The organism is Pseudomonas sp. C2B4, assembly GCF_013359695.1.
Lineage (GTDB): Bacteria > Pseudomonadota > Gammaproteobacteria > Pseudomonadales > Pseudomonadaceae > Aquipseudomonas.
Genome location: NZ_JABFMU010000055.1, coordinates 1 through 40,954, shown reverse-complemented (window position 1 = coordinate 40,954; position 40,954 = coordinate 1). Strand labels below are relative to the sequence as shown.

General features: G+C 61.7%; 35 protein-coding genes and 3 pseudogenes. 21 read left to right on the top strand and 17 right to left on the bottom strand.

Annotation, left to right across the window (positions count from 1 at the left end):
- Nucleotides 1–397: 397 nt before the first annotated feature.
- The 6 genes from paaK to paaF form a co-directional block, all read right to left on the bottom strand.
- The gene (gene paaK, locus HNQ83_RS25415; protein WP_175391503.1) at nucleotides 398–1,723 is read right to left on the bottom strand and encodes a phenylacetate--CoA ligase PaaK; all 1,326 of its coding nucleotides are present in this window, start codon (nucleotides 1,721–1,723) and stop codon (nucleotides 398–400) included.
- A 99-nt stretch (nucleotides 1,724–1,822) separates the two neighbouring features.
- Entirely contained in the window at nucleotides 1,823–3,034 is a 1,212-nt protein-coding gene (pcaF, locus tag HNQ83_RS25410) for a 3-oxoadipyl-CoA thiolase (RefSeq protein WP_175391502.1), read from the bottom strand.
- Entirely contained in the window at nucleotides 3,027–3,476 is a 450-nt protein-coding gene (gene paaI, locus HNQ83_RS25405; protein WP_137808251.1) for a hydroxyphenylacetyl-CoA thioesterase PaaI, read from the bottom strand. Before paaI ends, pcaF begins: the two co-directional genes overlap by 8 nt.
- The gene (gene paaH, locus HNQ83_RS25400) at nucleotides 3,469–4,986 is read right to left on the bottom strand and encodes a 3-hydroxyacyl-CoA dehydrogenase PaaH (protein ID WP_175391501.1); all 1,518 of its coding nucleotides are present in this window, start codon (nucleotides 4,984–4,986) and stop codon (nucleotides 3,469–3,471) included. Before paaH ends, paaI begins: the two co-directional genes overlap by 8 nt.
- A gap of 3 nt (nucleotides 4,987–4,989) precedes the next feature.
- Nucleotides 4,990–5,781, bottom strand: a complete 792-nt coding sequence (gene paaG, locus HNQ83_RS25395; RefSeq protein ID WP_175391500.1) for a 2-(1,2-epoxy-1,2-dihydrophenyl)acetyl-CoA isomerase PaaG — start codon at nucleotides 5,779–5,781, stop codon at nucleotides 4,990–4,992.
- 53 nt (nucleotides 5,782–5,834) lie between these two features.
- Complete coding sequence (gene paaF / locus HNQ83_RS25390; RefSeq protein ID WP_175391499.1) at nucleotides 5,835–6,608, bottom strand: 2,3-dehydroadipyl-CoA hydratase PaaF; 774 nt, start codon at nucleotides 6,606–6,608, stop codon at nucleotides 5,835–5,837.
- A 350-nt stretch (nucleotides 6,609–6,958) separates the two neighbouring features.
- On the opposite strand from paaF, the gene paaY reads away from it, so the two are divergent.
- The 3 genes from paaY to feaR all read left to right on the top strand — a co-directional run bounded on the left by paaY (nucleotide 6,959) and on the right by feaR (nucleotide 9,649).
- Nucleotides 6,959–7,555: a phenylacetic acid degradation protein PaaY gene (gene paaY, locus HNQ83_RS25385; protein WP_175391498.1), complete on the top strand. Its 597-nt coding sequence runs from the start codon at nucleotides 6,959–6,961 to the stop codon at nucleotides 7,553–7,555.
- Nucleotides 7,556–7,724: 169 nt separating this feature from the next.
- A complete protein-coding gene (gene paaX, locus HNQ83_RS25380) occupies nucleotides 7,725–8,648 on the top strand; it encodes a phenylacetic acid degradation operon negative regulatory protein PaaX (protein ID WP_175391497.1) in 924 nt (307 codons plus the stop codon).
- Nucleotides 8,649–8,734: 86 nt separating this feature from the next.
- A complete protein-coding gene (feaR, locus tag HNQ83_RS25375) occupies nucleotides 8,735–9,649 on the top strand; it encodes a transcriptional regulator FeaR (RefSeq protein WP_175391496.1) in 915 nt (304 codons plus the stop codon).
- A 270-nt stretch (nucleotides 9,650–9,919) separates the two neighbouring features.
- Here the strand turns inward: feaR and tynA are convergent, their stop codons facing one another.
- Nucleotides 9,920–12,208, bottom strand: coding sequence for a primary-amine oxidase (gene tynA, locus HNQ83_RS25370; protein WP_175391495.1), 2,289 nt, complete (start codon nucleotides 12,206–12,208; stop codon nucleotides 9,920–9,922).
- A 247-nt stretch (nucleotides 12,209–12,455) separates the two neighbouring features.
- On the opposite strand from tynA, the gene HNQ83_RS25365 reads away from it, so the two are divergent.
- From HNQ83_RS25365 to HNQ83_RS25355, 3 genes are all read left to right on the top strand, one after another.
- Nucleotides 12,456–12,956, top strand: coding sequence for a sigma-70 family RNA polymerase sigma factor (locus HNQ83_RS25365; RefSeq protein WP_175391494.1), 501 nt, complete (start codon nucleotides 12,456–12,458; stop codon nucleotides 12,954–12,956).
- 40 nt (nucleotides 12,957–12,996) lie between these two features.
- Nucleotides 12,997–13,980: a FecR family protein gene (locus HNQ83_RS25360; RefSeq protein WP_175391493.1), complete on the top strand. Its 984-nt coding sequence runs from the start codon at nucleotides 12,997–12,999 to the stop codon at nucleotides 13,978–13,980.
- Between the two features lie 98 nt (nucleotides 13,981–14,078).
- Nucleotides 14,079–16,505, top strand: coding sequence for a TonB-dependent siderophore receptor (locus HNQ83_RS25355; protein WP_175391492.1), 2,427 nt, complete (start codon nucleotides 14,079–14,081; stop codon nucleotides 16,503–16,505).
- 115 nt (nucleotides 16,506–16,620) lie between these two features.
- Here HNQ83_RS25355 and HNQ83_RS25350 read toward each other — a convergent pair whose 3' ends face one another.
- The gene (locus HNQ83_RS25350; protein WP_175391491.1) at nucleotides 16,621–17,772 is read right to left on the bottom strand and encodes an MFS transporter; all 1,152 of its coding nucleotides are present in this window, start codon (nucleotides 17,770–17,772) and stop codon (nucleotides 16,621–16,623) included.
- A 169-nt stretch (nucleotides 17,773–17,941) separates the two neighbouring features.
- On the opposite strand from HNQ83_RS25350, the gene HNQ83_RS25345 reads away from it, so the two are divergent.
- Nucleotides 17,942–18,934: a diaminopimelate epimerase gene (locus HNQ83_RS25345; protein ID WP_175391490.1), complete on the top strand. Its 993-nt coding sequence runs from the start codon at nucleotides 17,942–17,944 to the stop codon at nucleotides 18,932–18,934.
- A gap of 113 nt (nucleotides 18,935–19,047) precedes the next feature.
- Here HNQ83_RS25345 and codA read toward each other — a convergent pair whose 3' ends face one another.
- The 4 genes from codA to HNQ83_RS25325 all read right to left on the bottom strand — a co-directional run bounded on the left by codA (nucleotide 19,048) and on the right by HNQ83_RS25325 (nucleotide 23,042).
- A complete protein-coding gene (codA, locus tag HNQ83_RS25340; protein ID WP_175391489.1) occupies nucleotides 19,048–20,292 on the bottom strand; it encodes a cytosine deaminase in 1,245 nt (414 codons plus the stop codon).
- A gap of 201 nt (nucleotides 20,293–20,493) precedes the next feature.
- Complete coding sequence (locus tag HNQ83_RS25335) at nucleotides 20,494–21,324, bottom strand: alpha/beta fold hydrolase (RefSeq protein ID WP_175391488.1); 831 nt, start codon at nucleotides 21,322–21,324, stop codon at nucleotides 20,494–20,496.
- A 207-nt stretch (nucleotides 21,325–21,531) separates the two neighbouring features.
- Complete coding sequence (gene queD / locus HNQ83_RS25330) at nucleotides 21,532–21,888, bottom strand: 6-carboxytetrahydropterin synthase QueD (protein WP_007991413.1); 357 nt, start codon at nucleotides 21,886–21,888, stop codon at nucleotides 21,532–21,534.
- Nucleotides 21,889–21,962: 74 nt separating this feature from the next.
- Nucleotides 21,963–23,042, bottom strand: coding sequence for a patatin-like phospholipase family protein (locus HNQ83_RS25325; protein WP_175391487.1), 1,080 nt, complete (start codon nucleotides 23,040–23,042; stop codon nucleotides 21,963–21,965).
- A gap of 220 nt (nucleotides 23,043–23,262) precedes the next feature.
- Between HNQ83_RS25325 and HNQ83_RS25320 the strand changes: the two genes are divergently transcribed.
- Genes HNQ83_RS25320 through HNQ83_RS25305 form a run of 4 tightly spaced genes read left to right on the top strand, consistent with a single transcriptional unit; the run spans nucleotide 23,263 to nucleotide 25,885 of the window.
- The gene (locus tag HNQ83_RS25320; RefSeq protein WP_175391486.1) at nucleotides 23,263–23,574 is read left to right on the top strand and encodes a PepSY domain-containing protein; all 312 of its coding nucleotides are present in this window, start codon (nucleotides 23,263–23,265) and stop codon (nucleotides 23,572–23,574) included.
- Nucleotides 23,574–23,900, top strand: a complete 327-nt coding sequence (locus HNQ83_RS25315; RefSeq protein WP_175391485.1) for a PepSY domain-containing protein — start codon at nucleotides 23,574–23,576, stop codon at nucleotides 23,898–23,900. The genes HNQ83_RS25320 and HNQ83_RS25315 overlap by 1 nt, the downstream gene beginning before the upstream one ends.
- Before the next feature lie 3 nt (nucleotides 23,901–23,903).
- Nucleotides 23,904–24,572: a response regulator transcription factor gene (locus HNQ83_RS25310; protein WP_175391484.1), complete on the top strand. Its 669-nt coding sequence runs from the start codon at nucleotides 23,904–23,906 to the stop codon at nucleotides 24,570–24,572.
- Nucleotides 24,569–25,885 carry an ATP-binding protein gene (locus HNQ83_RS25305; protein WP_175391483.1) on the top strand — a complete coding sequence of 439 codons (1,317 nt, stop codon included), beginning with the start codon at nucleotides 24,569–24,571 and terminating at the stop codon, nucleotides 25,883–25,885. The genes HNQ83_RS25310 and HNQ83_RS25305 overlap by 4 nt, the downstream gene beginning before the upstream one ends.
- Before the next feature lie 127 nt (nucleotides 25,886–26,012).
- Here HNQ83_RS25305 and HNQ83_RS25300 read toward each other — a convergent pair whose 3' ends face one another.
- The 3 genes and pseudogenes from HNQ83_RS25300 to HNQ83_RS31750 form a co-directional block, all read right to left on the bottom strand.
- Nucleotides 26,013–27,689 (bottom strand): MFS transporter, encoded by a 1,677-nt coding sequence (locus tag HNQ83_RS25300; protein WP_175391482.1) that lies wholly within the window; start codon nucleotides 27,687–27,689, stop codon nucleotides 26,013–26,015.
- 313 nt (nucleotides 27,690–28,002) lie between these two features.
- Nucleotides 28,003–28,596 (bottom strand): annotated as a pseudogene (locus HNQ83_RS31755) (methyl-accepting chemotaxis protein); the annotation flags it as partial.
- Nucleotides 28,597–28,860: 264 nt separating this feature from the next.
- Nucleotides 28,861–29,931: pseudogene (locus tag HNQ83_RS31750) on the bottom strand (HAMP domain-containing protein); the annotation flags it as partial.
- Between the two features lie 577 nt (nucleotides 29,932–30,508).
- Between HNQ83_RS31750 and HNQ83_RS25290 the strand changes: the two are divergent.
- The 4 genes and pseudogenes from HNQ83_RS25290 (at nucleotide 30,509) to HNQ83_RS25280 (ending at nucleotide 34,114) form a co-directional block, all read left to right on the top strand.
- Nucleotides 30,509–31,825 (top strand): Na+/H+ antiporter family protein, encoded by a 1,317-nt coding sequence (locus tag HNQ83_RS25290; RefSeq protein ID WP_175391480.1) that lies wholly within the window; start codon nucleotides 30,509–30,511, stop codon nucleotides 31,823–31,825.
- A 211-nt stretch (nucleotides 31,826–32,036) separates the two neighbouring features.
- A pseudogene (locus HNQ83_RS31745) lies at nucleotides 32,037–32,861 on the top strand (cache domain-containing protein); the annotation flags it as partial.
- A gap of 36 nt (nucleotides 32,862–32,897) precedes the next feature.
- Nucleotides 32,898–33,719 (top strand): methyl-accepting chemotaxis protein, encoded by an 822-nt coding sequence (locus tag HNQ83_RS31740; RefSeq protein ID WP_372241932.1) that lies wholly within the window; start codon nucleotides 32,898–32,900, stop codon nucleotides 33,717–33,719.
- 233 nt (nucleotides 33,720–33,952) lie between these two features.
- Nucleotides 33,953–34,114 carry a metallothionein gene (locus tag HNQ83_RS25280; protein ID WP_175391478.1) on the top strand — a complete coding sequence of 54 codons (162 nt, stop codon included), beginning with the start codon at nucleotides 33,953–33,955 and terminating at the stop codon, nucleotides 34,112–34,114.
- A 60-nt stretch (nucleotides 34,115–34,174) separates the two neighbouring features.
- Here the strand turns inward: HNQ83_RS25280 and HNQ83_RS25275 are convergent, their stop codons facing one another.
- Entirely contained in the window at nucleotides 34,175–34,402 is a 228-nt protein-coding gene (locus tag HNQ83_RS25275; RefSeq protein WP_047527456.1) for a DUF6555 family protein, read from the bottom strand.
- A gap of 148 nt (nucleotides 34,403–34,550) precedes the next feature.
- Between HNQ83_RS25275 and HNQ83_RS25270 the strand changes: the two genes are divergently transcribed.
- The 5 genes from HNQ83_RS25270 to mnmH all read left to right on the top strand — a co-directional run bounded on the left by HNQ83_RS25270 (nucleotide 34,551) and on the right by mnmH (nucleotide 38,964).
- On the top strand, nucleotides 34,551–35,321 hold the full coding sequence (locus HNQ83_RS25270) for a helix-turn-helix transcriptional regulator (RefSeq protein ID WP_175391477.1): 771 nt from the start codon (nucleotides 34,551–34,553) through the stop codon (nucleotides 35,319–35,321).
- A 197-nt stretch (nucleotides 35,322–35,518) separates the two neighbouring features.
- Nucleotides 35,519–35,692: a DUF1427 family protein gene (locus HNQ83_RS25265; RefSeq protein WP_110963981.1), complete on the top strand. Its 174-nt coding sequence runs from the start codon at nucleotides 35,519–35,521 to the stop codon at nucleotides 35,690–35,692.
- 28 nt (nucleotides 35,693–35,720) lie between these two features.
- Nucleotides 35,721–36,677: a zinc-binding alcohol dehydrogenase family protein gene (locus HNQ83_RS25260; protein ID WP_175391476.1), complete on the top strand. Its 957-nt coding sequence runs from the start codon at nucleotides 35,721–35,723 to the stop codon at nucleotides 36,675–36,677.
- Nucleotides 36,678–36,826: 149 nt separating this feature from the next.
- On the top strand, nucleotides 36,827–37,861 hold the full coding sequence (gene selD, locus HNQ83_RS25255) for a selenide, water dikinase SelD (protein ID WP_175391475.1): 1,035 nt from the start codon (nucleotides 36,827–36,829) through the stop codon (nucleotides 37,859–37,861).
- Nucleotides 37,861–38,964 (top strand): tRNA 2-selenouridine(34) synthase MnmH, encoded by a 1,104-nt coding sequence (gene mnmH / locus HNQ83_RS25250; protein WP_175391474.1) that lies wholly within the window; start codon nucleotides 37,861–37,863, stop codon nucleotides 38,962–38,964. The genes selD and mnmH overlap by 1 nt, the downstream gene beginning before the upstream one ends.
- A gap of 135 nt (nucleotides 38,965–39,099) precedes the next feature.
- Here mnmH and HNQ83_RS25245 read toward each other — a convergent pair whose 3' ends face one another.
- Nucleotides 39,100–39,774 carry a histidine phosphatase family protein gene (locus HNQ83_RS25245; RefSeq protein WP_175391473.1) on the bottom strand — a complete coding sequence of 225 codons (675 nt, stop codon included), beginning with the start codon at nucleotides 39,772–39,774 and terminating at the stop codon, nucleotides 39,100–39,102.
- A 370-nt stretch (nucleotides 39,775–40,144) separates the two neighbouring features.
- On the opposite strand from HNQ83_RS25245, the gene HNQ83_RS25240 reads away from it, so the two are divergent.
- Nucleotides 40,145–40,855, top strand: a complete 711-nt coding sequence (locus HNQ83_RS25240) for a glutathione S-transferase family protein (RefSeq protein WP_175391472.1) — start codon at nucleotides 40,145–40,147, stop codon at nucleotides 40,853–40,855.
- Nucleotides 40,856–40,954 lie beyond the last annotated feature (99 nt).

Genomic DNA, 40,954 nt, shown 5'->3' with positions numbered 1-40,954 from the left:
GCTTCGCTGCACCTACATGCAGCGTGTTCGACTGCGTCGAACGGCGCTGCGCGCCAATCCCCGGATGAACGCCTCCGCTCAGCCTCCCGAAGGGGCGGGCAGATCAAAAGCAGCCGAGGCGAGCTGACACTCGACCTCACTGCTGTTCGCGTTCCCCTTGTGGGAGCGAGCCTGCTCGCGAAGGCGGTGGGTCATTCGGCGCAGATGTTGACTGGCATGGCCCCTTCGCGAGCAGGCTCGCTCCCACAGTTGATCTCGGTGTCTCAGAAAGGGATTGGTTGGCCGTTACACCGCCATCGCTGCGATGCGGCGACCCGACAAGCCAACTCCCACAGGGGCCGCTTTCGATTCCTCAAAAAAAAGCCCCGCATCAGCGGGGCTCAAAGGGGTGCAGCAGTCATGCTTTAGGGCGTTTGTCCACGACGTGGCAGGCCTTGCCCTCGGATCGCTTGATCGAGTGGAAAGGTTGCAGAACGATTCGCGTACTGATCCCGATGTAGGTCTTGATGTGCTTGCTCAGCTCGCCACAAACAGCCTTCTGCTGTTCGTCGGTCAGGTGTTGGTGCTCGGCCTTGAGCTCCACGTGCACATCGACGCTGTCCAGGTTGCCGTTGCGGTGCAGGTGGATCTCGTAGCACTCGGCAAGTTGTTTGATTTTCAGCACCTGCTCTTCGATCTGCGTCGGGAACACGTTGACGCCGCGGATGATCAGCATGTCGTCGCTGCGCCCGGTGATCTTGTCGATGCGGCGCATTGGCCGTGCGGTACCCGGCAGCAGACGCGTCAGATCGCGGGTGCGGTAACGGATCATCGGCAGGGCTTCTTTGCTCAGGGAGGTGAACACCAGTTCGCCCATCTGACCGTCCGGCAGCACTTCGCCGGTGATCGGGTCGATGATTTCCGGGTAGAAGTGGTCTTCCCAGATGGTCGGGCCGTCCTTGGTTTCGGCGCATTCCATGGCGACACCCGGGCCCATGATTTCCGACAGGCCGTAGATGTCCAGGGCGGTAATGCCCATGCGCGCTTCGATGGCGCTGCGCAGTTCGGCGGTCCACGGCTCGGCGCCGAAGATGCCCAGGCGCAGGGCCAGTTTGTGCGGGTCGATGCCCTGGCGCTCGATTTCATCGGCGATGTTGAGCATGTAGGACGGCGTGACCATGATGATGTCCGGCTGGAAATCCTTGATCAGTTGCACTTGTTTTTCGGTCTGGCCACCGGACATCGGGATCACGGTGCAACCCAGGCGCTCGGCGCCGTAGTGCGCGCCCAGGCCGCCGGTGAACAGGCCGTAGCCGTAGGAAATATGGACTTTGTCGCCACGACGGCCACCGGCTGCGCGAATCGAACGGGCCACGACGTTGGCCCAGGTGTCGATGTCGTTCTGGGTGTAGCCGACGACGGTCGGTTTGCCCGTCGTGCCGCTGGACGCGTGCAGGCGCACCACGTCGTGCATCGGTACGGCGAACATGCCGTAGGGGTAGTTGTCGCGCAGGTCGGACTTGGTGGTGAACGGGAATTTCGCCAGGTCGTCGAGGGACTTGATGTCGTCCGGGTGCACGCCCAGCGCATCGAAGCGCTGACGGTACAGCGGCACGTTCTGGTAAGCGTGTTTCAGGCTCCAGCGCAGGCGTTCCAGCTGATGCTGGCGCAGTTCGTCGACGCTGGCGGTTTCCAGCGGGTCCAGCACAGGATCGAGCACGGATTGGGAAATAGGCATGTTCATGGTTTCACTCGAATTGTTTTTGTGTTCCAGCCCTTTTGCACAAGGGCTTTGAGTGCATGACCCAAGGATACCTCTCGGCTCCTTGGGAATCGCGATTCTTTAGTGGGATAGACGCTCAATGATCAGCGCGATCCCCTGGCCAACACCGATGCACATGGTGCACAGAGCGTAGCGGCCTTGACGTTCTTCCAGCTCCTGCAGGGCGGTGGTCACCAGACGCGCGCCGCTCATGCCCAGCGGATGGCCCAGGGCGATGGCGCCGCCGTTGGGGTTGACCCGTGGATCGGTGTCGCTCAAGCCCAGTTCACGCAGCACCGCCAGGCCCTGGGCGGCGAAGGCTTCGTTGAGCTCGATGATGTCCATGTCCGCCAGGCTCAGGTTGGCCAGTTCCAGCACCTTGCGGGTCGCCGGTACCGGGCCGATGCCCATGATTCGTGGTTCAACGCCGGCGGTGGCCATCGCCACCACGCGGCCACGGGCAGTCAGGCCATGGCGCTTGGCGGCTTCGGGGCTGGCCAGCAGCAGGGCGCAGGCCCCGTCGTTGACGCCCGAGGCGTTGCCGGCGGTGATGCTGCCGCCTTCGCGGAACGGCGTGCCGAGTTTGGCCAGTTGCTCCAGGGTGGTGTCGCCGCGCGGGTGTTCATCCTGCTCGACAATTTTGGCCGGGCCTTTGCGCTGTGGGATTTCCACCGCGACGATTTCCTTGGCCAGGCGTCCGTTGGCCTGTGCGGCGGCAGCGCGTTGCTGGCTGCGCAGGGCGAAAGCGTCCTGATCGGCCCGGGAGATGTTGAACTGTTCGGCAACGTTTTCCGCGGTTTCCGGCATCGAATCAATGCCGAAGCCTTTTTTCATCAGCGGATTGACGAAGCGCCAGCCGATGGTGGTATCGAAGATTTCCGCCTGGCGGGAAAACGCCTGCTCGGCCTTGCCCATCACCATCGGTGCGCGGGACATCGATTCCACGCCGCCCACCAGCATCAGGCCGGCCTCGCCACTGCGGATCGCCCGTGCTGCGGTGCCCACTGCGTCCAGGCCCGAACCGCACAGGCGGTTGAGGGTGGTGCCCGGTACGCTGACTGGCAACCCGGCCAGCAAGGCCGACATGCGCGCGACGTTGCGGTTGTCTTCGCCGGCCTGGTTGGCGCAGCCGTAGATCACGTCGTCGACCTGGCTCCAGTCCACGTTCGGGTAGCGGCGCAGCAATTCGCGCAGCGGCACCGCGCCGAGGTCGTCGGCGCGCACGCTGCTCAGGACTCCGGCGTAGCGGCCGATGGGCGTGCGTACCGCGTCGATAATCAGGGCGTCATTCATTCGGGGTCTCCTGCGTCAGCACCGGGCCGCGCACTTTGTAGGATTTGCCGTGGAACAGGGCGATCAACTGGCCCTGCTGGTTTTCAATGCGTACGTCGTAGTTGCCGGTGCGGCCCGAGCGACTCTGCTCGATGCAATCGGCATTCAGCGTGTCGCCCAGGCGGGCCGGGGCGATGTAGTCGATGCTGCAGCCGATGGCCACGGTGGCTTCGTTGTAGCTGTTGCAGGCAAAGGCGAAGGCCGAGTCGGCGAGGGCGAACAGGTAGCCGCCGTGGCAGGTGCCGTGGCCCTGGACCATGTCGGCGCGCACGGTCATGCCCACGCGAGCGGTGCCGGGGCCGGCGGACAGCAGGCGCATGCCCATGGCCTGGCTGGCGTTGTCGCGCTGGAACAGCGACTGCGCACACTCGCTGGCCAAGGTCATGGCTTCATGGTTAGTCATGGAAGTTTCTCCCTTCGGCTACGCGGCGGCGCAGCAGCAGCGACGGCCGGTAGCGTTCTTCGCCGTACGCGGCTTGCAGGTTATCCAGCGTGGCGAGGATGTGCGGCAGGCCGACGGCATCGGCCCAGGCCAGCGGGCCCTGGGGATAGTTGACCCCGGCGCGCATGGCCAGATCGATGTCGGCAGCCGAAGCCACGCCTTGCAGCAGGGCATCGGCGGCTTCGTTGGCGAGCATGGCCACGGTGCGCAGTACGGCCAGGGCCGGACTGTCGCTGAGCAGGCTGACCTTGAGGCCGGCCTGTTGCAGCAGGGCGACACCCTGTTCGAGGGCCAGTGGATCGATGCCGGCCGCATGGCTGATGGCGATGCGTTTGGCATTGGCGTAATCGAAAGCCAGATCCAGCAGGATCAGGTTGCGCAGTCCGTCTTCCTTGGCGCGCTGACAGGCCATGCGCCCGTCGCTCAAGGCCAGCACCGCGTCACCGATCCGCATCAAGCCGCGGCCGTCGCGCTGGATGACGTTGACGCCTTGTTCGCGCAGGCGTGTCAGCAAGCCCTCGGCGATGCCCATGTCCCCTTCGGCGACACAGCTTTCCACGCTGGCGCTGCTGGTGATTTCGCTCGCTGGCGGACGTTCGGCACCCTGGGCGTAGGAATAGAAACCCTGACCGCTTTTGCGTCCGTAACGTCCGCCGTCCACCAGTTCTTTCTGGATCAGCGAAGGCTGGAAGCGGGTGTCCTGGTAGTAGGCGTCGAACACCGAGCAGGTCACTGCATAGTTGACGTCATGGCCGATCAGGTCGGTCAGCTCGAAGGCGCCCATGGCGAAACCGCCGGCCTCGCGCATCAGCGCGTCCAGGGTCGGGCAATCGGCGGCGCCTTCCTGCAACAGGCGCAGGCTTTCGGCGTAGAACGGTCGGGCCACGCGGTTGACGATGAAGCCGGGCGTGGAGCGGGTGTGCACCGGTTTCTTGCCCCAGGCCTTGGCGGTGTCGTACAGGCATTCGGCCAATGCCGGATCGCTGGCCAGGCCGGAGACGATTTCCACCAGCGCCATGACCGGCGCCGGGTTGAAGAAGTGCAGGCCGAGCAGGCGCTGCGGGCGTTTGAGCTGCGCGGCGATGCTGGTGATCGACAGCGACGAGGTATTGCTGGCGAGGATGCAGTGATCGCCGCAGATGTCTTCCAGCTGGCGGAACAGTGCGCGTTTGACCTCAAGGTTCTCGACGATCGCTTCGATGATCAAATCGCAATCGGTCAGGGCTTGGATGTCTTCCACCGCTTGCAGGCGCGCCACGGTAGCGCTGCGCGATTCGGCGGACAGCTTGCCGCTTTCGACGCGCTTGCCCAGTTGCCGGTCAATGCCTTCGATGGCCTGGGCGGCAGCGCCGGGACGATTGTCCAGCAGCAATACCGGATGGCCGGCCTGCGCCGCGACCTGGGCAATGCCGGCACCCATGGCGCCAGCGCCGATCACGGCGACGCGTTCAGTTTTATTCAATGCGGTCATGACTCAGCGTCCCTTGAAGCTTGGGGTGCGTTTTTCCATGAAGGCGCTGACGCCTTCGCGGTAATCCTCGCTGCGCCCGGCCAGGCGTTGCAGGTCACGCTCCAGTTCCAGCTGTTCGTCGAAGCTGTTGCTCATGCTTGCGTTGAGGCTGCGCTTGATCAGGGCCAGGCCATAGGTCGGCTGGGTGGCCAGGTGTTGCGCGAGCTTGAGCGCTTCGTCGCGCAGTTCGGCGTCGTCCACGCAACGGTAGATCAGGCCCCATTGTTCGGCCTGTTCGGCGGTCAGGCGATTGCCGAGCAGGGCCAGGGCCTTGGCGCGGGCCATGCCAACCAGGCGCGGCAGGGTCCAGGTACCACCGGAGTCGGGAATCAGGCCGATCTTGCAGAAGGCCTGGATGAAGCTGGCCGAACGGGCTGCCAGCACCAGGTCGCAGGCCAGCGGAATGTTCGCGCCAGCGCCGGCTGCTACACCGTTGACCGCGCAGATCACGGGCATTGGCAGGTCGCGCAATTGGCGGATCATCGGGTTGTAGAACTTCTCGATGGACTCGCCCAGGTCCGGCACGGCGGCGCCCGGCGCGACGTTGCGGTCACTGAGGTCTTGCCCGGCGCAGAAGCCACGGCCTTCACCGGTCAGCAGCAGTACGCGCACGTCCGGGTTCTGGCGCACCTGTTTCAGCGCTTCTTTGACTTCGCCATGCATCTGGGTGTTGAAGCTGTTGAGCTGGTCCGGACGATTGAGGCTCAGCAGGGCGACGCCAGCGTCGATGGAAAACAGGATGTGTTCGAAGTTCATGTTGTGGGCGCTCTCTGAGGTCGTGCGAATTCGTTGTTGATTACTGGGCTGTCTTACTGGCCAATGAAGGTCGGCGTGCGCTTTTCCTGGAACGCCGCGATGCCTTCATTACGGTCACGGGTGCCGGCCAGCACGGTGAAGGCGTGGCGCTCGAAGCGCAGGCCGCTGGCCAGGTCGGTGTCCATGGCCTTGAGCAGGGCTTCCTTGGCCAGGCGGACCGCCAGCGGTGCCTTGGCGGCGATCTGGCGGGCGACCTGCAGGGCGCGCTCGACGGTGAATTCCGGTTGCGTGACTTCGCTGACCAGACCGGCGCGCTGCGCCTGGCGGGCATCGATCGGCTCGCCGGTCAGCACCATCTGCATGGCCATGGATTTACCGACGGCGCGCAACAGGCGTTGGGTGCCACCGGCGCCGGGCATGATCCCGAGGTTGATCTCGGGCTGGCCGAAGCGGGCGTCTTCACCGGCGATGATGATGTCGGCGTGCATCGCCAGTTCGCAGCCACCGCCGAGGGCGAAGCCGTTGACGGCGGCGATCAGCGGTTTGTTGAAGCGGGTGATGGCCTGCCAGGACGCCTGGCGCGGGTCGTCGAGGATGCCGACCAGGTCGCGCTCGGCCATTTCCTTGATGTCGGCGCCGGCGGCAAAGGCCTTGCGGCTGCCGGTAATGACCACGGCGCGGGTGTCGGGATCGGCCTGGGCGGCGCTCAGCTCGTCCGCCAGTTCGCCCAGCAACTGGGTGTTCAGGGCATTCAGCGCTTGCGGGCGCTGCAGGGTGATCAGGCGCACGCCAGTCTCGATCGTTTCGACGGTCAGGGTTTGAGGCACGGCGGTTGCCCTCAGGGTGTACGCACGGCGGTGATGCCGGCTTGTTATTGGATCGGCCGCAGGGACCGGTTTTGCCGGAGTATACCTATAACGTGATACGTAAAATCAACATAAAAAACGATTTAATGTGTCCTATTGTCGGATTTCATATTTTTAGAGGTGAGCCGCATGGGGTGGCTGTTTACGCTGTTAGCATTGATTTTACTGGTGTTGATAAGGGTTTTAGTGCTCAAGATACCTCCCGCCGGAATGCACCTATCAAGTGATACGCTTTTTTATCTTTGTGCTGATAAAAGCGATGTGATACAAAATGAGTCCATATCGGCATCGCTTTGTGAAGGAACCTGCCAATGACCTGTTACAGCCTCAATGGCCTGACCCCGGTGGTCGACCCCAGTGCTTATGTGCACCCGTCAGCGGTATTGATCGGTGACGTGATCATCGGCCCGCATTGCTACGTGGGGCCGCTGGCGAGCCTGCGCGGTGACTTCGGACGGATCGTGCTGGAGGAGGGCGCCAACCTGCAGGACACCTGCGTGATGCACGGCTTCCCGGACAGCGACACCGTGGTCGAGCGCAACGGCCATATCGGCCATGGCGCGGTGCTGCACGGTTGCCGCATCGGCGCCGATGCGCTGGTGGGCATGAATGCCGTGGTGATGGACAACGCGCGCATCGGCCCGCGGTCCTTCGTGTCGGCGGCGGCGTTCGTCAAGGCCGGTTTCGAATGCCCCGAGCAGTCGCTGGTGATGGGCGCGCCGGCCAGTATCAAACGCACCCTCAGCGATCAGGAAGTGGCGTGGAAACAGGCGGGCACCCGTGAGTATCAGGAGCTGGCCAAGCGGTGCCTGGAACAGATGCAAGTGTGTGAACCGTTGACCGAGCCGGAGGTTGATCGGCCGCGGATCAGTGACAGTGCTTTGCGGCCAAAGGGCAGCACCCTGTGAACACTGATACCCCCTGTGGGAGCGAGCCTGCTCGCGAATTGGGTCTGACATTCAACATTAATGGTGACTGACACACCGCCTTCGCGAGCAGGCTCGCTCCCACAAGGGGACTGCGCTTAATCAGTTGGCTTTCGGTATATTCCTTTTCTTTTTTTAGCCCGGTACGCCCATGTCGTCCCTGACACCCCTGAACCATCTGATCACACGTTTCCAGGAGCAGACCCCGATCCGCGCCAGCTCCCTGATCATCACCTTGTACGGTGATGCCATCGAGCCCCATGGCGGGACGGTCTGGTTAGGCAGCCTGATTCAATTGCTCGAGCCGATCGGCATCAACGAACGGCTGATCCGCACCTCGATTTTTCGCCTGACCAAGGAAGGCTGGCTGACCGCTGAAAAGGTCGGTCGTCGCAGTTACTACAGCCTGACCGGCACCGGTCGCCGGCGTTTCGACAAGGCGTTCAAGCGGGTCTACAGCACCAGCATGCCGGCCTGGGATGGTTCCTGGTGCCTGGTGATGCTCTCGCAACTGGCTCAGGACAAGCGCAAACAAGTGCGCGAAGAACTGGAATGGCAAGGTTTTGGTGCGATTTCGCCGATGGTGCTGGCCTGCCCGCGCAGCGACCGCACCGATGTCAACGCGACCCTGATCGACCTTGGCGCCCAGGAAGACACCATCGTCTTCGAAACCACCGCCCAGGACGTGCTGGCCTCCAAGGCCCTGCGCCTGCAGGTGCGCGAGAGCTGGAACATCGAGGAACTGGCGGCCCATTACAGCGAATTCATCCAACTGTTCCGACCGCTCTGGCAAGCGCTTCGCGAGCAGGAAAACCTGCAGCCGGCCGATTGCTTCCTGGCACGGATTCTGCTGATTCACGAGTACCGCAAACTGCTGTTGCGCGACCCGCAACTGCCGGACGAGTTGTTGCCCGGCGATTGGGAGGGGCGTGCGGCCCGACAGTTGTGCCGCAATATTTACCGCTTGATTTACGCCAAGGCCGAGGAATGGCTGAACAGTGCACTGGAAACCGCCGACGGACCGTTGCCGGACGTGGGCGAGAGTTTTTATCGACGCTTTGGCGGGTTGAAATAACCCGTCGTCGTTAATGGAGTGTCACCGTTCAGGAGAACCTTTGGATTTGACGTAGACAATAAAAATAAGCCTGCGTGAGGCCTGCCATGATTTCTATAAACGCACAGCGCCAGGATGGGTTCGATCAGTGGATCCATCAGATCAACCAGATCTGTGGCGCCTTCAACGCACAACCCCTGGGTGCCGGATTTGCCGGAAAGATCCGGGAATACCGCAGCGAAGCCCTCAAGCTCAGCTTCGTCGATGCTTGCCAGGCGCGGTTGTACCGCACGCCGCAGCAAGTCGCGGCGAACGAGGGCGGCAAATACTTCGCGGTGTTCCAGCTCGATGGTACGGCAGGCATGGCCCAGGGCGACGACAAGATATTGCTGTCGGCCGGTGATATCACGTTGATCGATGCCTCGCGGCCCAGCGACTTCACCTACAGCGAAAACTCCCGGCAGTTGTCGCTGATCCTGCCGTCTCAATTGGTGGAGCAGACCCTGCGCTTCAACCAGGTGAAGTGCGGCCATCGCATCGCCGCGACATCGCCCATCGCCATGCTCTCGCACCGCTTGATCCTCGACGCCACGCGCCAGACCGACCTGAGTCGCCAGGAAAGCGAAGCCACGTTGGAGGCGATTGTCAGCCTGTTGCGCCCGGCGATCAGCCAGACCGACGATTGCACCGATTCGCACGAGCGCACCTTCCGCAAGACCCTGAGTTTCATCGACCAGCACATCCGCTCCGAAGAGCTGTGCCCGGAATGGCTGGCGCGGGAAGTCGGCATGTCGACCCGTGGCCTGTACCGGATGTTTGCCAAGAAAGGCCTGGTGGTGGCGCGCTACATCAAGAACCGCCGCCTGGACCTGTGCGCCGAATCCCTGCGCCAGTCGGGCAAGGAGCAGAAGTTGTCGGTGCTGGGCTATTCGTGGGGGTTTTCCGATTCGAGCTACTTCTCGACGGCGTTCAAGTCGCGCTTCGGCATTGCGCCGGGGGAGTACCGCAAGCAGCATGCTTGAGATCTTCTGAAGACTCAATAACCCTGTGGGAGCGAGCCTGCTCGCGAAGGCGGTGTATCAGATGACAATGATGTCGACTGACACTCCGCATTCGCGAGCAGGCTCGCTCCCACAGTTTTTTTGTGTGCAGCTTCATTACTTCGGTAACCAACTCTGTAGGAGCGAGCTTGCTCGCGATGGACGTCAACGATGGCGCGGACTGTCTGAATGCCCGCGTTGTCCTGACGTTTTTCGCGAGCAAGCTCGCTCCTACAAGTCTTTGTGTGCGCCTTACTTCGGTGAATTGAGGTTCAACGTCGGCGTTTCATCGAAGAAGTTCCACGGCTTCAACAGCACATGCACCCACTCGGTCGGCATGATCGGCCACTCTTCGGCCCGGGCGATGTGGGTGGTGCCGGTGGTGAGCCAGACCACATCGTCGGTGTTTTCGATGGAGTGGTTATCCTGGGTGAACTGCCCCAGGCCCGAGTCCTTGTCCGAGCGGTTCGGGTACTTGCCTTCCGGGTACTTCTCTTCCGGGTTGTATTGCGTCACCCACAGCTGCTTGTCCATGAAGCTCAGGCGGTGGTAGAGCCATTCGTCTTTGCCGAAGTTGGCGCCCTTGGCCACCGGGTGCGTGCCGCCGGCATACGGAATCAACTGATAGGAAACCGGGTTGCCTACCTTGTTTTCCTTGCTGAAGTTGGTCAGCAGGCGCACGGTCGACGGGTCGAATTTCTGCGCGGCCTGTTGCTCGGTGCCGACCACCTTGGTTTCGGTCTGCATGGTGCTGGTACGCGGGCCGCCACGGTCGTTGGGCAGCACCACCGGGTTCACTTCCACCAGCGAATTGCTTTCACCGTCCACGTCCATGTCCAGACGGAAGTTATAGATGTGCTGGTGCGTGGTGCCGACGATATTGTGGTCGAGCAGGGTGCCGTAGCGCGTGTCTTCCTTGGCAGTGTCTTCGTGCATGGTTTTCGATTTCACGCCCTTGACCGCTTCAATCCCGGTAGCGCCGGCGTCTATGCCGATGGTGCCGTTCTGCTGGAAGACCCAATCGAAGATGTAGTCGTAGTTGCCGACGGTGCTGATCCAGCGCACCACCAGTTCACGCCGCTCGGTGCTGAGGTTGGGCTGGCCCATTTCCTGATGCTTGTATTCCGGGCCGGCATAGCGTTCGAACACCGCCATGGCGCGGGGAATGGCGGTCGGCGCGCCGGTGTAGTCGGCGATGGTCGCGTCCAGCAGCACGGCGTTTTCCGGGGCATCTTTGCCGCGGGCAATCGGTGAGGTCAGGGTGCCCATGCCGTAATCGCCGGAATCCAGGTAAGCCTTGAAATACCAGCCGACATCCGGGTCACCGTAAGGCACGATCATGCCGCCCAGCGAGCCTTCGTACATGATTTTGCGTTTCTTGCCCTTGTCGTCGTAGGTGACGGTGGACAGGATCGGACCGACCCGCGAATCGAGGCGAACGTGGAAATCCCAGTTCTGCCAGTGAATGCTGTTGCCGGTAATGGTGTAGTTCTTGCCCTCGGGCTCGGTGATTTCCAGCGGCTTGACCGACACGCCCTTGCGGCCGCGACCGTCATAAGGCGTCGGCTTCATCGGCACCGGAACCAGCGCTTCGTCTTCGATCTTGATCAGCTTCTTCTGCTCCAGATCGACAATCGCCACCAGGCCCTCGATCGGGTGCGCCCAATAGTTGCCGTCATCGACATTGAGGTAGCTGACGATCTTCAACAGGCGTTTGTCCTGCGCCAAACCATCCTTGCCGTCGAAATAACCGACGGTCAACGGCGTGGCCACCACCTTCTTCACATCGTTGATGCCGCGCTTGGCCAGGGCTTGTGCGTATTCCGGGCTGGTCTCGACGGCGGTCTGCACAGTGGCGAAGTCGTCCAGCAGGACCATGCCGTGGGCACCTTCAATCGGTTTCCAGGACTTGAGTTCCTTGCTGTCCAGATCCACCAGGGCTTCGATCACGTGCTTGCCGTCGAGCACCACGATTGAGGCCTGGCGCGGTTGGGCGACGTTTTGCCCGGTGTAGACGAAATTCCACACCTGATCCTTCGGCGGCGCCTTGACCGTGACTTCGGTGAAGCGGAAATCGGGTTTGTAGTGCTCGGACTTCTTGACGATGCCCACCGCCGTGTTGATTTCGGCCGCGCTCAACGGGTTGAGCGGGTTAGGGCGGGTTTCCACGACAAAGGTCGTGTCCAGGCCGGACTGGAACACCTGGTTGATGAAGTCCTTGGACATGAACGCGGTCTTGTCCTTGAACACCACCGGCACCGTCAACTCGATGCGCTTGCCGTTGAGCATGGCCACTTTGCTGTTGGGCTTGACCTTCAGGTACACCCCGTCCTTGGCGATGGTGAACAGGTCGGCGTAGTCGTCCCATTTGACCGTGGCGCCAAACTCCTCGAGGCCCGCTTGCAGCGGCACCATCTCGGCGTGACCGCCATGGGCCTGGGCATCGCCCGCCCAGTAAGGCAGGCCGAGGGTGCCCAGGGTGATGGCGAGCGCGAGCCGGGCCAGCGGTTTTCTGTTTCGCAATGCAAGGGAGGTGAACATATCTGGTTTCCTTCGGAAAAATCCGCTGTCAGGCATGCCAGCACTTTGCTACAGACGGTGAATGGCTGCATTGGAATTGCTGCCAGAATCCTTTGGATCCGTGCCGCTCTCAGCTTTCCCGACTGGCGGAGGGTTGGCAAGCGGACAAAGCGCCTTGCGGTCCGGGCCGACCGCTGGCGTCGCAAGTCATTGCTTCCGGTTAATAGGAAGCATTACTATTCACGCCCCGTTTACACAGCATGCCGCAATGACCCCCAAGCTGCCCCGCAGACACGGCTTTTTCGAGCACTACGAAGAGTTGGTTGGCACCTGGACCCGTCGCCTGAGAAATCGTCAGCAGGCCGAGGATCTGGCCCACGATACCTTTGTGCGCGTGCTTGAGTCCGATTCGGCGGCGGTGCAGCAACCCAGGGCGTATCTGCATCAGACCGCGCGCAATATCGCGGTGGATGGTTATCGGCGTGAGGATCGGCGGGGCGCCATGGAGTCCGAGGCGATCGATGAAAGTGTGTCGTCATCCGGCGACCCGGAGCATTACATGCACGCGATCCAATTGGCCGATTCCATCGAACGGGCGCTCACCGAGTTGCCGCTCAACTGCCGCAAGGTGTTTGTCTGGCAGAAAATCGAAGGTCTGACCCAGGCCGAAATCGCCGAACGCCTTGGCCTGTCCAAGAACATGGTGGAAAAGTATATGATCCGCACGCTGCGGCATCTGCGCGACCGCCTTGAAGGACTGTACCCATGACCGGCCGCGCTTTCCCATCCCCAGCCAAACAGGAACTTCCATGATGGATACTCGTGATTGTGCGTGCGGGCAAACAACGGTTCGCGATGAAGCGGCGCGGTGGTTTGTGCGTTTTCAGGAACCTGCCGTCGATGTCGAGGCGTATCGCCAGTTCGACACCTGGCTGAACGAACACCCCCAACACCGAAACGAATTCGAATCGCTCCAGGGCCTGTGGAAAGCGGCTGACCTGGTGCCGGCGGCGCGTCTGCGGGCGCTGTGCGAAGAAGCGCCGGCCCGCAGCAAGCGTCGCCCGATCATGAGGTACGCAGTGGCCGCCAGTGTGCTGGCGGTGGCGCTCGGGTTGGGCTTATTCAGCGGTTTGAATCGACCGTCGCCTTATACGGCAGAGTTTTCCACAGGCCTGGGCGAACGCCGCCAGGTGGCGTTGCCGGATGGCTCGGTGGTCGACCTGGACAGCCGCAGCCGGCTTCAGGTGCGCTTTGAAAAGAATCGGCGCGGCATCGAGCTGATCGAGGGCGAGGCGATGTTCAGCGTCCAGCATGACACCAGCCGGCCGTTTATCGTTGAAACCGGCAGTGGCAAGGTCACCGTGACCGGCACCCGGTTCGATGTGCGGCGCGGCAGCGCCGACACCCGGGTCGTGGTGGAGCAGGGCACGGTCAAGGTCCAGGGCCGCTCGGCGGCCGATGACGACTTCGTCAGCCTCACGGCGGGCCTGGGCACCCATGTCGATGCCCATGGCAAGGTGGCAGCCGCCTACACGGTCAACCCGGCCGAAATGACGGCCTGGCGCAACGGCAAACTGGTGTTCAACAACGCCAGCCTCGCCGATGTCGCCGAGCAGGTCTCGCGTTATCGGGAGAAGCCGCTCAAGGTCGGCAACGCGGCGGTGGGCAATCTGCGCCTGACCAGCGTGTTCAAATCCGACAACACCGAAGCGCTGCTCAAGGCCTTGCCGAACATCCTTCCGGTGGCCGTGCGCACCCTCGATGACGGCAGTCAGGAAATAATTTCAAAATAAAATTCAGGTTTTTTTCGAGTTCATCGTCTTCCTGTTCAACTGCAACTGGTTTGCATTAACAAGCGCACACTCTTGCGATCCACAGGAATACGTTCGACGTGAAGAAATCCACCGCTAACAACAAAACCTTCCCTTGGTTGCCGCTGGCGCTCGCGCTGGCGGTCAACGTTGCTGTGCCTGCGGCATTCGCCGCCGACGCCATCCATATCCAGGCGCAACCCTTGGGTCAGGCCTTGACTCAGCTGGGCCAGCAAACCTCGCTGCAGGTTTTTTTCAGCCCTGACCTGGTGGCCGGCAAGCAAGCTCCAGCGGTGGACGGCAACCTTTCGCCGGAAGAGGCATTGCGTCAGTTGCTGCAAGGCAGCGGCCTGCAATATTCAATCGATGAAGGTTCGGTGACCCTGATGCCGGTGCCGAGCCAGGCCTCCAACGGTCCTCTGGAACTGGGCGCGACCGACATCAAGGTGGTCGGCGACTGGCTCGACGATGCCGATGCCGCGCTGGTACAGAACCATCCCGGCGCGCGTACCGTGATCCGCCGCGAAGCCATGGTCGAGCAGGGCGCGATGAACGTCGGTGACGTGTTGAAGCGCGTACCCGGTGTGCAGGTGCAGGACGCCAACGGCACCGGCGGCAGCGATATTTCCCTCAACGTCGGCGTGCGCGGCCTGACCTCGCGCCTGTCGCCACGCTCCACCGTGCTGATTGATGGCGTGCCGGCGGCGTTCGCGCCTTACGGCCAGCCTCAGTTGTCCATGGCGCCGATCTCTTCCGGCAACCTCGACAGCATCGACGTGGTGCGCGGCGCCGGCTCCGTGCGTTACGGGCCACAGAACGTGGGCGGCGTGATCAACTTCGTGACCCGTGCGATCCCGGAAAAAGCCTCCGCTGAAATCGGCACCACCCTGGAGACCTCCCAGCACGGTGGCTGGAAACACATCGACACCGCCTTCATGGGCGGCACCGCCGACAACGGCATGGGCGTGGCGCTGCTGTACTCGGGCGTGAACGGCGATGGTTACCGTGAGCGCAATAACGGCAACGACATCGACGACGTGATCCTCAAGACCCACTGGGCACCCACCGACGTCGACGATTTCAGCCTCAATTTTCACTACTACGACGCCAGCGCCGACATGCCCGGCGGCCTGACCCAGGCCCAGTACGACGCCGACCCGTTCCAGTCCGACCGCAACAACGACAACTTCAGCGGCCGCCGCAAGGACGTGTCGTTCAAGTGGATCCGCCAGCTCGACGACCGTACCCAGGCCGAAGTGCTGACTTATTACTCCGACAGCTTCCGTGGCAGCAACATCGCCGCTCGCGACCAAAAGACCCTCGGCTCGTTCCCGCGCACCTACTACACCTACGGTATCGAACCGCGGGTGTCCCATGTGTTCGACGTCGGCCCGACCACCCAGGAAGTCAGCGTCGGTTACCGCTACCTGAAAGAAGGCATGCACGAGGAAGCCAGCCGTCTGGCGCTGAACAGCGCCAACGAACCTGTGGTACGTCCGGGTTCCGATGGGCACGTCTATCAGGACCGTACCGGTGGCACTGAAGCCCACGCGGCCTATATCGACAACAAAATCGATGTCGGCAACTGGACCATCACCCCGGGTGTGCGTTTCGAACATATCCAGACCGAATGGCACGACCGCCCGGTGCTCGACACCGCCGGCAAGCCGGTGCAGGAAAAACGCCGCAGCATCGAGAGCAACGAGCCGCTGCCGGCGCTGAGCGTCATGTATCACATGTCCGAAGCGTGGAAGCTGTTCGCCAACTACGAAACCTCGTTCGGCTCCCTGCAATATTTCCAGCTCGGTCAGGGTGGCTCGGGTAACGAAACGGCCAACGGCCTTGAGCCAGAGAAGGCCAAGACCTACGAGATCGGCACGCGCTACAACGATGGTGTGTGGGGCGGTGAAGTGACGCTGTTCTATATCGACTTCGACAAAGAGCTGCAGTACATCAGCAACGACGCGGGCTGGACCAACCTCGGCGCGACCACCCACCGCGGTATCGAGACGTCGGTTCACTATGACATGGCAGCACTGGACCCACGCCTCGAAGGCCTGACCGCCAACGCCGGGTTCACCTACACCCGTGCCGTGTACGAAGGCGAGATCCCGGGCTTCAAGGGCCGCGACCTGCCGTTCTACTCGCGTCAGGTGGCCACCGCCGGCCTGCGTTACGACATCGATCGCTGGACTTACAACGTCGATGCCTTTGCCCAGTCCAAGCAGCGATCGCCGGGTGTCGCCGTGAACGCCGATGGCAGCTTCACCAACAACTACATCACCGAAGGCACCGCCGACGGCCAGTACGGCGACATTCCGGGTTATGTCACCTGGAACGTGCGGGGGGGTTATGACTTCGGTCCACAGGTGTCGAACCTGAAAGTCGGCGCCGGGGTGAAAAACATCTTCGACAAGCAGTACTTCACCCGCTCCAGCGACAACAACTCGGGCATGTACGTCGGCGCGCCGCGTACGTTCTTCGTGCAGGCCAGTGTCGGGTTCTGATAGACCGGGGTGACTTCATTCGCGAGCAGGCTCGCTCCCACATGTGGTCCTCGTTGAACACGATATTTGTGTCCACTGGAGATCAACTGTGGGAGCGAGCCTGCTCGCGAAGCTTTTAGACTTTCAATACTTTCCCCCCGATAGCCACCGCCACCAGCAACACCGCCATCAACCCGAAGGCAAAACTCAGACTGCTGCCATGGGCGATGAACCCGATCACCGCAGGCCCCGCGAGGATCCCCGCATAACCGAGGGTGGTAATGGCCGGTACGGCGATGCTTTCCGGCATCACTGTCTGCTTGCCCACCGCGGTGTACAGCACCGGCACAATGTTCGAGCAGCCAGCGCCCAGCAGGGCATAGCCCACCAGTGCCGCTTCCCAGCTCGGGGCAAAGGTCGCCAGAAACAGTCCGAGCGCTGCCGTGGCCCCTCCGAAGACAATCACCCGCGTCGCACCCAGACGACGCACGATCGAATCCCCCGTCAAGCGACCCACCGTCATGGTCAGGGCAAATGCCGCGTAACCCAACCCGGCATAGGCCGTATCGATCCCGCGCTCCTGCGCCAGGAACACCGCGCTCCAATCGAGTGCCGCACCTTCGGCGAGGAACACGATGAAGCACATCCCGCCGATAAACAGCACGATGCCATGGGGAACGGCGAACGCCGGCCCCGAACTTTCGCTCCCAAAAGGCAACAAGTGCGGAACCGCCTTCGCCAGGGCGACCAGCAGCAGGACGACCACCACCGCCGTCGCACCCAGCGGCGAAAGCCCAAGGCCGAGCAGCCCACTGACACCCGCCGCGCCAACAATCCCGCCCAGGCTGAACATGCCGTGGAAACCGGACATCATGGTTTTGCCGCTGGCCCGCTCGACGATCACCGCTTGCAGATTCACCGTCGAATCCACCGTGCCCAGGCCCGCGCCAAACAGAAACAACGCCGCGATCAGTGCCGGGATCGAAGACACTGTCGCCAGCAATGGCAGCGCGATACAGATCAACAACGTGCCCCCGGTCGCCACCTTGCGGCAACCAAAACGCGTGGCCAGAATCCCGGCCAAGGGCATCGCCAGAATCGAACCCACCCCCAGGCACAGCAGCAACAAACCCAACGTACCTTCGTCGAGCCCGGCCCGGGCCTTGGCATACGGCACCAGCGGCGCCCACGCGGCAATGCCGAACCCGGCGATAAAAAAGGCGATGCGCGTGGACATCTGCTCCAGGCGCCCCGGAACGAACGAGGTCTGGGTGTTGAGGTTGGTCATATCAATCCTTGGCAAAAAACGTCGCGTCCCTAGGGGACAGTGATCGACTGGCATGGGTTCGATCAGCGTCCGCAGGGTTTTGCGATCCGGCAGGTTGACATCCTTGCACAGCCAGACCGTGTTTCGCGATATGTTGAGCCCGACCGATCATTCCAGCAGGGAGGGCGCCATGGCGCAGATGTACGACGCACGAGGCAATATCTACATGGTTGTGGCGCCCGGGGATTTGCGCCGCAACGGCATCGCCTTGCCCGATAAGGCCAGGGATGCCGCGCAATCCCGTGAAACCTGGGCACTGGCGGCCATCGAGGCCTGCTGTGCCTGGGCACCCGGCACGCAGCCGCCCGGCAGCAAGGACCATCGCAGCGATGGTTTGCTGGTCGGCCCGTTCCAGTCGTCGCCGCCCTTTGATCTGTTGATCGTCAACACCGACGGCACCCTGGCCGAGCGCAGCGGCAATGGCCTGACGATTTTCTCCCAGGCACTCAGTGATCAAGGGCTTATGGCCGGGGACGAGGCGTGTGTGCTCAGGGTTCATCACGACAAGGCCGATGTGCTTTCACCGGGGGAAACATCGGTGAAAGCGGCGCAGGTCGAGGGTGTGCACGGGTTTTGGCTGGATCTGGGCAAGCCTTCGTTCGGGCCGCAAGCGGTGAGTGCTCATGGCGTTGAAAGCGTGGTGCTCAATGGTCGCGAACTCAGTCATGTGCAGCCGTTGGCGTCGTTGAATGCCGCATGGTCGCGCAGCCAGTTTGCGCGTGTCGGTAATCCGCATTGCGTGACGCTGGTTGAGCATGTGGATGACTTGCCGAGCAATGAGCAGATGCGTGAGCCGGGTTTGTCCGAAGGTCTGACCCGTATCGCCTATGCCATGCCGGCGGGGGCGGGGCAGCCGTGTCCGGCGGGGATCAACTTGCAATGGGCGATGCATGAATCCGGGCAGCGAGTGGTTGCACGGGTGTTCGAGCGCGGTGAAGGGCCGACCGCGTCTTCGGGGACCAGTGCCTCGGCGGTGGCGTGCGCAGCGTGGCGCGTGGGTTGGGTGAGTGCCGGCGAGGTGAAGGTGGTGATGCCGGGTGGGACGGCGCCGATTTTGCTGGAGGAAGAGCAGGGGGAGTTGAGGCGGGTGAGTCTGTTTGGTACGGCGCGGTTGATGGGGTGAGGGTTAGATCGCCATCGCGGGCAAGCCCGCTCCCACAAAGGGCTGGTGAACGACACATAACCCATGTGGGAGCGAGCCTGCTCGCGAAGGCGTCAGTCCAGGCTCTGCAAACTTCAGCTCAAACCACCAAACTCCACCACCGGCATCGTCCGTTTCACCAGCACCTTGCCACCGCGAACCGAATACAGCGGCAATCCCTGGCTGCGGATCACCTCGTAGTCGCTCTCCGCCGACAGGATCAGCAGATTCGCCGGCCGCCCCGGTTGCAATCCATAGCGATCGCCCAGGGCCAGGGCCTTGGCGCTGTTGTCGGTGACCAGGTCCAGTGCGCTCTGCAGGTTGCGGTAACCCAGCATGTGACAGATATGCAGGCCCGCCTCGAGGACTCGCAGGATGTTGCCGTTGCCCAGCGGATACCACGGGTCGACGATTGAATCCTGGCCGAAACACACGTTCATGCCGGCTTCGAGCAACTCGTTGACCCGGGTCACGCCCCGGCGTTTCGGAAAGTTATCGAAGCGCCCCTGCAGGTGAATGCTCTCGGTGGGGCAGGAAACAAAACTGATGCCTGAATGCCCGAGCAGGCGAAACAGTTTGGCGCAGTAGGCATTGTCATAGGAGCCCATGGCCGTGGTGTGGCTGGCGGTGACGCGTGAGCCCATGCCGCGACTGCGGGCTTCTTCGGCCAGCACTTCGAGAAAGCGCGAGTGCGGGTCGTCGGTTTCATCGCAATGCACGTCCACCAGGCAACCGGTGCGTTCGGCCAGGTCCATCAGGAATTTCACCGAGCTGACCCCCTGGTCGCGGGTGTACTCGAAATGCGGAATGCCGCCGACCACATCGGCGCCCATGTGGATCGCTTCCTCCATCAAGTCTCGACCGTTGCGGTAGGACTCGATGCCCTCCTGGGGAAAGGCGACGATTTGCATGTCGATCAGGTGGCGGCTTTCCTCGCGCACTTCGAGCATCGCCTTCAGGGCGGTGAGCTGCGGGTCGGTGACGTCGACGTGGGTACGTACATGCTGGATGCCGTGGGCGGCGAGGTTCTCGATGGTTTTTTTTGCCCTGTTTTTGGTGTCTTCCAGGGTGATGGTCAACTTGCGCTCACCCCAGCATTCAATGCCTTCGAACAGCGTACCGCTCATGTTCCAGCGCGGTTCGCCGGCGGTCAGGGTGGCGTCGAGGTGGATATGTGGCTCGACGAAGGGCGGCACGACCAGGTTGCCGCCGGCGTCCAGGTCCTCGGGCCCCAGGGTCGGGGCCTCGGTCTGCCGGGCAATGTTGCGGATCAGGCCGTCTTCCAGGTGCAACTCATGAAGGCCTTCCTGGTTGCGCAGCCGGGCGTTGATGATGTGCATCGGGAAGGTCCTTTTAGATAATCGGTTCGTCGTTCTCCTTACGTTAGCTCGGCAGCGGCAATCCCCGCCAGTGGCATTGACGTACACAGTTCAATTGTAGGAGTGAGCCTGCTCGCGATAGCGTTGGGTCAGTCAACTAAATTGTCGGGTATGACGCCGCCATCGCGAGCAGGGCTCACTCCTACAGGTAAATGGGGTTTATCAGGGAGATTTGTGCAAGGGTAGAAATTTCAGCAGCGCGGCAACGATGGCTTCGGGCGCATCTTCCTGAACCAGATGCCCTGCGTTGGGGACGGCGTGAAATTGCGCCCCGGGAATCATCTGTTGCAAGGCGCGCCCACGTTCGATGGGAATCCACTGATCATCTTCACCCCAGAGTATCTGCACCGGACAGCGAATCCTCGGGTACAACCCTTCGGCCTCGCGGGTATAGCGTTCGTCCATCTGCGCGATCTGCCGATAGAACGCCGCTTGCCCCGGCTCGCCCAGCCACGGCTGCACGTAGGGGGCGAGTTCGTCGTCCGGGATGTCCCGCTTGATCGCTCCGCGAACATAGGCCGGCACGATGGCCCGTTGGATGTAGTCGGGCAGCCCGCTGAAGGCGGCCTCGTGTTGACGCACATGCTGCACGAACGGCGAACCCCAGGGCGTGAGCGCCACCGGGTCGATCAGTGTCAGGCTGCGGTAATCCTTGCCGTTAAGCAGATGCGCACGCAGCACCGTCGCGCCACCGAAATCGTGGGCCACCACGTCCGGGCAATCCAGCCCCCAGTGTTCCAGCAGCTGTGCCAACAACTGATTCTGCACGCCGAGCGAAACATCACCGTCGACTTTATCGGACTGCCCATAGCCCAGCAAATCGAAGTAATGCACCCGGTGGGTGGTGATGAAATGCGGCGCGATGCGGTGCCAGACATAGGAAGAAAAGGGCGTGCCATGCACGAATACCAACGGCGGGCCGTCGCCCCGTACGGCGTAGCGAACTTCATTACCGTTGAAGCGATAGGTCTGAGCCAGTGGCCAGTCAGTCATGGGCGGGTCCTCTTGGCGTGTGAGAGCCAAAAAGCATAGGCATAAAAAAACAGCCGTTGAAGGCTGTTCTCTATTTCCCTGACAAACTGCAATTCCCCTTGTGGGAGCGAGCCTGCTCGCGAAGAGGTCGTGTCAGTCACCAACAATGTTGAATGTCAGACCGCATTCGCGAGCAGGCTCGCTCCCACAGGAGGCCATTTTGATCGGTTATTCGCCGCGATAGATGCACCCACTGGTGCACGTCTCGTGAATGCGGATGGCGCTGAGTTCCGGCAACAACGGCTTCATCTCGTTCCAGATGAATTTGGCCAGCACTTCACTGGTCGGGTTTTCCAGGCCTGGAATGTCGTTCAGGTAGTTGTGGTCCAGACGCTCATACAGCGGCTTGAAGATCGCCTTGATCTCCGAAAAGTCGCGGATCCAGCCGGTATGCGGATCGAGGTCGCCGCTCAGGTGAATCGCCACTTTGAACGAGTGACCGTGCAGGCGCCCGCACTTGTGGCCCTCGGGGACGTGGGGCAGGCGGTGGGCGGATTCGAAGGTGAATTCTTTGAAAATTTCCAAGGGGTTTCAGCTCTGTTCAGGTGGCGATCGCCGCAGCGATGTGGGCAGGCGTCGAGTTTAACAGTTTGTCCTGACTAAAGGGTCAGCAAGCGCTCGCCGAGGCGACCGTTGGCGGCCAGTTCGAGAAACTCATCGCCCAGCCGACGGCTTTCGTCCATGGTCGCGCGCCAGTATTTCTGCCGACTCGGGGCATCGCCCATGAAGCGTTTGAAGTCGTTACGGTCCGGCAGTTTGCCGTAGGGCAGGCGTGCCAGGTATTCCCTTGACGGCGCCAGTAGCAGGACATTCTGCAGGCGCTCCGGGCAGGCACGGCGCCAGGGCAGGGTCTTGTCGAACCAGCCGGGAATCACCCGGTCGGTGAAGTGCGGATACAGCACGATGTCGTTGCCGCTGTAGGGCAGGTCGAGGTGATAGTCCAGCAAACCGCCGTCGCGGAACGTGCCGGCGCCGGCCCCCGGCAGGTCGCGCACGCCTTCCATCACCATCGGGATCGACCCCGAGGCGAGCAGGGCCTGGCGCAGGTTGTTGGCGTCCAGCGGGACGAAGCGGGACGGAAAGTCGTTCAATGCGTTGACCGGCGGCGCCAGGCGCGGATCGTGGATGATCAGTCGCTCGAAGTGCCGCGACAGTCGAGCGCGGCCGCGCAGGTTGTCGGCGATCACCGATGACAGGCCCAAGCCCAGGCGGCCGCGATGATCGTCCGCCAGCAGACCGTGGCTTTTGACCACCATGATGTTCAGGCGGTAGTGGGCGTTGTCGAGCAGGGCCGCATCGCGACCGTCAAGCAAATCGTCGAGCATGCGCCGCGAGCTCTGGCTGATCTGCGCCATGGTCACGCCCTTGGCGAAGTTCTGCTCGGTGTAGAGCTGACCGAGACGGCGGATGCCTTCGGCGGCATCCGGCAGACAGGCGCTGGCGAAACGCCAGGAGCCGACCGAAGCCCCGATCAGCGAGCGCTCCCGGGGCGCCGACGGCAGCCATTGGCCGAACAGCGCCAGGTCCAGCCCCTGGATGCCCAGCGCCTTCGGCCCACCGGCGGCGCCCGGCAGCGTACCGACATCGACGGCGTTGAGGCCATGTTCACGAATGCGCGCAAAGGCACGCGGACCGGCCTTGATCGTCAGGGAGGGGAACTTGATGTGGATGGCGGTCATACCGGTCTCGAAAGTTGGCAAACACGCGGATTATGTGGGAGCGAGCCTGCTCGCGAAAGCGGTCTGACATTCAACATTGATAGTGACTGACACGGCCCTTTCGCGAGCAGGCTCGCTCCCACAGGGATTGGGGGTTACCAATGATGGCCATTCAGTTTCAATTAAGTTCGAATGGCTAAGGTGGTGTCCATGAAGAAACACAAGAAATTCGGAGACACCCGTGAAAATACTGGCTGCCCTGTTCATTGCATTGACCCTCTTCGGTTTGACCGCAAACCTTGGCCACACCCGGGAGCTACGCTCTGACGAAGCCCGGAAACTGATCGACGCTGGTACCATTGTGCCGATCGAGCAGGTCGAGGCCGTGGCCCTGGCCCGGCATCCGGGTGCGAAAATCATCGAAATCGAGTTAAAGAAAAGGTACGGCACTTACCTTTATCGAATCGAACTGACCGACCCGCAGGGTGTGGAATGGGAGCTTGAGCTGGACGCGGCCGACGGGCTTTTGCGCAAGGATCATCAGGACACTTAATGAAATCGTTTTTACCTTTTCCATCCGCACGCGCCACAGGCCGCCTGGCCCTGGCGCTTGTTGCATTCTGCTCGGTGACAATGGCCCGCGACCTCGACCAGGATGAAGCCCTGCGCCTGCGTCAGCAGGGTGTGATTCTGCCGCTGGAGCAAGTACTGCAAAACGCGCTGGATCGTTATCCCGGCGCCAAATTGTTGGAAGCCGAGCTTGAAGAGAAGCACGGCGTCTACATGTATGAGGTCGAGTTGCTGACCACGGAAGGCGTGGTCCGCGAACTGGACCTCGATGCCGCCACCGGCCGTTTACTCAAAGACAAGGAAGATTGACCGATGCGTTTGCTCCTGGTGGAAGACCATGTACCCCTGGCCGACGAACTGATGGCCGGCCTCCATCGCCAGGGGTACGCCGTGGATTGGCTGGCCGACGGTCGCGACGCGGTGTACCAGGGCAGCAGCGAACCCTATGACCTGATCATCCTCGACCTCGGCCTGCCAGGTCTGCCGGGGCTTGAGGTGCTGGCGCAGTGGCGCGCCGGCGGGCTGGCGACGCCGGTGCTGATCCTCACCGCCCGCGGTTCCTGGGCCGAGCGCATCGAAGGGCTCAAGGCCGGCGCCGACGATTACCTGACCAAGCCTTTCCATCCTGAAGAATTGCACCTGCGGGTTCAGGCGTTGCTGCGTCGCTCCCATGGCCAGGTCAATCAGCCGACCCTCAAGGCCGCCGGGCTGCAACTGGATGAAGGCCGTCAGTGCGTGACCCGCGACGGCGCCGACATTCAACTGACCGCCGCGGAATTTCGTTTGCTGCGCTATTTCATGCTGCACCCGCAACAGATCCTTTCCAAAAGCCATCTCGCCGACCACCTCTACGACGGTGAATCCGAACGCGACTCCAACGTGCTGGAAGTCCATGTCAATCACCTGCGCCGCAAACTGGGGCGCAGCGTGATCGAAACCCGTCGCGGCCAGGGTTATCTGTTCGGCGGGCAAGCGCAGTGAGGTCGATTCAGCGTCGGTTGAGCCTTGGCCTGATCAGCGTGATGGTGGTGGTCGGCCTGGTGCTGGCGCAAACCAGCTTGTGGCTATTCGAAGTGGGCTTGCAGCGTTACCTCGAAGCGGGGTTGCGCAACGACAGCGAGAACCTGCTGGTGGCGCTGGTACGCGGCCCGCAGGGCTTGCAGCTGGATGAGCGGCACCTGTCGCCGGCGTATCAACGACCGTTTTCCGGTCATTATTTCCGTATCGATTTTGCCGACAGTCATTGGCGATCCCGTTCGTTGTGGGACCAGGAACTGCCGCGCCTCGAACATCCCGGCCTGCACAGCAACCTGCAACTGGGGCCGGAGGGCCAGCAACTGCTGGTGCTGCGTTCGGACTATCGGCGCCTCGGCCAGTCGATTTCCATCAGCGTCGCGCAGGATTACACGCCGGTGCGCGAGAGTTTCCAGCGCATGCGGCAAATCGGTCTCGGCCTGGGACTGGCCGGGTTGGTGCTGATTCTGCTGTTGCAACGGATCACCGTGCGGCGCGCCCTGCGGCCGCTGGAAAGGGCCCGGGAACAGATCGCGCAGTTGCAGCAGGGGCAGCGATCGCAACTGGATGACCAGGTGCCAGTGGAGCTGGAACCGCTGGTGACGCAAATCAACCATTTGCTGACCCACACTGAAGACAGCCTCAAGCGTTCGCGCAATGCCTTGGGCAATCTCGGGCACGCCTTGAAAACGCCGTTGGCGGTGCTGTTGAGTCTGGCCTCGAGCGAACAGCTCGACGCGCACCCGCAATTGCGCAAGATCCTCAAGACACAACTGGAACAGGTCCAGCAGCGGCTCAACCGCGAGCTCAACCGCGCCCGGCTGGCGGGTGACGCACTGCCTGGCGCGCTGTTCGACTGCGATGCCGAACTGCCAGGCTTGCTGGCGACCTTGAACATGATCCACGGCGAACACCTTTCCTTGAGCTATCGATCCCCGGCGGACCTGCAGTTGCCGTGGGATCGCGAAGACCTGCTGGAGTTGCTCGGCAACCTGCTGGACAACGCCTGCAAATGGGCGGACGCCGAGGTCCGCTTGAGCGTGATCGAGACCGCGCAAGGGTTTGAGCTGAGTGTGGAGGATGACGGGCCGGGTATTCCCGAAGACCGCCGCGATCAGGTGTTCAGCCGCGGTACCCGGCTGGATGAACAGACTGACGGGCATGGCCTGGGATTGGGCATCGTGCGTGACATCGTCGACACCTGGGGCGGGGTGTTGCGCTTACAGGAGAGCGAGTGGGGCGGGTTGAAGGTGCTGATCGAGTTGCCGAAACGCACCTGAACGTACACCGCAAACCCTGTAGGAGTGAGCCTGCTCGCGATGGCGGAGTGTCAGCCAATATTTTCATCGACTGACACTCCGCCATCGCGAGCAGGGCTCACTCCTACAATGATCTGTGTTGCGCATCTCAGGTGTGATGAATCTCCCGATCCTTGGTTTCCGGCATGAAGAAAATCCCCAGCACGGCCGTCATCACCGCGATGACGATCGGGTACCACAACCCGTAGTAGATGTCCCCGGTGGCCGCGACCATGGCGAAGGCCACCGTCGGCAGGAAACCGCCGAACCAGCCATTGCCGATGTGGTAGGGCAGCGACATCGAGGTGTAGCGGATGCGTGCCGGGAACAATTCCACCAGCCAGGCGGCGATCGGGCCGTAGACCATGGTCACGTAGATCACCAGGATCGTCAGGAGCAGCAGCACCATCGGATAGTTGGACTTGGCCGGGTCAGCCTTCTCGGGGTAACCGGCTTCCTTGAGGGCGGTGGCGAGCGAGGCCGTGAACGCGTCGTTCTGCGCCTTGAAGTCGGCGGCCGGCATGCCGGTGCCTTCGAAGCTGGTGAGCACTTTCTCACCGATGCGCACCTGCGCAACCGTACCCGGTTCGGCTTTCACGTTCTGATAAGGAATGGCCCTTTTCGCCAGCACGGTTTTGGCCAGGTCGCAGGAACTGGTGAATTTGGCCTTGCCCACCGGGTCGAACTGGAACGAGCACTGGCCGGGATCGGCGATCACTGTGACGGGGTTCTTCTCCTGTGCGACGAACACGTCGGGGTTACCGTATTGGGTCAGCGCATGGAAGATCGGGAAGTACGTCAGCGCCGCCAGGATGCAGCCGGCCATGATGATGCCCTTGCGGCCGATGCGGTCGGACAGGCTGCCGAAGATGACGAAGAACGGCGTGCCGATCAGCAGCGAGCCGGCAATCAGCAGGTTGGCGGTCTGCGCGTCGATCTTCAGCGTCTGCAGCAGGAAGAACAGCGCATAGAACTGCCCGGTGTACCAGACCACGGCCTGGCCGGCGGTACCGCCGAGCAGGGCCATGATCACGATCTTCAGGTTGTCCCAGCGTGCGAAGGATTCGGTCAGCGGCGCCTTGGAGGCCTTGCCTTCGGCCTTCATTTTCATGAACACCGGCGATTCGCTCAATTGCAGGCGGATGTACACCGAGACGATCAGCAACAGGATCGACAGCAGGAACGGAATCCGCCAGCCCCAGGCTTCGAAGGCTTCAGTACCCAGCGCTGTACGACAGGCGAGGATCACCAGCAGTGAGAGAAACAGGCCGAGGGTCGCGGTGGTCTGAATCCACGAAGTGAAATAACCGCGTTTGCCTTTCGGCGCATGTTCGGCCACGTAGGTCGCCGCACCGCCGTATTCCCCACCCAGCGCCAAACCTTGCAACAGGCGCAGGGTAATCAGGATGATCGGCGCCGCCACCCCGATGGTCGCGTACCCGGGCAGGAAACCCACCACCGCCGTGGAGACACCCATGATCACAATGGTGATGAGGAAGGTGTGCTTGCGTCCGATCATGTCGCCCAACCGGCCGAACACGATGGCGCCGAAGGGCCGGACAGCGAAGCCGGCGGCAAAGGCGAGGAGGGCGAAAATGAAGGAGGTGGTCTCGTTGACGCCAGCGAAGAAGTGCTTGGCGATGATCGCGGCGAGGGAGCCGTACAGGTAGAAGTCATACCATTCGAACACGGTGCCCAGGGACGAGGCGAAAATGACCTTGCGCTCCTCCCGGGTGATCCCGCGGTTGGGCGCGCTGCCCGTGGTTGTATTGTCGATTGCCGCCATGAGTTTTCTCCGTTGTTCTTGTGTAAGGCCGGAGTACCTTCAGTGTTGTTGCCGCACCCTGGCCCTGGGGCTGATGTCATCGGACTACGGATTGCGCGAAGCGTGGACACAAACAGACGGCCTCGCATCGCTGCAAGGTTTGTAGAAGCATAATCGCGATTGAGAAGATATCCACTCGCCATCATGTGGATGGGTGAGACAACACCTGTGGGAGCGAGCCTGCTCGCGAAGACGGTAGATCAGTCAACTCTATGTTGAATGTTCAATCGCCTTCGCGAGCAGGCTCGCTCCCACAGGTTTTCCGCAGGCGGGGTTAAACGCGGAACTGATCCATCAGGCTTTGCTGTTGATTGGCCAGGCTATTGAGCGACTGGCTCACCCGCGCCGATTCATTGGCCTGCCCCGACAGCGACTCGGTCACGTCGCGAATGGTCGCCACGTTGTTGTTGATCTCTTCGGCCACCGCGCTTTGTTCTTCGGCGGCACTGGCGATCTGCAGGTTCATGTCGCTGATGACCGTCACCGCTTCGCCGATCTGCCGCAGCGCCGTTACCGCCTGGCCGACCTGTTCGACGCTGCCCTGGGCCTGACGATGGCTGTTGCCCATCGACCCCACCACATCCTGGGTGCCGCTTTGCAGTTGCTCGATCACCAGGCGAGTTTCCTCCACCGATTCCTGGGTGCGTCGTGCCAGATTGCGCACTTCATCGGCCACCACGGCAAAGCCACGTCCGGCCTCACCGGCACGGGCCGCTTCGATCGCAGCGTTGAGCGCCAGCAGGTTGGTCTGTTCGGCGATGGCGCGGATCACTTCCAGGACCGAGCCGATCTTCTCGCTATTGGCCGCCAGACCTTCGACCTGAATCATCGCCGCACTCATGTCGGCGGCCAGGTTGTCGATGCTGGTGGTGGTGCGATCGATCACAGTCAGGCCCTGGCGGGTGGCCTGGTCGGCGTCCCGTGCGGCCTGTGCCGCCTGGGCAGCGCTGCGGGCAACGTCCTGGGCGGTGGCGCTCATTTCGTGAGAGGCGGTGGCGACCTGATCCACCTGGCGGTATTGCTGTTCCATGCCGGCGCTGGTCTGGGTGGCAATGGCGGAGGATTCGTCGGCGGTGCTGCGGGCATCCTGCACCGAGCGTTTGACCTCGGCGATGATCGGTTGCAGTTTGTCGAGGAAACGGTTGAACCAGCCGGCCAACTGGCCCAGCTCATCCTTTTTGTCGTAGGCCAGACGGCGGGTCAGGTCGCCTTCGCCGCTGGCGATGTCTTCGAGCATGTGCGCCACGCCAAGGATCGGCTTGGTCACACTGCGGGCCATCAGCCACACCAACAGCAAGCCGATCAACGCGGCCAGTACGCCCAGGCCGAGTTCGGTCAGGGTGCCGGCGGTGTTGCTTTCATCCAGCTGTTTTTTCAGCGCCTCGGCAGGGCCGACCAGCACTTTCTCCGGCACGTCGAGCAAGACACCCCAGGATTTTCCGTCCGGAATCGGCTGGAACGGCGCCAGCACCTTGAGCTGCTGATCGCTGTGCAGGCTGCTGGTCTTGATGGCGGCAGCGAGCATGCGCATCAGCTCGGCACCGTTGCGCGGGTCCACGGTTTCCAGGCGCTGACTGAGTTTGCTGGCATCCGGGCTGTACCCGGCAAGCAGGCCGGCCGGGCTGACGATGCTGACGCTGGTCTGGCCGTCATACAGCTTTTTGCTCGCGCTCTGGCTGACCGCTTGCAGGCTGTTGAGGTTGATGTCCACCGACAGCGAGGCGATGACCTTGCCGTTGACCATCAAAGGGAAAACGATGCTGGTCATCAGCACGTTCTGGCCGTCGATCACATAAAAATACGGCTCGATCACGCAGGGCTTGAGGGTGGTGCGCGGGCAAGTGAACCAGGCATTGGCCGGTTCGCCACTGGGGCCGGTGCTGGTATCGGCGATGTCTTTTTCCGGCAGGGGCATGGAGGTCAGCTGGCCGGGTGTCGGTTGCGACCAATACAGGGCAAAGCGCCCCTTTTCGTTGCTGCCGACTTCGCTCTGGTCGGCGAACAGTTCGTCCTTGCCATCCAGTCCGTTGGGTTCGAACACCAGGGACAGCCCCAGCAGTTCCGGGTTGGCTTGCAGGGCCGACTTGACCTGGCGGGTCAGGTCTTCGCGCAGGTCGAAGGCGTCGAGAAAGCGCTTCTCGGCCTGATCGCGCAGAAACAGCACCTGCCGCGAAAAGCCGTGGCCATATTGATAGGCATCCATGAACTGCTGGCGAATGTTCAGCGCCTGGTTCTCGCCCTGGGATTCGATCCGCGCCTGGGCGGCTTCGGTCAACATCTCCATGCTCGAAGCTTTCACCAGCTCGGAGCTGTGCTCCATGCGATACAGCGAAAGCCCCACCAGCAGGGTCACGATGCCCGCCAGGCAAAGACCGGCCAGCAGGGTGATTTTCCATTGAATGGAAAGTTGTCTGAGCGACATGGGGACGTCCTTATTCGATAAATATCTGAGACTTTGCACTGTAACGGCCGGAAATTGGCTTTCTTTATTCCGTCTATCGGCTATCAAAAACTCTCCCTGTAGGAGCGAGCCTGCTCGCGATGGTGGTCAACGATGACGCGGGGAGCCTGGATGCCCGCGGTGCCTGGTGGTTCATCGCGAGCAGGCTCGCTCCTACAGGTATTCATATGTCGTTACATATCCACAGGGCCCGCACGCTTTGACACGGAGGTGACTGTGCGGCACAGTGCGCGCCCTCTAATAAAACCCACTCCTACATCCGCTGGCGGCTCTCGCAGACTGCCGGACGGAGTCTTTCCGTTTGTCTCGAGGTAATGAAATGAATGCAGTGATTGCCGCGGTCGGCATCATGCTGATACTCAGTCTGTCCCGCGTGCATGTGGTCATCGCGCTGATTGTCGGTGCCCTGGTGGGCGGCCTGACCGGTGGCCTGGGTATCGAAGCGACGCTCAAGGCCTTCAACAGCGGCCTCGGCGGTGGGGCGACGGTGGCGTTGTCCTACGCGTTGCTCGGCGCTTTCGCCGTGGCCATTGCCAAGTCCGGCCTGGCCCACGCCCTGGCCGACAAGGCCCTGGCGATGGTCGATCGCCAGCACGCCACCGGTGGCGGTCAGGTCAAATGGTTGCTGATCGGCCTGCTCTGGGTGGTGGCCATTGCCTCGCAGAACATTTTGCCGATCCATATCGCCTTCATTCCATTGCTGGTGCCGCCGCTCCTATACGTACTGACCAAGTTGCAACTGGACCGCCGGTTGATCGCCTGCGTTATCACCTTCGGCCTGATCACCCCGTACATGTTCCTGCCGGTGGGCTTCGGCAACATCTTTCTCAATGAAATTCTGCTGGCCAATGTGGCCCGCAGCGGCGTGGATGTCAGCGGCATCAACGTCACCCATGCCATGGGCATCCCGGCGCTGGGCATGCTGGTTGGGCTCGGGGTGGCGTTCATCAGTTACCGCAAGAAGCGCATCTACGACCTGGCGAAGATCGAGCAGGTGGAACAGGTGGCGGTGCAATACAACCCGTTGAGCCTCATGGTGGCGCTCATGGCCATCGCCGCGGCGTTCATCATTCAGTTGCTGCTGGACTCGATGATTATTGGCGCGCTGGCCGGCTTCCTGATCTTTTCGCTGTCGGGCATCGTCAAGTGGCGTGATACCGATGACCTGTTCACCGAAGGCATGAAAATGATGGCGATGATCGGCTTCATCATGATCGCCGCCTCCGGGTTCGGCGAGGTGATCAAGGCGACCGGGGAAGTGCAGACACTGGTTGAAGCGTCCGCCTCGTGGATCGACCACAGCAAAGCCATTGGCGCGCTGATGATGTTGCTGGTGGGGCTGCTGGTGACCATGGGCATCGGCTCGTCGTTTTCCACGGTGCCGATCCTGGCGGTGATTTTCGTGCCGTTGTGCGTGCAACTGGGCTTCAGCCCGATCGCCATCGTCTGCATCGTCGGCACCGCCGGCGCCCTGGGGGACGCCGGTTCGCCAGCCTCGGACTCGACCCTCGGCCCGACCTCCGGCCTGAACATCGACGGCCAGCATCACCACATCTGGGACACCGTGGTCCCGACCTTTCTGCATTACAACCTGCCGTTGCTGGCGTTTGGGTGGCTGGCCGCGATGGTCCTCTAACTCGTTTTCCCTGACACCCTACAACCACTGTGGGAGCGAGCCTGCTCGCGAAGACGGTGTATCAGTCGACATCAATGTTTGTTGACACACCGCATTCGCAAGCAGGCTCGCTCCCACAGGGGAGGGGGCAATGTGGCCTTGAGTTCAACTTTTGACCTGGCGTGCCGTTAAAGCCTTTACCCACGCCAATAAAATCAAAAGAGTGAACGCCATGCGCATGAGCCTGAAGGCCAAAGTCCTGTCCCTTGCCGTCCTCCCGGTGTTGCTCTTTGCGCTGGTCATCAGCCTAACCACCCTGTTCATCCTCCAGGGCCAGGCGCGTCACGAGGTCGAGGAAACCCGCGAGCGCCTGCTCAGCGATGCCAAGGCCACCCTGCAAAGCTACGTGGCCGTGGCCATGACCACCATCAAGCCGCTGTACGACGCTGCCGCCCAAGGCGACAACGCGGCGCGGGCCCAGGCGATCAAGTTGCTGTCGAACATCAAGTACGGCAAGGAAGGCTACTTCTTCGGCTACGACTCCGAGACCGTGCGTCTGTTCAAGGCCAACGACCCGGAGGGCGTGGGCAAGAGCTTCAAGGACAATCGCGACCCGAACGGTGTCTACGTCAACCGTGACCTGGTGAAAGTCGCCAAGGACGGTACCCACTACCTGCAATACAGCTCGCCGCTGCCGGGCAATGCGCAAGTGTTGGTGCCGAAACTCGGCTACACCGAATACCTGCCGAAGTGGGACATGGCGGTCGGCACCTCGGTCAACCTCGACGGCATCGAGGCGCAAGTGGCCGTGGTCGAAGCCAAGGTCCAGGAACGCATGCAAGGCGTGGTGCTGAGCATCGTCGGGGTGGCCGTGGTGGTGCTGTTGCTGATCGCTGCTGCCGGGATGCTGTTGGCCAACACCATTCTGCGTCCGCTGAACCTGATGAAAGCCAATCTCGACGACATTGCGGCGGGCGAGGGCGACCTGACTCGCCGCCTGACCATCACCAGCCAGGATGAACTGGGCGAGCTGGCCGGTTCGTTCAACCGGTTTGTCGACAAAATCCACGGGCTGGTGCGCCAGATCAGCGAAATGACCACGCAACTGACCGGGCTGGTGAATCAGGTCTCGGATCAGGCCCATCGCTCGGATCAGGCCATGGAGCGCCAGCGTCACGAAACCGATCAGGTCGCCACGGCGATCAATGAAATGTCCGCTGCCGCCCAGGAAGTGGCCAAGAGCGCACAAAACGCCGCGGTGGCCGCGCAGCAGACCGACGAAGAAGGCCAGGCCGCCAAACGCGTGGTGGCCGGCAGCATCGAGAAGATTCATGCCCTGGTGGACGACATTCGCAGCAGCGGCGTGTCGCTCGACAGCCTGCAAAAAGACGTGTCGTCGATTGTCAGCGTACTCGGGGTGATTCGCTCGATTGCCGACCAAACCAACCTGCTGGCGCTCAACGCGGCCATCGAAGCGGCTCGTGCCGGTGAGGCCGGGCGGGGTTTTGCGGTGGTGGCCGATGAAGTCCGGGCCCTGGCCAGTCGTACGCAGATCAGCACCCAGGAAATCCAGGGCATGATCGACCGCTTGCAGGCCGGCACCCAGTCGGCGGTGGAAGCCATGCGCCGCTCCAGCGAGGCCGGTGACGGCACCTCGGCCCAGGCCAACGAAGCCGGCGCGTCCCTGGACACCATGGCGCAACTGATCGCCACCATCAATTCGATGAACGCCCAGATCGCCAGCGCCGCCGAAGAACAGACCGCCGTGGCCGAAGAGATCAACCGTAGCGTGCATCAGATCGCGGTGGCGGTGGATAACGTTGCTGGCGAGACCCAGCAGGGCGCGCAAACCTCCAGGAGCCTCGCGGATCTGGGGCAGCGCCTTGGCAGTCTGGTCGGACAGTTCCGTATCTGACAGACACCGCAAAACCTGTGGGAGCGAGCCTGCTCGCGAAGGCGTCGTGTCAGCCGACATCAATGTTTGTTGACACACCGCATTCGCGAGCAGGCTCGCTCCCACAGGGGAGTTGCGGTGAGTAAGGCACCTCTCCTGGAATCGATCACCACCGGGTTTAAGGTCAGCTCCTACACTGGTGGTACGGGTTGTTTGTTTGACCTGCGACGACCACCACAAAAGGAGTCAGCACCATGACCGATGACCGTAAATGCGACTGTCCTAGATGTAACTGCAAGCTCGGCGATCACCCGATCGTGCGTCACGGCAAGCATTTTTGTTGCGAAGCCTGCGCCAAGCACCATGAACACGGTGAAGAGTGCGCCCATGAAGGCTGCAAGTGCGCCCATGGCTGACAGCGATCGCGCACAGGAAAGTGGAGCCTGACCGGGCTCCGCTTTCAGTGTCGGATGGCGTCAGTTCGCCGGTCGCCATTTGACATTTTCCACACCGAATTTCTCTGCCATCGGCTTGCTGGTCTTTTGCACTTTTTCCCGGCCAAAGCGCGGAATCCTGCCGACGCCGGCGTCGCAACTCGCCCAATGCCAGGCCTCGGCGTTGTCCATTTTATCCAGACGAATAATGAACGATTTGGGGACGCCATGAAGGGTGTACTCGATGACGAAGAGTTTTGCATTGTTCATATGGCCCGTATTCCTCCCTGTTGTACATAAACGGATCGCTGTCCACTCGGAAAATTCAACCGGATTGTCAGGCGGGTGCATTCACTGGCGGCCAGTCCGGTGGCTGGTTAACATAAAGCATTCCCCCCAACCCCAATGATCATTGCCCATGGCCCTTGCCGCCCCGCCGGATCTGAGTGATACCGATGTGCCCGTGCAACCGCTGGCGCGTACCTATCCGCGCGGGTTGTTCATCGAATCCCATGAGCATGTGTGGGGGCAATTGCTGTATGCGATGAGCGGGGTAATGTGGGTCGAGACGCCCCATGAGGCGCTGGTGGTGCCGCCGCAGCGCGCCGTGTGGCTGCCACCGGGCGTGCCTCACGGGATTCGCGTGGTGTCCGATCTGCAAATGCGCAACATCTACCTGCGACCGTCCCTGGCGGCGACGCTCGATGACAGCGTGCAGGTCATTGAAGTGGGTGGCCTGCTGCGTGAACTGATCGTCGGCCTGGTGGAGCAGGGCGACGACGGTGCCCCGGAGTATTACGAGGCATTGGTAGCGCTGGCGCTGCTGGAGCTCAAGCGGGCCAGGCGCTCGCAGATGAAAATCCCGCTGCCGGACGATTCCGACCGGCGCCTGATGAACCTGTGCCAGGCGGTCATGGCCCAGCCATCCCTGGACATTCCTTTCGAGCAACACGCTGAAACCGCCGGGGCCAGCGTGCGCACCCTGGCGCGGCTGTTCAAGGACGGCCTGGGCATGGGCTTTGCCGAATGGCGGCGGCAGGTGCAACTGGCGACGGCGGCGGCCGAATTGATCCAGGGTGTGCCGGTCAGTGCCATTGCCCGGGAGTTGGGCTATTCCCCCAGCAGTTTCAGCGACATGTTCCGCCGGGAACTGGGTGTCGCGCCCTCACAGTTTTCCACAACCCTGTAGGAGCGAGCCTGCTCGCGATGGACGTTAACGATAACGCTTGCTTCCTGAATTAACGCGGGGCGCTTGAGTCCATCGCGAGCAGGCTCGCTCCTACAGGGTTTGAGTTGGTTTGGCCGAAATTCAGAAGCACTTGGCCGGTGTCCGCATTCGCCGCTCCCTAGACTGGCGGCATCTCTCAACTGCCCACGGAGCCTGCCATGAGCTACTTCATTTCGCTGGTCATCGGTCTTGGCGTCGGCCTGCTGTACGGCGCCCTGGATTTTCGTTCCCCCGCGCCACCGGCCGTCGCGCTGATAGGCCTGCTGGGCATGCTGGCGGGCGAAAAACTGTGGCCGATGGGCCGGCAGTTGGTCGCCGGCTGGATCTCCTGAATCCCTTTATCTACTGGATGGAAACCTCATGAAAGCTTTGCAGTTCGACAAAACCGGCGATCTCTCTGCCCTGCGCTACGTCGAGGTGCCGACTCCCGTCCCTGGTGCCGATGAAGTACTGGTCGAAATCAAGGCGGCGGGCCTCAACCCCAGCGATGTGAAGAACGTGCTGGGACGCTTTCCCTACACCACCTTGCCGAGGATTCCCGGTCGTGATTTTGCCGGCATCGTCGTTGAAGGCCCGTCAGCGCTGATTGGCCAGCAGGTCTGGGGCACGGGCCGTGAGCTGGGCTTTTTCGCCGATGGTTCCCATGCGCAATACATCAAACTGCCGGCCAACGGCGTCGCCCTGAAACCCACGCATTTGAGCTTCGCTCAAGCCGCCAGCCTGGGTGTGCCCTACACCACGGCCTGGGATGCGCTGGAACGCAGCCTGGTGACTTCGCAAACCCGTCTGCTGGTGATTGGCGGCGGGGCGGTGGGCAGTGCCGCGCTGGCCTTGGCGAAAGTGCGGGGTGCCCAGGTGCTCGCGGCGGCGCGCCGTCCCGAGCAGGTCAAGGACTTGCAGGCCCAGGGCTATCAGACACTGCAACTCGACAAACCCGAAGACTTGGGCGCACAGGTGAACGCCGTTTTCAACGGTGGCGCTGACGTGATTTTCGACACCACCGGCTTCTGGCTGCCGGCCTCCGTCGCGGCATTGGCCACCTTTGGGCGCATCGCCATCATCGCCGCACCGGTGGATGGCATGGTGCAGTTGCCGGCATTGGCGCTGTATCGCAAGGGTGGATCGGTGGTGGGGATCAACTCGTTGCTGTACGGGGTGCAAGCCTGCGCGGCGATGCTGGATCAGTTCGGAACATTCTTCGATCAGGATTTGTTGCCATTGCCGCAAGGGTTGTTCGAGTCGCCATTGGCCGAAGGGCTGGAGCGTTATGCCGAGGTGAATCAGGGAAGCGGCGACAAGGTGATTCTGCTGCCATAACCCAATCCCTGTAGGAGCGAGCATGCTCGCGAAAAACGCCTTGGCAACGCGGGCATTCAGGAAGCCAGCGTTATCGTTGACGACCATCGCGAGCGTGCTCGCTCCTACAGGACTAGACTCGGTCGCATCGACTACAAGAGGTCTATGCGATGAGCGAGCCGATCCGCCTGACCCAATACAGCCACGGTGCTGGTTGCGGTTGCAAGATTTCCCCCCAGGTACTGGAAGTGATTCTGGCCGGCAGCGGGGCGCAGAATCTGGACCCGAGACTCTGGGTCGGCAATGCCTCGCGCGATGATGCGGCGGTGTATGCCATCGACGAAGAACGCGGCGTGGTCTCGACCACGGATTTTTTCATGCCGATCGTCGACGATCCCTTCGATTTCGGCCGCATTGCCGCCACCAATGCCATCAGTGATATCTACGCCATGGGCGGCGATCCGTTGATGGCGATCGCGATCCTTGGCTGGCCGGTCAATGTGCTGGCGCCGGAGGTTGCCCGGGAGGTGGTTCGCGGTGGCCGTTCAGTCTGTGACGAGGCGGGCATTCCCTTGGCGGGCGGGCATTCCATCGATGCGCCGGAACCCATCTTCGGCCTGGCCGTCACCGGCCTGGTGGAAAAGCGCCACATGAAGCGCAACGACACCGCCACCGCCGGTTGCCTGCTGTACCTGACCAAACCGTTGGGCATCGGCATCCTCACCACTGCCGAGAAAAAGGGCAAGTTGCGCCCGGCCGATATCGGCCTGGCCCGCGACTGGATGTGCACCCTGAACAAACCCGGCAGCCGCTTCGGCAAGCTCGAGGGGGTGACGGCGATGACCGACGTCACGGGGTTTGGCCTGCTGGGGCATCTGGTGGAAATGGCGGATGGCAGCGGCCTGACCGCGCGAATCCGATACGACCGGGTGCCGCGTTTGCCGGGTGTCGAGTATTACCTTGCACAGGACTGCATACCGGGTGGCACGTTGCGTAATTTCGACAGCTACGCCAGCAAACTGGGACGCCTTCAGGAACTGCATAAACGTGTTCTGTGCGATCCGCAAACCAGTGGTGGCCTGCTGATCGCGGTCACCCCCGCAGGCAATCGACACTTTCTCGAAACCGCCGCCGAACTGGGTCTGAACCTTGAGCCCATCGGTGAGCTGGTCGAGCGACAGAACAATGCGGTCGAGGTGTCTTGATGTCTGTCGACTGCACCGATTACCGCGATATTTTTCTTAACGACCGGCCGATGATGGATGCCCGCGCGCCGATCGAATTTGCCAAAGGCGCGTTCCCTGGTGCGATCAATCTGCCGCTGATGAACGATCACGAGCGGCAACGGGTTGGCACCTGTTACAAACAACACGGTCAGCAAGCGGCCCTGGAACTGGGGCATCAATTGGTGTCCGGCGCCATCAAGGCCGAGCGCATCCAGGCCTGGGCGGACTTCGCTCGGGCGCATCCCGATGGGCTGTTGTATTGCTTTCGCGGCGGCCTGCGTTCGCAGATCGTCCAGCAGTGGCTCAAGGCCGAGGCGGGCATCGACTATCCGCGCGTTGCCGGCGGCTACAAAGCGATGCGGACTTTCCTGCTGGAGACCCTCGACCAGGCCGTCGACCAGTGCGATTTCGTCTTGTTGGGCGGCATGACCGGTACCGGCAAAACCGAAGTGCTCACGCAGTTGCGCAACGGGCTGGACCTTGAAGGGCACGCCAATCATCGCGGCTCCAGCTTCGGCAAGCGTGCCACCGGCCAACCCTCCAATATCGACTTTGAAAACCGTCTGGCGGTGGATCTGCTGAAAAAGCGCAGCCACGGCCTCGAACAGTTCGTGCTGGAAGATGAAAACCGCGCGATCGGCAGTTGCGCATTGCCATTGCCGTTGTATCAGGGCATGCAGCAGTTCCCGATGGTCTGGCTCGAAGACAGCCTGCAAGGGCGGGTCGAGCGAATCCTGCGTGATTACGTGGTGGATTTGTGTGCCGAGTTCATCCGTGTCCATGGCGATGAAGGCTTTGTGCTGTTTTCCGAGCGCTTGCTGGACAGCCTGAACAACGTACAGAAGCGCCTGGGTGGCGAGCGGCATCGACGGATGATGCTGTTGATGGAGGACGCCTTGGCGGAGCAGGGGCGCAGCGGCGCGGTGGATTTGCACCGGGGCTGGATCGAGGGGTTGCTGGTTGAGTATTACGATCCGATGTATGAGTTTCAGCGGGAGAAAAAGGGCGCGCGGATCGAGTTTGCGGGGGAGCGGGGGGCGGTGCTGGCGTATTTGCGGGAGCGGGGCGGGCAGTCCATTTGATGTTGTTCTTTCCGGCCCCATCGCGGGCAAGCCCGCTCCCACAGTGTTCTTTGTTGTTCACAAATTCTGTGGTCGCTGAAGATCCCTGTGGGAGCGGGCTTGCCCGCGATGAGGCCCGAACAGATACCGTGTAAATCAGGTCGGACAAGTCTCCCGTCCATTGTCCAGCCCCTGCTTGTAAGTGTGGCTTTGCAGGCTGGCCTTGCCGTTGTGCCAGGTCAGGGTCAGTACGTACAACGAGTCGTAGTCGCTGGACTCCCAATCCTCGGTGATCTTTTGCTTCTTGCCGACGGCTTCCCCGGCGACCTTGTTGATCAGTTCCGGCAGGTAACCATGGGACCAGGCGGTATAGATGACCGAGTTGTGATACTTGTCGTGCAGCAGCTCATCGGCCAGGTCACTGGTGTCGTTGGCCGAGAAGTTGATGTTGACCGGCAGGCCGAGCTTTATCGCGCTGGGGCTGATGGTCATCAGCGGACGGATGTAGCTGTAGGAGTTGTCCAGTTCGCCTTCCTCGACGTTGCGGGTCGGGTTGGCGGCAAACACATAGTCGGCCTTGCCGAATTTTTCCGGGAGCAGGGTCGCCAGGTCGATTGCCCGGTTCAGCCCCTGGCAGTTGAGCTGGCCCAGGCCACCGGCGGGTTTTTCCGCGTGGCGCAGGAACACCAGCGTCTGGGTGCCGTCCGCCTGCTGGGCACGGCTTTCGCGGGACTCCAGCAACATGAACAACGCGCTGAATGCCAGCAGGGCAGGCAGGAAGATGTAGGCGCGATGTTTAAAGCGATTGGCGAGTTTCAGAAAATTCGTCATGGAAAAATGGGTTCTTCAGCATGTTGGGTTAAGGCTGACAAACCTTTACACCGCGATTTTCCTGCGTCGGGTGTTTTCCATGTCGTTGAGCCGGTCCGTTTTCAAAAAGGCAGTGCTCAGAGTCCTCTGAAGCCCATTTGGTTCGATTCCGGCTGAGTGGCGCAGCCATCTATCGATAACCTTGAACGGGTTGGAGCCAAGGTTATCGACAGGATGTTGCGGATTTATGGACACCCTACACTGGCAGGCACGCAGGGGTGCTGTGATCAATGTTGATCTTTACCATCAGTGGTATTGATGGCCCCAGGCAACGCATGGCGGGTTATCTCCATTATGATCGGCATTCTCAATTTTCTCGTGGACCCTGCCCATGACCGATTTGTCTGCGTTCCCCATCACCCGCAAATGGCCGGCCCAGTATCCGGAGTGGATTCAGCTGTACTCCTTGCCGACCCCCAACGGCGTCAAGGTCTCGATCATGCTCGAAGAGATCGGCTTGCCGTATGAGCCTCACCGCGTAGGTTTTGACACCAACGATCAGATGTCCCCCGAATTCCTGTCGTTGAACCCCAACAACAAGATCCCGGCGATCCTCGATCCCCACGGCCCGGATGACCGACCGTTAGCGCTGTTCGAGTCCGGGGCAATCCTGATTTACCTGGCCGACAAGAGCGGGCAACTGCTGGCACAGGAAACTGCAGCCCGCTACGAAACCCTTCAGTGGCTGATGTTCCAGATGGGCGGGATCGGTCCGATGTTCGGCCAGCTCGGTTTCTTCAACAAGTTCGCCGGCAAGGATTACGAAGACAAGCGTCCCCGTGACCGCTACGTCGAGGAGAGCAGGCGCCTGCTCGCGGTCCTCGATAAACGCCTGGAAGGACGGGACTGGATCATGGGCGAGCGTTACACCATTGCCGATATCGCCACTTTTCCGTGGGTGCGCAACCTGATCGGCTTCTATGAGGCCGGCGATCTGGTGGGTATCCGGAATTTCCCGAATGTCACGCGGGTACTGGAGCGCTTCCTGGCGCGGCCGGCGGTGCAGCGCGGGTTGGAAATCCCGAAACCCGTCTCCAACTGACACACTGCAAAACCCTGTGGGAGCGAGCCTGCTCGCGAAGGCGGCGTATCAGTCAGCATATGCAGTGACTGACACAACGCCTTCGCGAGCAGGCTCGCT

Excerpts from the sequence above, each read along its gene's own strand:
- paaK (WP_175391503.1), bottom strand. The coding sequence starts at position 1,723 with ATGAACATGCCTATTTCCCAATCCGTGCTCGATCCTGTGCTGGACCCG.
- pcaF (WP_175391502.1), bottom strand. The coding sequence starts at position 3,034 with ATGAATGACGCCCTGATTATCGACGCGGTACGCACGCCCATCGGCCGC.
- paaI (WP_137808251.1), bottom strand. The coding sequence starts at position 3,476 with ATGACTAACCATGAAGCCATGACCTTGGCCAGCGAGTGTGCGCAGTCG.
- paaH (WP_175391501.1), bottom strand. The coding sequence starts at position 4,986 with ATGACCGCATTGAATAAAACTGAACGCGTCGCCGTGATCGGCGCTGGC.
- paaG (WP_175391500.1), bottom strand. The coding sequence starts at position 5,781 with ATGAACTTCGAACACATCCTGTTTTCCATCGACGCTGGCGTCGCCCTG.
- paaY (WP_175391498.1), top strand. The coding sequence starts at position 6,959 with ATGACCTGTTACAGCCTCAATGGCCTGACCCCGGTGGTCGACCCCAGT.
- paaX (WP_175391497.1), top strand. The coding sequence starts at position 7,725 with ATGTCGTCCCTGACACCCCTGAACCATCTGATCACACGTTTCCAGGAG.
- feaR (WP_175391496.1), top strand. The coding sequence starts at position 8,735 with ATGATTTCTATAAACGCACAGCGCCAGGATGGGTTCGATCAGTGGATC.
- tynA (WP_175391495.1), bottom strand. The coding sequence starts at position 12,208 with ATGTTCACCTCCCTTGCATTGCGAAACAGAAAACCGCTGGCCCGGCTC.
- HNQ83_RS25365 (WP_175391494.1), top strand. The coding sequence starts at position 12,456 with ATGACCCCCAAGCTGCCCCGCAGACACGGCTTTTTCGAGCACTACGAA.
- HNQ83_RS25360 (WP_175391493.1), top strand. The coding sequence starts at position 12,997 with ATGATGGATACTCGTGATTGTGCGTGCGGGCAAACAACGGTTCGCGAT.
- HNQ83_RS25350 (WP_175391491.1), bottom strand. The coding sequence starts at position 17,772 with ATGACCAACCTCAACACCCAGACCTCGTTCGTTCCGGGGCGCCTGGAG.
- HNQ83_RS25345 (WP_175391490.1), top strand. The coding sequence starts at position 17,942 with ATGGCGCAGATGTACGACGCACGAGGCAATATCTACATGGTTGTGGCG.
- codA (WP_175391489.1), bottom strand. The coding sequence starts at position 20,292 with ATGCACATCATCAACGCCCGGCTGCGCAACCAGGAAGGCCTTCATGAG.
- HNQ83_RS25335 (WP_175391488.1), bottom strand. The coding sequence starts at position 21,324 with ATGACTGACTGGCCACTGGCTCAGACCTATCGCTTCAACGGTAATGAA.
- HNQ83_RS25325 (WP_175391487.1), bottom strand. The coding sequence starts at position 23,042 with ATGACCGCCATCCACATCAAGTTCCCCTCCCTGACGATCAAGGCCGGT.
- HNQ83_RS25315 (WP_175391485.1), top strand. The coding sequence starts at position 23,574 with ATGAAATCGTTTTTACCTTTTCCATCCGCACGCGCCACAGGCCGCCTG.
- HNQ83_RS25310 (WP_175391484.1), top strand. The coding sequence starts at position 23,904 with ATGCGTTTGCTCCTGGTGGAAGACCATGTACCCCTGGCCGACGAACTG.
- HNQ83_RS25300 (WP_175391482.1), bottom strand. The coding sequence starts at position 27,689 with ATGGCGGCAATCGACAATACAACCACGGGCAGCGCGCCCAACCGCGGG.
- HNQ83_RS25290 (WP_175391480.1), top strand. The coding sequence starts at position 30,509 with ATGAATGCAGTGATTGCCGCGGTCGGCATCATGCTGATACTCAGTCTG.
- HNQ83_RS31740 (WP_372241932.1), top strand. The coding sequence starts at position 32,898 with ATGACCACGCAACTGACCGGGCTGGTGAATCAGGTCTCGGATCAGGCC.
- HNQ83_RS25280 (WP_175391478.1), top strand. The coding sequence starts at position 33,953 with ATGACCGATGACCGTAAATGCGACTGTCCTAGATGTAACTGCAAGCTC.
- HNQ83_RS25275 (WP_047527456.1), bottom strand. The coding sequence starts at position 34,402 with ATGAACAATGCAAAACTCTTCGTCATCGAGTACACCCTTCATGGCGTC.
- HNQ83_RS25270 (WP_175391477.1), top strand. The coding sequence starts at position 34,551 with ATGGCCCTTGCCGCCCCGCCGGATCTGAGTGATACCGATGTGCCCGTG.
- HNQ83_RS25265 (WP_110963981.1), top strand. The coding sequence starts at position 35,519 with ATGAGCTACTTCATTTCGCTGGTCATCGGTCTTGGCGTCGGCCTGCTG.
- HNQ83_RS25260 (WP_175391476.1), top strand. The coding sequence starts at position 35,721 with ATGAAAGCTTTGCAGTTCGACAAAACCGGCGATCTCTCTGCCCTGCGC.
- selD (WP_175391475.1), top strand. The coding sequence starts at position 36,827 with ATGAGCGAGCCGATCCGCCTGACCCAATACAGCCACGGTGCTGGTTGC.
- mnmH (WP_175391474.1), top strand. The coding sequence starts at position 37,861 with ATGTCTGTCGACTGCACCGATTACCGCGATATTTTTCTTAACGACCGG.
- HNQ83_RS25245 (WP_175391473.1), bottom strand. The coding sequence starts at position 39,774 with ATGACGAATTTTCTGAAACTCGCCAATCGCTTTAAACATCGCGCCTAC.
- HNQ83_RS25240 (WP_175391472.1), top strand. The coding sequence starts at position 40,145 with ATGACCGATTTGTCTGCGTTCCCCATCACCCGCAAATGGCCGGCCCAG.